This window comes from Sinorhizobium arboris LMG 14919 (assembly GCF_000427465.1).
Classification (GTDB): domain Bacteria; phylum Pseudomonadota; class Alphaproteobacteria; order Rhizobiales; family Rhizobiaceae; genus Sinorhizobium; species Sinorhizobium arboris.
This window is the reverse complement of the sequence record NZ_ATYB01000014.1, coordinates 1,788,354-1,844,758: the sequence shown is the minus strand read 5'-3', so window position 1 is coordinate 1,844,758 and position 56,405 is coordinate 1,788,354. Positions and strand designations below refer to the sequence as shown.

56 protein-coding genes (2 of these 56 cut by a window edge) are annotated in these 56,405 nt (G+C 62.5%); 40 read left to right on the top strand and 16 right to left on the bottom strand.

Annotation, left to right across the window (positions count from 1 at the left end):
- The 10 genes from cobN to SINAR_RS0120155 all read left to right on the top strand — a co-directional run.
- On the top strand, positions 1-2,166 hold the 3' portion of the coding sequence (cobN, locus tag SINAR_RS0120200; protein ID WP_028000749.1) for a cobaltochelatase subunit CobN. It extends 1,698 nt beyond the left edge of the window; the window shows 2,166 of its 3,864 coding nt (coding positions 1,699-3,864); its start codon lies beyond the left edge, outside the window; the stop codon is at positions 2,164-2,166.
- 10 nt (positions 2,167-2,176) lie between these two features.
- Entirely contained in the window at positions 2,177-2,821 is a 645-nt protein-coding gene (gene cobO, locus SINAR_RS0120195) for a cob(I)yrinic acid a,c-diamide adenosyltransferase (RefSeq protein ID WP_028000748.1), read from the top strand.
- Positions 2,821-3,246, top strand: a complete 426-nt coding sequence (locus SINAR_RS0120190; protein ID WP_028000747.1) for an EamA family transporter — start codon at positions 2,821-2,823, stop codon at positions 3,244-3,246. The genes cobO and SINAR_RS0120190 overlap by 1 nt, the downstream gene beginning before the upstream one ends.
- 204 nt (positions 3,247-3,450) lie before the next feature.
- Positions 3,451-4,614: a transporter substrate-binding domain-containing protein gene (locus tag SINAR_RS0120185; protein WP_028000746.1), complete on the top strand. Its 1,164-nt coding sequence runs from the start codon at positions 3,451-3,453 to the stop codon at positions 4,612-4,614.
- On the top strand, positions 4,611-5,225 hold the full coding sequence (locus tag SINAR_RS0120180; RefSeq protein WP_028000745.1) for an ANTAR domain-containing response regulator: 615 nt from the start codon (positions 4,611-4,613) through the stop codon (positions 5,223-5,225). The genes SINAR_RS0120185 and SINAR_RS0120180 overlap by 4 nt, the downstream gene beginning before the upstream one ends.
- The gene (locus SINAR_RS0120175; RefSeq protein WP_028000744.1) at positions 5,206-6,102 is read left to right on the top strand and encodes an ABC transporter permease; all 897 of its coding nucleotides are present in this window, start codon (positions 5,206-5,208) and stop codon (positions 6,100-6,102) included. The genes SINAR_RS0120180 and SINAR_RS0120175 overlap by 20 nt, the downstream gene beginning before the upstream one ends.
- Entirely contained in the window at positions 6,102-7,022 is a 921-nt protein-coding gene (locus tag SINAR_RS0120170) for an ABC transporter permease (RefSeq protein WP_028000743.1), read from the top strand. Before SINAR_RS0120175 ends, SINAR_RS0120170 begins: the two co-directional genes overlap by 1 nt.
- A gap of 41 nt (positions 7,023-7,063) precedes the next feature.
- A complete protein-coding gene (locus SINAR_RS0120165) occupies positions 7,064-8,680 on the top strand; it encodes an ABC transporter substrate-binding protein (protein ID WP_028000742.1) in 1,617 nt (538 codons plus the stop codon).
- Entirely contained in the window at positions 8,670-9,614 is a 945-nt protein-coding gene (locus SINAR_RS0120160; RefSeq protein WP_028000741.1) for an acetamidase/formamidase family protein, read from the top strand. The genes SINAR_RS0120165 and SINAR_RS0120160 overlap by 11 nt, the downstream gene beginning before the upstream one ends.
- Positions 9,615-9,684: 70 nt before the next feature.
- Positions 9,685-11,466: an ABC transporter ATP-binding protein gene (locus tag SINAR_RS0120155; RefSeq protein WP_028000740.1), complete on the top strand. Its 1,782-nt coding sequence runs from the start codon at positions 9,685-9,687 to the stop codon at positions 11,464-11,466.
- 76 nt (positions 11,467-11,542) lie between these two features.
- On the opposite strand, the gene SINAR_RS0120150 is transcribed toward SINAR_RS0120155, so the two are convergent.
- Entirely contained in the window at positions 11,543-12,328 is a 786-nt protein-coding gene (locus SINAR_RS0120150; RefSeq protein WP_028000739.1) for a TSUP family transporter, read from the bottom strand.
- A gap of 323 nt (positions 12,329-12,651) precedes the next feature.
- Here SINAR_RS0120150 and SINAR_RS0120140 point away from each other — a divergent pair, with 323 nt between their 5' ends.
- From SINAR_RS0120140 to SINAR_RS1000000138205, 13 genes are all read left to right on the top strand, one after another.
- The gene (locus SINAR_RS0120140) at positions 12,652-13,080 is read left to right on the top strand and encodes a cobalamin biosynthesis protein (RefSeq protein WP_028000737.1); all 429 of its coding nucleotides are present in this window, start codon (positions 12,652-12,654) and stop codon (positions 13,078-13,080) included.
- 133 nt (positions 13,081-13,213) lie between these two features.
- Complete coding sequence (gene cobA, locus SINAR_RS0120135) at positions 13,214-14,053, top strand: uroporphyrinogen-III C-methyltransferase (RefSeq protein ID WP_028000736.1); 840 nt, start codon at positions 13,214-13,216, stop codon at positions 14,051-14,053.
- Positions 14,050-15,339, top strand: coding sequence for a cobyrinic acid a,c-diamide synthase CobB (locus SINAR_RS0120130; RefSeq protein WP_028000735.1), 1,290 nt, complete (start codon positions 14,050-14,052; stop codon positions 15,337-15,339). Before cobA ends, SINAR_RS0120130 begins: the two co-directional genes overlap by 4 nt.
- Positions 15,340-15,341: 2 nt before the next feature.
- Complete coding sequence (gene cobD / locus SINAR_RS0120125; RefSeq protein WP_028000734.1) at positions 15,342-16,343, top strand: threonine-phosphate decarboxylase CobD; 1,002 nt, start codon at positions 15,342-15,344, stop codon at positions 16,341-16,343.
- Positions 16,344-17,327 carry an adenosylcobinamide-phosphate synthase CbiB gene (gene cbiB / locus SINAR_RS0120120; RefSeq protein WP_028000733.1) on the top strand — a complete coding sequence of 328 codons (984 nt, stop codon included), beginning with the start codon at positions 16,344-16,346 and terminating at the stop codon, positions 17,325-17,327.
- 90 nt (positions 17,328-17,417) lie between these two features.
- The gene (locus SINAR_RS1000000134720; protein WP_336884854.1) at positions 17,418-18,098 is read left to right on the top strand and encodes a glycerophosphodiester phosphodiesterase; all 681 of its coding nucleotides are present in this window, start codon (positions 17,418-17,420) and stop codon (positions 18,096-18,098) included.
- 173 nt (positions 18,099-18,271) lie between these two features.
- Positions 18,272-18,559: an acyl carrier protein gene (locus tag SINAR_RS0120110; protein WP_010969581.1), complete on the top strand. Its 288-nt coding sequence runs from the start codon at positions 18,272-18,274 to the stop codon at positions 18,557-18,559.
- A gap of 174 nt (positions 18,560-18,733) precedes the next feature.
- A complete protein-coding gene (locus tag SINAR_RS0120105) occupies positions 18,734-19,210 on the top strand; it encodes a 3-hydroxyacyl-ACP dehydratase FabZ family protein (RefSeq protein WP_028000732.1) in 477 nt (158 codons plus the stop codon).
- 2 nt (positions 19,211-19,212) lie between these two features.
- The gene (locus SINAR_RS0120100; protein ID WP_028000731.1) at positions 19,213-20,415 is read left to right on the top strand and encodes a beta-ketoacyl-ACP synthase; all 1,203 of its coding nucleotides are present in this window, start codon (positions 19,213-19,215) and stop codon (positions 20,413-20,415) included.
- Positions 20,416-20,427: 12 nt separating this feature from the next.
- A complete protein-coding gene (locus SINAR_RS0120095) occupies positions 20,428-21,711 on the top strand; it encodes a beta-ketoacyl-ACP synthase (protein WP_028000730.1) in 1,284 nt (427 codons plus the stop codon).
- A 38-nt stretch (positions 21,712-21,749) separates the two neighbouring features.
- A complete protein-coding gene (locus SINAR_RS0120090) occupies positions 21,750-22,778 on the top strand; it encodes a zinc-binding dehydrogenase (protein ID WP_028000729.1) in 1,029 nt (342 codons plus the stop codon).
- Between the two features lie 11 nt (positions 22,779-22,789).
- A complete protein-coding gene (locus SINAR_RS0120085; protein ID WP_033057766.1) occupies positions 22,790-23,713 on the top strand; it encodes a lipid A biosynthesis lauroyl acyltransferase in 924 nt (307 codons plus the stop codon).
- An 88-nt stretch (positions 23,714-23,801) separates the two neighbouring features.
- Positions 23,802-23,936, top strand: coding sequence for a hypothetical protein (locus SINAR_RS1000000138205; protein WP_272913694.1), 135 nt, complete (start codon positions 23,802-23,804; stop codon positions 23,934-23,936).
- Between the two features lie 39 nt (positions 23,937-23,975).
- Here the strand turns inward: SINAR_RS1000000138205 and SINAR_RS0120075 are convergent, their stop codons facing one another.
- From SINAR_RS0120075 to SINAR_RS0120055, 5 genes are all read right to left on the bottom strand, one after another.
- Positions 23,976-24,329 (bottom strand): VOC family protein, encoded by a 354-nt coding sequence (locus tag SINAR_RS0120075; RefSeq protein ID WP_028000727.1) that lies wholly within the window; start codon positions 24,327-24,329, stop codon positions 23,976-23,978.
- Positions 24,313-24,756 carry an SRPBCC family protein gene (locus SINAR_RS0120070; protein ID WP_028000726.1) on the bottom strand — a complete coding sequence of 148 codons (444 nt, stop codon included), beginning with the start codon at positions 24,754-24,756 and terminating at the stop codon, positions 24,313-24,315. The genes SINAR_RS0120075 and SINAR_RS0120070 overlap by 17 nt, the downstream gene beginning before the upstream one ends.
- A 126-nt stretch (positions 24,757-24,882) precedes the next feature.
- Positions 24,883-25,797, bottom strand: coding sequence for a helix-turn-helix domain-containing protein (locus SINAR_RS0120065; protein ID WP_028000725.1), 915 nt, complete (start codon positions 25,795-25,797; stop codon positions 24,883-24,885).
- An 83-nt stretch (positions 25,798-25,880) separates the two neighbouring features.
- Positions 25,881-27,299: an alanine/glycine:cation symporter family protein gene (locus SINAR_RS0120060; RefSeq protein WP_028000724.1), complete on the bottom strand. Its 1,419-nt coding sequence runs from the start codon at positions 27,297-27,299 to the stop codon at positions 25,881-25,883.
- Between the two features lie 108 nt (positions 27,300-27,407).
- Entirely contained in the window at positions 27,408-27,641 is a 234-nt protein-coding gene (locus tag SINAR_RS0120055; protein WP_150824025.1) for a hypothetical protein, read from the bottom strand.
- A 95-nt stretch (positions 27,642-27,736) separates the two neighbouring features.
- On the opposite strand from SINAR_RS0120055, the gene gnd reads away from it, so the two are divergent.
- A complete protein-coding gene (gene gnd, locus SINAR_RS0120050; protein ID WP_028000722.1) occupies positions 27,737-29,167 on the top strand; it encodes an NADP-dependent phosphogluconate dehydrogenase in 1,431 nt (476 codons plus the stop codon).
- A 104-nt stretch (positions 29,168-29,271) separates the two neighbouring features.
- A complete protein-coding gene (locus SINAR_RS0120045; RefSeq protein ID WP_028000721.1) occupies positions 29,272-29,535 on the top strand; it encodes a hypothetical protein in 264 nt (87 codons plus the stop codon).
- 113 nt (positions 29,536-29,648) lie between these two features.
- On the opposite strand, the gene SINAR_RS0120040 is transcribed toward SINAR_RS0120045, so the two are convergent.
- A complete protein-coding gene (locus SINAR_RS0120040; protein ID WP_028000720.1) occupies positions 29,649-30,707 on the bottom strand; it encodes a LacI family transcriptional regulator in 1,059 nt (352 codons plus the stop codon).
- Positions 30,708-31,190: 483 nt separating this feature from the next.
- Here SINAR_RS0120040 and SINAR_RS0120035 point away from each other — a divergent pair, with 483 nt between their 5' ends.
- From SINAR_RS0120035 to SINAR_RS0119995, 9 genes are all read left to right on the top strand, one after another.
- The gene (locus SINAR_RS0120035; protein WP_028000719.1) at positions 31,191-32,426 is read left to right on the top strand and encodes an ABC transporter substrate-binding protein; all 1,236 of its coding nucleotides are present in this window, start codon (positions 31,191-31,193) and stop codon (positions 32,424-32,426) included.
- 231 nt (positions 32,427-32,657) lie between these two features.
- Positions 32,658-33,566, top strand: coding sequence for a carbohydrate ABC transporter permease (locus tag SINAR_RS0120030; RefSeq protein ID WP_028000718.1), 909 nt, complete (start codon positions 32,658-32,660; stop codon positions 33,564-33,566).
- On the top strand, positions 33,559-34,497 hold the full coding sequence (locus SINAR_RS0120025) for a carbohydrate ABC transporter permease (protein ID WP_028000717.1): 939 nt from the start codon (positions 33,559-33,561) through the stop codon (positions 34,495-34,497). The genes SINAR_RS0120030 and SINAR_RS0120025 overlap by 8 nt, the downstream gene beginning before the upstream one ends.
- Before the next feature lie 6 nt (positions 34,498-34,503).
- Complete coding sequence (locus SINAR_RS0120020; protein WP_028000716.1) at positions 34,504-35,589, top strand: ABC transporter ATP-binding protein; 1,086 nt, start codon at positions 34,504-34,506, stop codon at positions 35,587-35,589.
- Between the two features lie 92 nt (positions 35,590-35,681).
- The gene (locus tag SINAR_RS0120015) at positions 35,682-38,156 is read left to right on the top strand and encodes a beta-mannosidase (protein WP_028000715.1); all 2,475 of its coding nucleotides are present in this window, start codon (positions 35,682-35,684) and stop codon (positions 38,154-38,156) included.
- Positions 38,157-38,214: 58 nt separating this feature from the next.
- On the top strand, positions 38,215-38,976 hold the full coding sequence (locus SINAR_RS0120010) for a sugar phosphate isomerase/epimerase family protein (RefSeq protein WP_028000714.1): 762 nt from the start codon (positions 38,215-38,217) through the stop codon (positions 38,974-38,976).
- A 15-nt stretch (positions 38,977-38,991) separates the two neighbouring features.
- Entirely contained in the window at positions 38,992-40,125 is a 1,134-nt protein-coding gene (locus SINAR_RS0120005; protein WP_028000713.1) for a Gfo/Idh/MocA family protein, read from the top strand.
- A 90-nt stretch (positions 40,126-40,215) separates the two neighbouring features.
- Complete coding sequence (gene mgrA, locus SINAR_RS0120000; protein ID WP_028000712.1) at positions 40,216-41,244, top strand: L-glyceraldehyde 3-phosphate reductase; 1,029 nt, start codon at positions 40,216-40,218, stop codon at positions 41,242-41,244.
- Positions 41,245-41,536: 292 nt separating this feature from the next.
- Positions 41,537-42,643 (top strand): TRAP transporter substrate-binding protein, encoded by a 1,107-nt coding sequence (locus SINAR_RS0119995; RefSeq protein ID WP_028000711.1) that lies wholly within the window; start codon positions 41,537-41,539, stop codon positions 42,641-42,643.
- 198 nt (positions 42,644-42,841) lie between these two features.
- Here SINAR_RS0119995 and SINAR_RS0119985 read toward each other — a convergent pair whose 3' ends face one another.
- Both SINAR_RS0119985 and SINAR_RS0119980 read right to left on the bottom strand, forming a co-directional pair.
- The gene (locus SINAR_RS0119985; protein ID WP_028000710.1) at positions 42,842-44,641 is read right to left on the bottom strand and encodes a TRAP transporter large permease; all 1,800 of its coding nucleotides are present in this window, start codon (positions 44,639-44,641) and stop codon (positions 42,842-42,844) included.
- On the bottom strand, positions 44,638-45,213 hold the full coding sequence (locus SINAR_RS0119980) for a TRAP transporter small permease subunit (RefSeq protein WP_028000709.1): 576 nt from the start codon (positions 45,211-45,213) through the stop codon (positions 44,638-44,640). The genes SINAR_RS0119985 and SINAR_RS0119980 overlap by 4 nt, the downstream gene beginning before the upstream one ends.
- Before the next feature lie 342 nt (positions 45,214-45,555).
- On the opposite strand from SINAR_RS0119980, the gene SINAR_RS0119975 reads away from it, so the two are divergent.
- Both SINAR_RS0119975 and SINAR_RS0119970 read left to right on the top strand, forming a co-directional pair.
- Positions 45,556-47,181 carry a glycoside hydrolase family 43 protein gene (locus tag SINAR_RS0119975; protein ID WP_028000708.1) on the top strand — a complete coding sequence of 542 codons (1,626 nt, stop codon included), beginning with the start codon at positions 45,556-45,558 and terminating at the stop codon, positions 47,179-47,181.
- A gap of 128 nt (positions 47,182-47,309) precedes the next feature.
- On the top strand, positions 47,310-47,690 hold the full coding sequence (locus tag SINAR_RS0119970; RefSeq protein ID WP_028000707.1) for an RcnB family protein: 381 nt from the start codon (positions 47,310-47,312) through the stop codon (positions 47,688-47,690).
- A gap of 205 nt (positions 47,691-47,895) precedes the next feature.
- Here the strand turns inward: SINAR_RS0119970 and znuA are convergent, their stop codons facing one another.
- Entirely contained in the window at positions 47,896-48,906 is a 1,011-nt protein-coding gene (gene znuA, locus SINAR_RS0119965; RefSeq protein WP_028000706.1) for a zinc ABC transporter substrate-binding protein ZnuA, read from the bottom strand.
- A 129-nt stretch (positions 48,907-49,035) separates the two neighbouring features.
- On the opposite strand from znuA, the gene SINAR_RS0119960 reads away from it, so the two are divergent.
- Genes SINAR_RS0119960 through SINAR_RS0119950 form a run of 3 tightly spaced genes read left to right on the top strand, consistent with a single transcriptional unit; the run spans position 49,036 to position 51,159 of the window.
- On the top strand, positions 49,036-49,944 hold the full coding sequence (locus SINAR_RS0119960) for a metal ABC transporter ATP-binding protein (protein WP_028000705.1): 909 nt from the start codon (positions 49,036-49,038) through the stop codon (positions 49,942-49,944).
- Entirely contained in the window at positions 49,937-50,764 is an 828-nt protein-coding gene (znuB, locus tag SINAR_RS0119955) for a zinc ABC transporter permease subunit ZnuB (RefSeq protein WP_028000704.1), read from the top strand. Before SINAR_RS0119960 ends, znuB begins: the two co-directional genes overlap by 8 nt.
- Positions 50,764-51,159 carry a Fur family transcriptional regulator gene (locus SINAR_RS0119950; protein ID WP_028000703.1) on the top strand — a complete coding sequence of 132 codons (396 nt, stop codon included), beginning with the start codon at positions 50,764-50,766 and terminating at the stop codon, positions 51,157-51,159. Before znuB ends, SINAR_RS0119950 begins: the two co-directional genes overlap by 1 nt.
- Positions 51,160-51,168: 9 nt before the next feature.
- On the opposite strand, the gene SINAR_RS0119945 is transcribed toward SINAR_RS0119950, so the two are convergent.
- The 4 genes from SINAR_RS0119945 to SINAR_RS0119930 all read right to left on the bottom strand — a co-directional run bounded on the left by SINAR_RS0119945 (position 51,169) and on the right by SINAR_RS0119930 (position 53,584).
- Positions 51,169-51,699: a gamma carbonic anhydrase family protein gene (locus SINAR_RS0119945; RefSeq protein ID WP_028000702.1), complete on the bottom strand. Its 531-nt coding sequence runs from the start codon at positions 51,697-51,699 to the stop codon at positions 51,169-51,171.
- A gap of 148 nt (positions 51,700-51,847) precedes the next feature.
- Positions 51,848-52,534 (bottom strand): fumarylacetoacetate hydrolase family protein, encoded by a 687-nt coding sequence (locus SINAR_RS0119940; protein ID WP_028000701.1) that lies wholly within the window; start codon positions 52,532-52,534, stop codon positions 51,848-51,850.
- Positions 52,535-52,714: 180 nt separating this feature from the next.
- Positions 52,715-52,921, bottom strand: coding sequence for a hypothetical protein (locus SINAR_RS0119935; RefSeq protein ID WP_028000700.1), 207 nt, complete (start codon positions 52,919-52,921; stop codon positions 52,715-52,717).
- Positions 52,922-53,347: 426 nt separating this feature from the next.
- Complete coding sequence (locus SINAR_RS0119930) at positions 53,348-53,584, bottom strand: DUF982 domain-containing protein (protein WP_028000699.1); 237 nt, start codon at positions 53,582-53,584, stop codon at positions 53,348-53,350.
- 394 nt (positions 53,585-53,978) lie between these two features.
- On the opposite strand from SINAR_RS0119930, the gene SINAR_RS0119925 reads away from it, so the two are divergent.
- Complete coding sequence (locus SINAR_RS0119925; RefSeq protein WP_028000698.1) at positions 53,979-54,227, top strand: hypothetical protein; 249 nt, start codon at positions 53,979-53,981, stop codon at positions 54,225-54,227.
- 106 nt (positions 54,228-54,333) lie between these two features.
- Here SINAR_RS0119925 and SINAR_RS0119920 read toward each other — a convergent pair whose 3' ends face one another.
- Both SINAR_RS0119920 and SINAR_RS0119915 read right to left on the bottom strand, forming a co-directional pair.
- Entirely contained in the window at positions 54,334-54,924 is a 591-nt protein-coding gene (locus SINAR_RS0119920; protein WP_028000697.1) for a hypothetical protein, read from the bottom strand.
- A gap of 488 nt (positions 54,925-55,412) precedes the next feature.
- A protein-coding gene (locus SINAR_RS0119915) for a xanthine dehydrogenase family protein molybdopterin-binding subunit (protein ID WP_028000696.1) crosses the window boundary here: on the bottom strand, positions 55,413-56,405 show its end. It continues 1,227 nt past the right edge of the window; 993 of the gene's 2,220 nt are visible here — the last part of the coding sequence; its start codon lies beyond the right edge, outside the window; its stop codon occupies positions 55,413-55,415.

Below are 56,405 nucleotides of genomic sequence, written 5' to 3'. Positions count from 1 at the left end.
CTCGAATGGCTTCCCGGAAAGGCCCTGGCGCTTTCCGAAGAATGCTACCCCGAGGCGATTTTCGGTCCGACGCCGCATCTTTATCCCTTCATCGTGAATGATCCCGGCGAGGGCACGCAGGCCAAGCGGCGAACGAGCGCCGTCATCATCGACCATCTGACGCCACCTTTGACGCGGGCGGAGTCCTACGGACCGCTGAAGGATCTGGAGGCGCTGGTCGACGAATATTACGAGGCCGCGGGCGGCGATCCGCGGCGGCTCAGGCTGCTCGGCCGGCAGATACTCGATCTCGTGCGCGACATAGGGCTTGACCAGGACGCCGGCATCGAGAAGGGGGACAGCGAGAACCGGGCGCTCGAAAAGCTTGACGCCTATCTCTGCGACCTCAAGGAAATGCAGATCCGTGACGGCTTGCACATTTTCGGCCTGGCGCCGGAAGGACGGCTTTTGACCGATCTTACCGTCGCGCTCGCCCGTGTGGCGCGTGGCCTGGGTGAGGGGGGAGATCAGAGCCTGCAGCGCGCTATTGCGGTGGACTTGGGGTTGGGCGCGGCTTCACCTCCCTCTGTCCTGCGGGGCAGGGCAGAGGGTGGAAGTCCCCGGCGCACGCAACCCTTCGACCCGCTCGATTGCGTCATGTCCGATCCCTGGACCGGTCCGAAGCCCGATCCTCTGAGCGCCCTCTCGAATGCGCCCTGGCGCACCGCCGGCGATACCGTCGAGCGGATAGAACTGCTCGCCACGAAATTGGTTGCGGGCGAGGTGGCATGTCCGGGTGACTGGACCAACACCCGCGCCGTGCTTGACGAGGTCGAGACGCGGCTGAAGCCTTCGATCCGAAGCTCGGGCGAGGCGGAAATCAAAGGTCTCCTCACCGGCCTCGATGGCCGGTTCGTCGCTCCCGGTCCATCGGGAGCGCCGACGCGCGGCCGTCCGGATGTACTGCCGACGGGGCGCAATTTCTATTCCGTCGACAGCCGCTCGGTGCCAACTCCTGCGGCCTTTGAGCTCGGCAAGAAATCGGCGGAGCTGCTGATCCGCCGCTACCTGCAGGATCATGGCGAATGGCCGTCCTCCTTCGGGCTGACGGCCTGGGGCACCTCCAACATGCGTACCGGCGGAGACGATATCGCACAGGCTTTAGCGCTGATCGGCGCAAAGCCCGTCTGGGACATGGCCTCGCGCCGCGTGACCGGTTACGAGATCGTCCCGCTTGCCGTCCTCGGCCGTCCCCGCGTCGACGTCACCTTGCGTATCTCCGGCTTCTTCCGTGACGCCTTTCCCGAGCAGATAGCACTGTTCGACAAGGCAGTCCGCGCGGTTGGCGCTCTCGACGAGGACGATGCCGACAATATGATCGCGGCCCGTATGCGCTCCGAAGCGCGGCAGTGGGAAAAGCGGGGCGTCGACGCGAAAGAGGCTCAACGCCGCGCCTCCTATCGCGTTTTCGGTTCGAAGCCTGGCGCCTATGGCGCGGGCCTGCAGGCGCTTGTCGATGAGAAGGGCTGGGAAACACGCGGCGACCTTGCCGAGGCTTACCTTGCCTGGGGCGGCTACGCCTACGGTGCCGGTGAGGATGGAAAGGCGGAGCGCGGCCTTTTCGAAGAGCGCCTGCGCTCGATCGAAGCCGTGGTCCAGAACCAGGACAATCGCGAGCACGATCTGCTCGACAGTGACGATTACTACCAGTTCGAAGGTGGCATGAGCGCGGCGGCGGAGTATCTCGGCGGGCGGCGCCCGGCAATCTACCACAACGACCACTCGCGTCCGGAAAAGCCGGTCATCCGCTCGCTCGAGGAGGAGATCGGCCGTGTTGTGCGTGCCCGCGTCGTCAATCCGAAGTGGATCGACGGCGTGATGCGCCACGGCTACAAGGGTGCCTTCGAAATCGCCGCGACGGTCGATTACATGTTCGCCTTCGCTGCGACCACCGGGGCAGTGCGCGACCATCACTTCGAAGCCACCTATCAGGCCTTTATTGCCGACGAGAAGGTTCTCGCCTTTCTTCGCGAAAAGAACCCGGCCGCGCTTTCGGAAATATCGGAGCGGCTGCTGGAGGCGATCGACCGCGGCCTGTGGAACCCGCGCTCCAATTCGGCGCGATTTGAACTGAACAGCCTTTCCGGCGGCGCTGCGACTGACCGTCTTCTGGCCGGAAATCAGTAGGGAGGACATCATGAGCGACGAGACCGCGAATACCGGCGAACCCCTTGCCGAAAAGGACGAGGCGCGTCACGCCATGAAAATGGCGAAGAAGAAGACCGCCCGTGACAAGATCATGGCGACGAAAACGGACGAAAAAGGCTTGATCATCGTCCACACCGGCAAGGGCAAGGGAAAATCGACAGCCGGCTTCGGCATGATCTTTCGCCACATCGCCCACGGAATGCCGTGCGCCGTCGTTCAGTTCATCAAGGGCGCCATGCATACGGGCGAACGCGACCTGATCGAGAAACATTTCGGCGATATCTGCCAATTCTACACGCTCGGCGAAGGCTTCACCTGGGAAACGCAGGACCGTGCCCGCGACATTGCCATGGCGGCGAAGGCCTGGGAGAAAGCCAAAGAGCTCATCCGTGACGAGCGCAACTCCATGGTGCTCCTCGACGAGATCAACATCGCTCTGCGCTATGACTATATAGACGTCGCCGAGGTCGTGCGCTTTCTCAAGGAAGAGAAGCCGCACATGACGCATGTGGTCCTGACCGGCCGAAACGCCAAGGAAGATCTCATCGAGATCGCAGATCTGGTGACGGAGATGGAACTGGTAAAACATCCCTTCCGCTCGGGGATCAAAGGCCAGAAGGGCGTTGAATTCTGATGACGCAGAGCTGGCAGTTCTGGGCCCTGCTCTCCGCATCCTTCGCGGCGCTGACTGCCATCTTTGCCAAAATCGGTGTCGGAAGCGTCAATTCCGACCTCGCGACGCTGGTCCGAACGGGCGTCATTCTTCTCGTGGCCGCCGGTATCGTCGCGGTAACCGGACAATGGCAGCGCCCGACGGAGATTTCCGGGCGGGCCTGGCTCTTCCTCACCCTTTCCGGCGTTGCGACGGGAGCCTCGTGGCTCGCCTATTTCCGCGCGCTGAAGCTCGGCGATGCCGCCCGCGTAGCGCCGCTCGACAAACTGTCGATCGTCCTGGTTGCGCTGTTCGGCGTGCTTTTTCTCGGCGAGAAACTCAGCCTGGTAAACTGGCTCGGCGTCGGTCTGATCGCGGCTGGCGCGCTCTTGCTGGCGGTCTTCTGATGCCCACGGCCCTATAGCGCTTCTGCGCGGGCAGTTCTCCGCGGCGCCTGAGCGGCCGCGCCCACGGAAATCGGCACCGCTATGTCCATTCGTATTGACAAGTCGTATCCTGGCGCTAGGCTTGGCTGAAATTATGTGTCGGCATCTGGGCCTCGAAGAGAAACTTTGTTTCTCAGCGGGGCCCTTTTGCGTTTCGAGGGGCGGATGACGGGCATCACCTACCCGGTGGGGGTATTGTTCTCGCGAAGCGGCAGCTATGCGCAGCCGGCGAGCCAGGGCTTTCGCGGCACCATGGCAGCGATCGAGCATGTCAACGCATCCCCGCGTTTTGCGTTCAGGCTCGACGCCTTTCATCTCGATCCCGCGGGCGAGGCGGATCGCTATGCGCCGCTTTGCAGGCAGCTGATCCGCGAGCACGATGTCCGCCATGTGGTGGGCTGCACCACCTCCTGGAGCCGCAAGGAAGTGATCCCGGTCGTCGAGAAGCTCGATGCGCTGCTCTGGTATCCATGCGTCTATGAAGGTTTCGAGGTTTCCGAAAACCTTATCTACGTTGCCGCCTGTGCCAACCAGCACCTGGTACCGCTTCTCGACTATATAGCGCCGCGCTTCGGCAGCAGGGCCATGCTCGTCGGCTCGAACTATATCTGGGGCTGGGAGAACAACCGGATCGCACGCGATATTCTCCATCGCTCGGGCGGCGAGGTCGTGGGCGAGCGCTTCGTATCGATCGGAGACACGGATATCGCCCATCTCGTCGACGAGGTGCGTGAGAAGAAACCGGATTTCATCCTGAACAACCTGATCGGCCCGTCGTCATACGCCTTTCTGCGCGCCTTTCAGGCGCTCGCTGAAGCAGATGATCGCTTCCACCCGGATAAGTGCCCCGTCATCAGCTGCAACCTCTACGAGGGCGAGATTGCCGGGCTCGGACGGGCGGCTGCGGGACATTTCACGGTCAGTTGCTACTTCCACACGATCGAGTCGCCGGAAAACGACTCCTTCTTGAGAATGCTTGCGGCCCTGGACCCGGGCGCCGTCGTCGACGCCTTCTACGTGCAGGCGTTCAGTGCCGTCGTGATGATCGCCGAGGCGATAGCACGCAGCGGCAGCGACGATGCGGACCTGGTGCGCAATTCCCTGCGCGGTCAGGCAGTCGATACGCCCCTGGGAACCATCAGCGTCGACCGATGGACCAACCACGTGGAGCTGCCGGCTCATATCGGCCGCGGGCGTGCGGATGGGAGTTTCGAGATCGTAAAGCGCTCGCACGAATCCATTGCGCCGGATCCCTTCCTGACATCCACGCCGCTTGTCCGCCCGCTGGGCCGGGACGAGGGACGGCCCGATCTGAAGGTGGTGAAATGAGTTCCGTTCATAACACCCCGAATTTCGACGGCTGGCGGGCGCTCATCCTGCACCGGCCCCACCAGAACGTCGACGCCCTCTTTGCCCAATGCGCCCGTATCGGCACTGCGGCGGAACAGGCCTGGCCGGATTTTCCCAGGAATAGGTCCGCCGAAGAGTTCAACGTCCTCCTGATCGATGCAGATATGGGGCATGACGAGCAATTTCCCTGGCGTCAGGGGGAGGCGCCCTTGCCGATCATCGCGCTGATCGGCTCCGAAGCACCCGGGCGCATAGCCTGGACGATCGCGCAAGGGTGTGACGCCCAGCTCCTGAAGCCGATCGGCAGCGCCGGTCTGTACAGTGCGCTGATGGTCGCAAGCCACAGTTTTGCCCGCCGCCGCGCGCTCGATAGGGACGTCGCAGCATTGAAGGATCGCCTTGCGCGGCGCCAGGACCTCGCAGAGGCAACGGCACTGCTGATGCTTCAGAAGAACTGCGGCGCGAATGAAGCCTACCAGAACCTGCGCCTGACCGCGATGTCACGCCGCTGCAGCATCGAGGACGTCGCTGCAGCCATCATCCAGGAATTCGAAAACCACGGATTGAAGAATGCCGACCATGGTCGCTGAAACGGCACGCAGTAAAGAAAGTATGACATCGGGCGTGTGGACGCGTCTCCTGCGCAGGCCGCTTGCGCTTATCGGTTTCGCGATCATCGCCGTGGTGGTGGGCGCAGCAGCGCTGGCGCCATGGATCGTGCCCTACGATCCGCACGAGCAGTTTTTCGAGGGGCTGACCATCGAAGGCGCGCCGCTGCCGCCCAACAGCCAGTTCTGGCTGGGTACGGACCTTGTCGGACGCGACCTCCTGAGCCGCCTGATCTATGGCGCGCGCACCTCGCTCGTCATCGGCGTGGTCGCCAATGGCATTGCCGTCGTCATCGGCTCGCTCGTCGGTATTGCAGCCGGCTATTTCCGGGGCTGGGTGGACACTGTGCTGATGCGCTTCACCGATCTGATGATGGCCTTCCCGGCGCTTCTCCTGGCCATTGTTCTGGCCGCGATCTTCACCCCGAGCCTGTGGATCGTGGCGATGGTCATCGCCATGGTGAATTGGGTGCAGATCGCCCGCGTCGTCTATACCGAAACGCGCTCGGTCGCCGAGCGCGATTTCGTGACTGCAGAGCGAGCCATGGGCGCCGGCGCCGGACGCATTCTCTTCCGTCACATCCTGCCGCATCTCCTGTCCACGATCATCGTCTGGGCGACGCTCGGCATCGCGACGACGGTGCTTCTGGAGGCGACGCTTTCATTCCTCGGTATCGGCGTGCAGCCGCCCATCCCCTCCTGGGGCAACATCATTTTCGAAAACCAGACATATTTCACGTCGGCACCCTGGCTGGTGTTCATACCGGGTGCGGCGATCCTGGCGCTGGCGCTCGCCTTCAACCTGGTCGGCGATGCGCTGCGCGATGTTCTCGATCCGACGCAGCAGGGGAGGCATTGATGGCAGCCTATATCGCGCGGCGACTGCTTCAGACGGTTGTTATCCTGCTTGGCATCAGCTTAGTCACCTTCGTTCTGCTTTATCTGATACCGGCCGATCCAGCCAGACAGATCGCCGGCCGCAGTGCAACGGCTCAGACAGTGGAGAACATCCGCGAACAGCTCGGGCTGAACCTGCCCTTCTATGAGCAGTATCTGCGTTACGTCGCGGGCCTGTTGCAGGGCGACTTCGGCCGCTCCTATCTGCAGAAGACGGAAGTCTCGACTTTAATTGCATCGCGCCTTCCGGCAAGCCTCGTGCTGATGGCCGGAGCCATCACTTGTGAACTGATCTTCGGGCTCACCATGGGCATCGTCGCGGCGCTTCGGCGCGGCTCACGCACCGACGATACGCTGATGATCGCGTCTTTCGTCGGAGTGTCGGCGCCGCAATTCGTGATCGGCATCCTGCTGCTTTACGTCTTCGCCGTGAAGCTCGGCTGGTTCCCGATTGGCGGCTACGGCACCTTCGCCCACCTGGTTTTGCCCTCCGTCACGCTCGGCTTCCTGGGGGCCGGTTGGTATTCGCGCATGATGCGTTCCTCGCTGATCGAAGTGATGCGCCAGGATTTCATCCGCACGGCGCGCGCAACCGGTGCCGGTCGCGCCAAGGTCTTGTTCCGGCACGCAATGCCCAATGCGATACTGCCTGTGATCGCGATGATCGGCATCGATATCGGTCTGTTCATGTCCGGCATCGTGGTGGTGGAAAGCGTCTTCGGCTGGCCCGGCATCGGTCAGCTGGCCTGGCAGGCGATCCAGCGGGTGGACATCCCGATCATCATGGGCGTCACGCTCGTCTCTGCGTTTGCCATCGTGCTCGGCAACCTGCTCGCCGACCTCATCACACCTCTTATCGACCCACGCATCAAGCTGCGCTGACGCGGGAAGAACAAACTGCAGCATCAAGAAAGGAACTTCAGATGAGGAACTTGCTACTGGCCGGCGTCTGCGCCGCCGCACTCATGGGAAATCCCGCGCTTGCCGACGAGATCAAGCAGGGTGGCGAAATGACCGTGACCTACAAGGACGATGTCTCGACACTCGACCCGGCGATCGGCTACGACTGGCAGAACTGGTCGATGATCAAGTCGCTGTTCGACGGTCTGATGGACTACGTCCCCGGCACGACCGAGCTGCGCCCCGACCTTGCCGAATCCTACGAGATCTCGCAGGACGGCAAAGTCTTCACGTTCAAGCTGCGCCAGGGCGTCAAGTTTCACAATGGCCGCGAGCTGACGGCCGAAGACGTGAAATATTCGATCGAGCGCGTGGTGAATCCGGCGACCCAGAGCCCGGGTGCCGGGTTCTTTTCATCGATCAAGGGCTTTGAAGATGCCTCGGCCGGTACGGGGGGCGAGCTGTCCGGCATCACGGTGCAGGATCCGCACACGATCAGGTTCGAACTCACTCGGCCCGATGCCACCTTCCTCCATGTCATGGCGCTCAACTTTGCCCATGTCGTGCCGAAGGAAGAGGTCGAGAAACACGGCGCGGATTTCGGGAAGAATCCCGTCGGTTCCGGTGCCTTCAAGCTTGCCGAATGGACGCTTGGGCAGCGCCTGGTGTTCGAGCGCTTCGCCGACTACTGGAACGAAGGGCTTCCGAAGCTGGATCGAATCACCTTCGAGGTCGGCCAGGAGCCGGTCGTTGCGCTTCTTCGCCTGCAGAACGGCGAAGTCGATATGCCTGGGGACGGCATTCCGCCCGCGAAGTTCGTCGAGGTGACGAACGACCCGAACTTCAAGGATCTGATCATCCGGGGCGGCCAGCTGCACACCGGCTATGTAACGATGAACGTCAAGATGGCTCCCTTCGACAAGGTCGAGGTGCGCAAGGCTGTGAACATGGCCATCAACAAGGACCGGATCCTGCGCATCATCAATGGTCGCGCGGTGGCCGCCAACCAGCCGCTGCCGCCCTCGATGCCGGGCTATGCAAAGGACTATGCCGGTTATACCTTCGATCCCGAAGGCGCCAAGAAGCTGCTCGAGCAGGCTGGTCTCGCCGACGGATTTTCGACCGAACTCTATGTCATGAACACCGACCCGCAGCCGCGCATCGCCCAGGCGATCCAGCAGGACCTGAAGGCGATCGGCATCACGGCATCTATCAAGTCGCTCGCACAGGCCAATGTCATCGCGGCCGGCGGCGAGGAAAACCAGGCGCCGATGATCTGGTCGGGCGGCATGGCGTGGATTGCCGATTTCCCGGATCCGTCGAACTTCTATGGCCCCATTCTGGGCTGCGGCGGTGCCGTGCCGGGAGGCTGGAACTGGTCCTGGTACTGCAATGAAGAGCTCGACAAGAACGCAGCCGAAGCCGACGCCATCGTCGACCCGGCAAGGGCCACGGAGCGCGAGGCCCTGTGGCGCGACATCTACCTGAAGATCATGGAGGACGCGCCCTGGGCGCCGATCTTCAACGAGGAGCGCTTCACCATCCGCTCGGAGCGCATCGGCGGCGACGACAAGCTGTTCGTCGATCCGGTCCACATCCCCGTCCACTACGATCAGGTCTATGCAAAAGATGTGCAGTAACTGCGACTACACCATCCACGGACGTCACCACCATTACGGCTGGGATCATTCGATCCCGCCCGCGGAAACGGTGGCCCCCGGATCGCGGCTCGAGTTCAATTGCCTGGACTCCGGCTCCGGTCATTTCACCGCCGGCAGCACGGTTGCCGACGTTTCGACGATCGATTTCACGAAGGTCAATCCGGTCACCGGTCCCATCTATGTCGATGGGGCCAGGCCGGGTGACGCCCTGAAGGTGACCATCGAACACTTCAAGCCGAGCGGCTTCGGCTGGACGGCAAATATTCCGGGCTTCGGGCTCCTCGCCGACCAGTTCACGGAGCCGGCGCTGGCACTTTGGAAATATGATCCGGCTACGCTTGCTCCCGCAGCCTTTGGCGAGTTCGGCCGGGTTCCTTTGAAGCCCTTCGCCGGCACGATCGGGCTCGCGCCGGCGGAGCCGGGGCTGCATTCCGTCGTTCCGCCACGGCGGGTGGGAGGCAATCTCGACATTCGCGACCTTGCGGCGGGAACGACCCTCTATCTGCCCGTCGAGGTGGAAGGCGCCCTGTTCTCCATCGGCGACACCCATGCGGCGCAAGGCGATGGCGAAGTCTGCGGCACTGCCATCGAAAGCGCAATGGATGTGGTCGTGAAGCTCGAGGTGGTAAAGGACGCGAATCTCCGGATGCCGCGCTTTACGACGTCAGGCCCTGTCACACGGCATCTCGATGCGGAAGGCTATGAGGTCACGACGGGCGTCGGAAGCGATCTTATGGAAGGCGCGCGCGCGGCCGTGTCCGGCATGATCGACCTTCTCTGTGCGACACGCGGGATGAAGCCGGAAGAAGCCTATATGCTGTGCTCGGTCTGCGGTGACCTTCGCATCAGCGAGATCGTCGACCAGCCGAACTGGGTCGTGTCCTTCTATTTCCCGCGCGTCGTCTTCGCGTGACGAACCCGGTCCTGGCCCGCCTTGGCGGGGCAGGACGTCCTTCTGATGACATTGCCAAGGCCTCTGCCCGATGACTTCCTCTTTGCTTTCCGTGAAGGATCTGACCGTCCAGGTGGCTACGCCCACCGGGCCTAAGATCGTGGTGGAGCGTCTGTCCTTCGATCTTCTTCCCGGCAGGACGCTTTGTCTTGCAGGCGAGAGCGGATCGGGCAAATCGATGACCGCGCTTTCGCTGATGCAGCTGCTGCCGAAGCCGATGGCACGTATCGCGGGCGGCTCGGCCACTCTCGAGGGCGAGGACATATTGGCGCTTCCGGAAGCGCGCATGCGGCGGATTCGCGGGCGCAAGATCGGGATGATCTTCCAGGAGCCGATGACCTCGCTCAACCCGGTGATGACGGTTGGCAGTCAGCTGATCGGTGCGATCACCGCGCATGGAGACGCCGGCAACCGGCGTGCTGCGCGGGCGCGGGCCGTCGAACTCCTGGGTCAGGTTCAGATTCCGGAGCCGGAGCGGCGGCTCGGTCAGTATCCGCACGAGCTTTCGGGCGGCTTGCGTCAGCGCATCGTCATCGCGATGGCGCTCTCCCAGAATCCGCGGATCCTGATCGCCGACGAGCCGACGACGGCGCTCGATGTGACGGTTCAGGCGCAGATACTGGCCCTTATCCGCAAGCTGCAGGCCGATTATGGGATTTCGGTGATCATGATCACCCATGATATGGGCGTGGTCGCGGAGATGGCCGACGAGGTGCTGGTCATGAAGCACGGCCGCACTGTGGAGCATGCGGCCAGCCGAGACCTTTTCGCGCATCCGCAGGATGCGTACACGAAGGAGCTCCTTTCCGCTGTGCCGCGCCTCGGCGAAATGGAGGGAACGGACGCGCCGAAGCGTGCGGCGGGCAAGGCGGTCGGGGCAAGGTCTGCGCCGGGCGCCGAACAGCCGATGCTTGAAGTCGATAAACTTAAGGTTCGTTTCGACATCAAGGGCGGCATCCTTCAGCGGCCGGTCAAGCGGCTTCACGCGGTGGAGGGCATCTCGTTCTCCGTTCGCAAGGGTGAGACGCTGTCTCTCGTCGGAGAATCCGGTTGCGGCAAGTCGACGACCGGCAAGGCGCTTTTGAACCTTGTCCCGTGGACGGGAGACATACGGGTCAACGGACGCCCCACGGGAGGCTTGCGGGGCAGCGCGATGCGACCCATCCTGCGTGACGTGCAGATGATCTTTCAGGACCCCTACGCATCGCTGGATCCGCGCATGCGGGTCGGCGATCTGGTGGCGGAGCCGCTGGTGATCCACGGCCTTGCAAGCGGAAGCGAGCTGCGTGACCGGGTGGAGTATCTTTTCAAGCGGGTCGGACTGTCGCCCGAGCAGATGAAGCGTTACCCGCATGAGTTTTCGGGCGGTCAGCGGCAGCGCATCTGCATTGCGCGCGCGCTGTCTCTTTCACCGAAGCTCATCGTCGCAGACGAGTCCGTCGCGGCACTCGACGTGTCGATCCAGGCACAGGTGCTCGATCTCCTGCAGGACATCCAGGACGAGACGGGTGTCTCCTATTTGTTTATTTCTCACGACATGGCAGTCGTCGAGCAGATCAGCCACCGGGTAGCGGTCATGTACATGGGCCGCTTCGTCGAAATGGGCACGCGGCGGCAGATCTTCGAGAATCCGCAGCATCCCTATACCAGGAAGCTGATGGCTGCGGTTCCCGTCGCAGATCCGGGCCGAACGCGCCGCGATTTCGTTCCGAAAGCGGAGGATCTGCCAAGTCCGGTACGCGCGCTGGACTATGCGCCATCCTTTCCGCCGGCATCGGACCTCGGCGGCGGGCATCTCGTCTGGAACGGCTGAAGCGTCGGAGCGCTTGTAGGAAAAGTGGATAACGGTTTTTCGCCTGGGGGCGCGTTATCTCAGGTTGGCGGCTGGCCTACAGGGCCAGCCAGATCCGCAGCGGATGCGCCGGATCGGCGAGCAGCCGGATGGCGAGCGCGATCGAAACGACGACCAGCAACGGCTTGATGATCTTTGCGCCCTTTGCCATCGCGTAACGCGAGCCGACCTGCGCGCCCAGGAACTGGCCGACACCCATCGTAAGGCCGACCTTCCAGAGCACGACGCCGCTGAGCAGGAAGACGAAGAATGCGCCGATATTGGAACCGAAGTTCAGGAATTTCGTGTGGGCGGTCGCCTTGAGAATGCCGTAGCCCGCGAGCGAGACGAAGCCGAGCATGAAAAAGGAGCCTGTGCCCGGACCGAAAACGCCGTCATAGAGGCCGATCAGGGGCACGAAGGTGACGGTGAACAGGAAAACCGACAGGCGCCGATGCTTGTCGATGTCGCCGATATTCGGCTTGAAACCGAAGTAGAGCGCGATGCCGATCAGCAGGAACGGCAGCACCGCCTCCAGAACGTCCGCAGGAGCGACCGTCGCCAGCAATGCGCCCAATACCGCGCCTCCCGCCGACATCAGCGCCATCGGGAGCTGCTCACCGAGATTCACGTGGCCGTGCCGTGCATAGGCGATGCTCGCCGAACCGGAGCCGAAGAGGGACTGCAGTTTGTTGGTGCCGAGCGTTTCGAGCGGCGGAATCCCCGCGATCAGCATGGCCGGAATGGTGATCATCCCCCCACCGCCGGCGATCGAATCGATGAAGCCGGCGAGGAATGCGGCAGCGAAAAGAAAGAGCAGAATATGGAGGGCGAGGTCGTGCACTGGTGTCTCGAGCAAATGGGCGGCGGAGTTGCATCCGCCTTGTGTCAGAGGTCACGCCGAAATGCAAAGAATTGTCTTGAGGCCGATCCCGTGGCGGCGCGGTTTGCGACATGCGGATGGCGCAATCCGGTTTGACCGACCTGAAGCGCTCCGATAAAAATGACGATCATGCGACGGCGTCCGTTCAAACGGACTGAAAGAGCGTCCGGTGCGGCCGACCCATGCAGGGGGCTTGATCCGGTGCTGTCCGGACCGGTACGTGGCATTTCGCCGGGCCGGCGCTTCGTATGGAACGCCGACGCCGCATGGGAGCCGTACCGCATATGCCTTCCGCCGAAGGACTCATCACCGCCAAACTCGTGCTCGGCCTTGGCTGTGAGCGCAACACTGCGCCCGAAGAGGTGATTGCGCTTGCCGAACAGGCGCTCGCGCATGCCGGCGCTTCCGGCAGGGATGTCGCACTCGTCGCCTCTCTGGATGCACGGACCGACGAGCCCGCGATCCATGCGGTCGCGCGGCACTTTTCGGTACCCGCGCATTTCTTCGAGGCTGCCATGCTGGAGGCGCAATCGTCGCGTCTAAAAAATCCATCGAAGGTCGTCTTTGCCCATACGGGTTGCCACGGCGTCGCTGAGGGCGCGGCTCTGGCGGCCGCCGGGTGCGACGCGGTGCTGCTCGTGCCTAAGATCCGATCGGTGCGGGCGACGGCGGCAATCGCCGGACCGGCTGATTATGCAGGGGGAGCCGTGTGATGGTCTCGGCCGAAATTTGCAGTTTCTTTGATAAGCGGATTCAATTATCTGCCATTGTTTCCTACGCGACGACTTCAAGATTTTCCTCGGTCGGACCTGATGGGATGCCATGCTTTGCCCGGAGTATCGACCGATGACGGACATTTTTGCCGGCCTGCCTGAACTCGAGCCGGGATCGGTCTGGCTCGTCGGTGCGGGCCCGGGCGATCCCGGCCTTCTGACCCTGCACGCAGCCAATGCGCTCCGCCAGGCCGATGTGATCGTTCATGATGCGCTGGTCAACGGCGATTGCCTCAAACTCGCGAAAGGGACCGCAGCACTCGAATTTGCGGGCAAGCGCGGCGGTAAGCCTTCGCCGAAACAGCGCGACATCTCGCTGCGGCTCGTCGAACTGGCGCGTGAAGGGAAGAGGGTGTTGCGCCTCAAGGGTGGCGATCCATTCGTCTTCGGCCGAGGCGGAGAGGAGGCGCTGACCCTGGCCGAGCACCACATCCCGTTCCGCATCGTTCCGGGGATTACCGCCGGCATAGGCGGGCTTGCCTATGCCGGTATTCCGGTCACGCATCGGGAGGTCAACCATGCGGTGACTTTCCTCACGGGGCATGATTCCTCCGGCGTCGTGCCGGACAGGATCAATTGGGACGGCATTGCCAAGGGCTCTCCGGTCATCGTCATGTACATGGCAATGAAGCACATCGGCCAGATCTCGACCAATCTCATCGCCGCCGGCCGCTCGCCCGACGAGCCGATGGCTTTCGTCTGCAATGCGGCGACACCGGAGCAGGTGGTGCTGGAAACGACGCTTTCGGGCGCTGAAGCCGATGTGACCGCTTCGGGACTCGAGCCGCCGGCAATCGTCGTCGTCGGCGAAGTCGTTCGATTGCGCGCCTCGCTCGATTGGCTTGGAGCGCTCGCTGGCCGGGCGCTCGCTCCCGATCCGTTTTCGAGCCGCATCCTCCGGAATCCGGCATGAAAGGTCTCATGATTGCAGCGCCGAGCTCCGGGTCGGGCAAGACTACGGTCACGCTCGGCCTGATGCGCGCGTTGAAGCGGCGTGGGGTCTCGATCGCACCTGGAAAGGCAGGGCCGGACTATATCGATCCGGCTTTTCACACGGCCGCCAGCGGGAAGCCCTGTTTCAATTATGACCCCTGGGCGATGCGCCCCGGACTGCTCCTCGCCAACGCGGCCAATGCGACGGGTGACGGTTCGGTGCTGATCATGGAAGCGATGATGGGTCTCTTCGACGGCGCAGCGGATGGTTCGGGCGCACCGGCGGATCTCGCCGCAGCGCTTGGACTCGCAGTAATCCTGGTCGTCGACTGTGCGCGCCTCTCCCATTCCGTGGCCGCGCTGGTCGGCGGCTATGCCCGTCATCGCGACGATGTCCGCGTCGCGGGCGTCATTCTGAACCGGGTCGGCAGCGATCGGCACGAGGGAATGCTGCGCGATGCGCTTGCCGGAATAGCAATGCCGGTCTTGGGCGTGCTGCGGCAGGACGCGGCATTGAAACTGCCGGAACGCCACCTGGGTCTCGTACAGGCAGGCGAGCATGGATCGCTGGAAGCCTTCATAGACCACGCGGCAAAGTGCGTCGCGTCGGCGTGCGATCTCGACGCGATGCTCGCGGCGGCGACGGACCTGACGGCGGGAGAGACAGCGGAGACGCTAAGGCCGCTCGGCCAGCGGACCGCCGTTGCGCGCGATGTCGCCTTCGCCTTCTGCTACGAACATCTTCTTTCCGGCTGGCGCGGGCAGGGGACCGAAATCACCTTCTTCTCGCCTCTTGCGGACGAGGCGCCCCATCCGGAATCCGATGCGATCTATCTCCCCGGCGGTTATCCCGAGCTGCATGCGGAACGCCTTGCGAGCGCTTCGAAGTTCCGCGCAGGGATGCACCAGGTGGCTGGGAGCGGAGCGCGCATCTTCGGGGAGTGCGGCGGCTACATGGCGCTGGGCGAGGGACTTGTCGCCGCGGACGGTAGGCGCTGCGAGATGCTCGGGCTTTTGCCGCTCGTCACGAGCTTCGCCGAACGCAGGCGGCATCTCGGCTACCGGCGCGTGACGCCTGTCGACGACGCGTTTTTCCGGGGACCGATGACCGCGCACGAATTTCACTATGCCACGATCGTTTCGGAGGGGGCGGCTGAGCCGCTCTTCATGGTACGGGATGCGGCAGGAGTGGATCTCGGCCGCGCCGGCCTTCGACGCCGGAACGTTGCCGGCTCCTTCATGCATCTCATCGATGTATCGGAGTGATCATGGACGCTCCGATCATTCATGGCGGCGGGATCACGGAAGCCGCGGCGCATTTCGGCGGCACGCCTGAGGACTGGCTCGACCTCTCGACGGGGATCAACCCGTGTCCCGCCGCCCTGCCGGCGATCGACGCGGGCGTCTGGCACCGATTGCCGGACCGGCATGTCGAAGAGGCAGCGCGTATCGCCGCGAGTCGATACTACCGGACGGACGGGCTCATGCCCCTGCCGGTCCCCGGAACCCAGTCCGTCATCCAATTGCTCCCGCGGATTGCCGACCCGGCGAAGAGGTCTGCCATATTTGCGCCGACCTATGGCGAATATGCGCGCGTTCTGAAGGCCGCCGGCCTTGTCGTCGATTCCGTCACCTGTGCCGATGATCTCCAAGCGGGGTACGGCCTTGCCGTCGTGGTCAATCCCAACAATCCCACCGGCCGACTTATTCCGCCGGACGAAGTTCTTGCAATGGCGCAAGCGATGCGGGCCCATGGCGGCCTGCTGGTGGTGGACGAGGCCTTCGGCGATCTGGAGCCGGAGGCGAGCGTCGCCCGGCATGTCGCCGCCTGTGACAACCTCGTTGTCTTCCGTTCGTTCGGGAAATTCTTCGGCCTTGCGGGCCTCCGGCTCGGCTTTATCGTCGCGAACCCGCCGATCGAGGAGTCGTTTCGTGAGTGGCTCGGCCCCTGGTCGGTCTCAGGACCGGCACTGGCGCTGTCGGCGAAGCTGATGGAAGGCGACACGCAGCGGATCAGGGCCGGTATCGCGCAGCGCAAGGCCGCGCTCGACGCCGTGCTTTGCAGCGCCGGGCTCCAGGTCGTCGGCGGGACGGGCCTTTTCGCGCTCGTGGAACACGAGCGTGCTCACGATCTTCATGCGGCACTCTGCAAGGCACACATCCTGACGCGCAAATTCGACTACAATCCGCGATGGCTGCGTATCGGGCTGGCGCCTGACGCCGGGGGCGACCGCCGCCTCGCCGAGGCTTTGAACCGGGGGGGTGTGTAAGTGTCGGCTGAAATACTTCTCATCCTCGTCATGGCGCTGCTGGTGGATCGCGTCGTCGGCGATCCGGACTGGCTCTGGTCGCGTTTGACGCATCCGGTGGTGTATTTCGGCAACGCCGTCGAGCTCATCGACAAGGTGCTTAACCATCGGGAGGTCGCCAACGCCTGGCTGAAGGTCCGGGGTGTCGTCGGCATCCTGGCGCTGCTTGCCACAGCCATGGCCCTGGGGATCGTGCTCGCCCGGCTCTTCGATGTGCTTGGCGTCCTCGGCGCTTTGCTCGAGATTGTCACTGTAGCCGTCTTCCTCGCCCAGAAAAGCCTTGCCGACCACGTTTCCAGGGTTGCCGTCGGTCTGCGTCGCGAAGGACTTGCGGGTGGCCGCAAAGCGGTGTCGATGATTGTTGGACGCGATCCGAACACTCTAGACGAGCCGGCCGTCTGCCGTGCGGCGATCGAAAGCCTCGCCGAAAACTTTTCCGACGGCGTCGTGGCGCCGGCTTTCTGGTATGCGGTTGCCGGGCTTCCCGGTCTTCTTGCCTACAAGATGCTGAACACGGCCGACTCGATGATCGGTCACAAGAGCCCGAAATATCTTCATTTCGGCTGGGCGTCCGCGCGGCTCGATGACTTGGCGAACCTGCCCGCGGCGCGGTTCTCGGCTTTGCTGATCGCTGCCGGCGCCTTTCTCAAACGCGGTGCGGATGCGGCGCAAACCGCAATCGAGGTGGCGCGGCGGGATCACGGACTTCACCGCTCGCCCAATTCCGGTTGGCCCGAGGCTGCGATGGCAGGCGCCATCGGCGTTCAGCTTGCAGGGCCGAGAATCTATGGCGGCGTAAGAGTCGATGAGCCCATGATGAATCACGCCGGCCGTGCGGTTGCAGCCATCGAGGATATCGACGCTGCCGTCACAGTTTTCTACGCGGCCTGCTCGGTGATGGCGCTCGCCTTCGCGCTCGTCGCTTTGCCGCTTTTGCTCTTCTGACTGGGTCGGAAATGGCGATGGCTCATTCCTGGTGGACTGGTGGTCTCACGCGCAGGCCTGTTATCGTTGCACACCGCGGTGGTGCAGCGCTTGCCGCAGAAAAACACAGCAGAGGCGCTCAATGCCGCCGCTGCTGCCGGGGCGGACGCGTTCGAAACCGATGTTCGCCTGACGGCGGACGGCGCGCTTGTCTGCGTCCACGATGCCGATCTTCGCCGACTTTGCGGCGATACGCGCACAGTTGCGGAAATCGATTTGGAAACGTTGCGTCGCCTGCTCCCCGGGGTCATGACCCTCCAGGACGCGCTCGCAGCTTCCGCTTCGCTATATGTGCTCCTGGATGTCAAGCTGACAGATCAAGCGCAGCTGTCGCAGGTCATGGCGGAAGTCGCGACTGCAAACGCGATTGAACGAACAATGCTCGGGCTTCGCGGGGTCGATCTCATCGCTGCTGCCCGTACTGCTCGCAGGGACATTGCGATTCTCGCTTTTCTCGATGATCCGGACGCCTTTGCCGTAGCGCGGCGGGCCGGGGCAGACTGGTTCCGGCTTTGGCAGGGTGCAGTAACGGATGAACGCCTGGCCGGGGTCCGTGCAACGGGAATGCGGCTGGCGGTAATGGTCGGGCAGCCGCGATCAGTTCCGCTGCCTGAATATCCGCCGTTTCCCGTCGGAGTGACCGATCGTGAAGGGCTCGAAAGACTGCTCGCGATCGCTCCGGACGCAATTCTTCTCGATGATCCGCGCCTTGCCGTCGCCTCTGTCCGTTAGGGCTCTTGCCCGCTCGAAAGCCTCCTTGCAGATCGACGCCGCCCAAGCGAGGGCCTTAATCGGTCGCTGTTTAGCAACACCTTTTTCAAATCGCGGTGGCAAAAAGCCGTGGGGCATTGGCTTTTGCGGTGCATTTTTCTATAGGGTTCGCCAAGACTCGAATTTTATGAGGTATGCGCGTGACAGCTACATTCGATAAGGTTGCCGATATTATCGCGGAAACGAGCGAGATCGATCGCGAGACGATCAAGCCGGAAAGCCACACGATCGATGATCTCGGCATCGACAGCCTCGACTTTCTCGATATCGTTTTTGCGATCGACAAGGAATTTGGCATCAAGATCCCGCTGGAGCAGTGGACTCAGGAAGTCAACGAAGGCAAGGTCTCGACCGAGGAATACTTCGTGCTGAAGAACCTTTGTGCCAAGATCGACGAGCTGCGGGCCGCCAAAGCGGGTTGAGGAAAGGCGCGAAGCGGTTTTCCGCGCGGATCGCGCTTTCACTTGCGATCGGAGCCTGAGCGATCTTCCGCTGACACGGATCGGCCCTTTTCCCGATGCCGCCTGTCGCGCGCCGCGCTTGACAGGCGGCATCGGCATTTTTACTTGAGCGCGAAACGAATGGGATGAGCCCTCATGCTCCTTGAATATTTCCAGATGATCGACCGTGTCGAAACCGTCGATCTGGCGGCCGGCCGGCTTGTGGCGCGCTCGATCGTGCCGGAGAAGAGCCCGGTGTTCGAGGGGCATTTTCCCGGTTATCCGCTGGTCCCGGGCGTGCTGCTGATCGAAACGATGGCGCAGGCTTCGGGTTTCCTGGTGCTGGCCGCCACGAAATTCGCCGCAATGCCGTTTCTGATGACGGTCGACGGTGCCAAGATGCGCAGCTTCGTCGAACCGAATGCCGAGCTTGAGATCGAGGCTCTGCTCGAACATGAGGGCTCCGGCTTTGCCGTGACGAAGGCCAGAATTGCGTCGGGCGGCAAGAAGATATGCGACGCCCAGCTGAAGCTGAGAACGATCCCGTTCGACCAGGTGCCGCTGGGAGACATCGTGCGCAAGCGTGCGGAAGAGCTGGGGCTGATGGCCGCGACGGCCGGTTCGGAGAAATGAAGATGACGAAATCCACCAACGATGTGGTGATCACGGGAGTAGGCATCGTGACGAGCCAGGGCGTCGGCGCCGAGCCTCATGTGGCGCTGCTCGGCGCGGCCGAGCCGCCTCGGGTGCGCATCGAAACGGAACGCTTCGCTCCCTATCCCGTCCACCCCTTGCCGGAAATCGACTGGTCGCAGCAGATTCCGAAGCGGGGCGACCAGCGGCAGATGGAAAACTGGCAGCGCCTCGGCGTTTTCGCTGCCGGCCTGGCCCTTGACGACGCTGGTCTCAAGGACGATCTCGAAGCCTGCGGCAGCATGGACATGATCGTCGCTGCCGGCGGCGGCGAGCGCGACATCAATGTCGACTCGCTCATCGTCGACGAGGCGTTGAAGCGCAATGACCGCGAACGGCTCCTGAACGAGAAGCTAACGACCGAACTGCGTCCGACACTGTTCCTGGCGCAGCTTTCCAACCTTCTCGCCGGCAACATCTCCATCGTGCACAAGGTTACGGGTTCGTCGCGGACTTTCATGGGCGAAGAGGCCGCCGGCATTTCCGCTATCGAGACGGCGTTTGCCCGCATCAAGGCGGGGCAGTCGAGTCACACACTCGTCGGCGGTGCATTTTCGGCGGAGCGCCTGGACATCGTCCTGATGATCGAGGCGATCCAGGGGCATGCGCTCGGAGAGTGGCATCCGATCTGGTCGCGGAGATCCGAGGATGGCGGCGGAATGGTTCTCGGCTCCGTCGGCGCCTTCCTGGTTCTGGAGTCGCGCGGATATGCCGAGGCACGCGGCGCCCGCATCTATGCGACGATCGATGCGATCGCCGGCGACCGCGGCAGCCGCGAGGACGGGCGGCTCGAATCGCGTCTCAGATATCTGTCGAAACCGGCTCTGGAACTCGATCCGCAGTCGACCGTCGTCTTTTCCGGCACCTCGGGTTTCCATGACCTTGCCGGACGGGAGAAGGCGTTTCTCGAAACCGAACTCGCCGGCCGGCCTGTCCGTGCCTATGGCGGGCTCGTCGGTCACGGCATCGAGGCGCAGTTTCCCGTCGGCGTGGCGCTGGCCGCGCTTTCGCTCGGTCACGCAGCCAAGGTCCCGCCCTTCGACCCCGCGGCCGAAGCCCCGATGCTGGCGCCGGCCAAGGCGGCGGTCGTCACCACTATCGGCCATTCGCGTGGCGAAGGCATCGCCGTGCTTGCCGCGGAATAAGGAGCTCGAACCATGAGCAAGGCTTATAAGGACCACCTCGGCCGTCCGATCGTTGCCGTCACCGGCATGGGCGTCATCACCTCGCTCGGGCAGGGTCTCGAAGACAACTGGGCGGCGCTCACCGGTGGCGTATCGGGCATTCACAAGATCACCCGTTTTCCGACCGACGCTCTTTCGACCCGCATCAGCGGCACGGTCGACTTCATCGAGATTCCCGCGGAAAATGCGGTCGAGCGTTCCTATGCGATGGCGCGCGAGACGACGCTGGAGGCTTTGGCGCAGGCCGGCCATTCCGGCGACTTCAACGGGCCGCTCTTTCTGGCGGCACCGCCCATCGAGCCCGAATGGAATGCCCGCTTCGAGCTTGCCGACCGCGCTCCGCCGTCGAGCCAGCCCGGAGACGCCTATAACCGGTTCCTCGCGGCAATGCGGCAGAAGGCGGATCCGGCCTTCCACGAGGCCGTGCTTTTCGGCTCGATTTCGGAGCGCCTCGCCGATCGCTTCGGCACGCGCGGCCTTCCGGTGACGCTTTCGACGGCTTGCGCATCCGGGGCGACCGCCATTCAGCTCGGCGTCGAAGCCATCCGCCAGGGCAGGACCGACAGGGCGCTCACGGTTGCGACCGACGGCTCGGTCAGTGCCGAGGCCCTCATACGCTTCTCGCTGCTCTCGGCGCTCTCGACGCAGAACGATCCGCCGGAAAGGGCCTCGAAGCCTTTCACCAAGGATCGCGACGGTTTCGTCATCGCGGAAGGTGCCGCGACGCTCGTGCTTGAATCGTTGGAAGCAGCGATCGCTCGCGGCGCCCGCATCTACGGCATACTCAAAGGCTGCGGCGAAAAGGCCGACCTCTTCCACCGCACGCGCTCCTCGCCCGATGGCGGGCCGGCGATCGCGACCATCCGTGCGGCACTTGCCGATGCCGGCATCGACGAAGCCGGGATCGGCTACATCAATGCCCATGGCACCTCCACGCCCGAGAACGACAAGATGGAATACCTGTCGATGTCCGCGGTCTTCGGCGAACGGCTGCCGTCGATCCCGGTTTCATCCAACAAGTCCATGATCGGCCACACGCTGACGGCAGCCGGTGCGGTCGAGGCGGTCTTCTCTCTCCAGACGATGCTCACCGGCACGTTGCCGCCGACGATCAACTATCAGAATCCCGACCCGGCAATCGTTCTCGACGTCGTGCCGAACGTGAAGCGCAGCCAGCAGGTGACTGCAGTGCTGTCGAATTCCTTCGGCTTCGGCGGCCAGAACGCCAGCCTTGTCATGACCGCCGAGCCGGCCTGAGCCGCTCGAGCACATCTGCCTTCCGCAAAGGAAAGACCATGCGCGCCCTGCAATTGCTCGATGACCGCAAGCTTGAAATCACCGATCTGCCGGAGCCGGAGGCGCCCGGTCCTGGCGAGGTGACGCTGCGGGTCAAGGCCGTCGCGCTCAATCATATCGACGTATGGGGCTGGCGCGGCATGGCGTTTGCCAAGCGCAAGATGCCGCTCGTCATCGGCGCGGAAGCCTCCGGGGTCGTGGAGAGCATCGGTCCGGGCGTGGCAAATGTTCTTCCCGGTCAGCTCGTCTCGATCTACGGAGCGCGTACCTGCGGCCTCTGCCGCCCATGCCGCGAGGGACGCGACAATCTCTGCGAACATGTCGGGGGTGTCCATGGCTTCCATCTGGACGGCTTCGCGCAGGAGAAGGTCAACCTTCCGGCGCGCCTGCTGGTCCTTGCGCCCCCGGGCGTCGACGAAGTCGGCGCGGCGTTGGCGCCGGTCACCTTCGGCACCGTCGAACATATGCTGTTCGACAACGCCAGGCTCGAACCCGGCGAGACGATCCTTGTCCATGCGGGCGGCTCGGGTATCGGCACGGCCGCGATCCAGCTCGCCAAGAAGATCGGCTGCACAGTCATCACCACCGTAGGCTCGGACGACAAGATCGATAGGGCAAAAGCGCTCGGTGCCGACCACGTCATCAACTACCGGACCGACCGTTTCGAAGGGGTCGTGCGGAAGCTGACGAAGAAGAAGGGCGTCGATGTCGTTTTCGAACATGTCGGCAAGGATACCTGGGCGGGTTCGATGCTGTCGATGAAACGCGGCGGGAGGCTCGTTACCTGCGGCTCGACTTCCGGCGTCTCGACTGACATGAACCTGATGATGCTGTTCCAGCAGCAGCTGAAACTGCTCGGTTCTTTCGGTTGCCGCATGGAGAACATGGCAAACGCCATGCAGAAGATGGCGCGCGGACTCGTTCACCCGGTCATCGACACCGAGGTGGGGCTCAACGACATCGACCGCGCACTGGAGCGGATGGAGTCACGCCAGATCTTCGGCAAGATCGTGTTGCGGATGGATTGATTTTCGTGCGGATGCTGATCACACGGCTGGTGCTCGCTGCGAATCGCTTCCGTCAATGGTCGATCGCGCAGTTCGTCCTGCTGCTTCTCACCATACTCAAGCTTTTTCCACCGGACATGGCGATCAGCTTCATGGATGGGGTTGCCCGCCGGATCGGTCCGAAGACCCGTCGCCACAAGCTGACGCTGACCAATCTGCGCAACGCCTTTCCTGAGAAAGGCGATGCCGAGATCGAGGCGATCGCGCTGGAAAGCTGGGGCAATATGGGTCGGCTTGCCGCCGAATACGTGTTCCTCGATCAGCTCTTCGACTTCGATCCGGCGCGCGCCGAGCCGGGCAGGGTGGAGGTTTCGGGCATCCCGCTCTTCCTGGAGTTGCGGGACAATCCGCGGCCGTTCATCGTGTTCACGGCTCATAGCGGCAATTTCGAAATGCTGCCGGTTGCCGGCTCCGCCTTCGGTCTCGACGTGACGGTGCTCTTCCGTCCGCCGAACAATCCTTATCTCGCCGACCGGGTATTCGAATTCCGCAAGGAGCGTATGGGTAACCTCGTTCCGTCGCACGCCGGCTCCTCCTTCGCCCTGGCCCGGCAGCTCGAGCGGGGTGGAGCCGTTGGCGTCCTCGTCGACCAGAAGTTCCGCAAGGGCCTCAAGACGAAATTCTTCGGTCAGGACGTGCAGACGAATCCGCTGCTCGCCAAGCTCGTCCGCCAGTTCAATTGCGAGGTCTATCCGGCCCGTTGCATTCGGCTACCCGGCAACCGCTTTCGGCTGGAGCTCGAGCCGGCGGTCGAAATCCCCCGCAGGGGCGATGGCAGCGTCGACGTCACGGCGACGGCGCAGATGCTGAACGACAAAGTCGAGAGCTGGGTTCGCGAATATCCGGGCCAGTGGCTCTGGTATCATGACCGTTGGCACATCAAGCGGTCTCTTTGAACCGGTCCGCGGCGCGCATCTTTTCCCTTCGCAGATCGCCATCTCCTTAAATCGGTGCCGATTCAAGGCTTGTCTGGAAATGCGCGCCTTGCGCAAAGGCAATCGTGACAGCGTCCACCCGAGAGGAGGAATCGAGATGTCACAGGAATGGCCGATGTTCATCTTGCAGTGCATCGTCGTCTTCGGACTCGTCGGCGCGCTCTTCATCCGTTTCGGCGAATGATGACCGCTACGGCGATGGCGGCACTCCGGAGACGCAGGACTACTGTGCGGACCACACCGCCAGCTCATAACCATCCGGGTCGGCAAAATGGAACCGCCTGCCGCCCGGGAAGGCGAAGACAGGCTTGACGATCTTACCGCCTGCGGCTTCGACCCGGCGCTGGGCGTCCTCGATCTGCTCGGCATAGATGATGACGAGCGGGCCGCCGCTGCGGACCGGACCGAGTGTGGTGAAACCGCCGGTCAGCCGCCCATCAGAGAACTCGCAATATTCCGGGCCGTAGTCCTTGAAGGTCCAGCCGAAGGCGCTGCCGTAGAAGGCCTTGCTCGCGTCAATGTCCGTCACGTTGAACTCGACATAATCGATGCGTCTGTCGTTACCTTTGTTGGCCATTGTCTTCGCCGCCTTCCTGCTTGTGATTATCGGCTTCCAGGATGGATTTGAGCGCGGCAAGGTCCTTTTCCACCCAGGCCGCGTCCTCGGCGAACCGGGCGTCGCTCATATCCGGCTGCCTGAGCAGAGTGAACATGACTTCCGCACCGTCGCCGTTCGGCACAACGCGAAGCGCGTTGTGCACCCGCGTGCCGTCGGCGAGTGTCACCAGGTGGTCGACCACGCCGAATTCGTTGTCGGAAACGAAGCGGACGCGGGCATTGCCGAGGGGCCCGGCGGCGATCCACTCGTCGCCGTCGCGCGTGAGCCCGGAGGAGAGACCGGTCGCCCACAGCGGCATCTTCTCGTGGTCGGCCATGAAGGCATAGACCTCGCGCCAGTCGCGCTCGATCGCGGTGTGAATGATCCGGGCCGACATCGTCGCCATGCGTTCCTCCATCGAGGGGACTTATAGCATTGCGCCAGGCAATGGTCTTGAACGAAACGGCCAATCTTGAGGCTCGAGACCGATCAACGATACCGGTGGCCTTTGGACGTGACAAAGTCTTTTAAATCAGGTTGTTGTGCGGAAATTCTCGACCCGCACATTGCCGAAACGCGCGGTCAACTGCCGCTGGATTTCGCGCGGCGTAAAGGATGTGAGCTCTCTTGCTTCCCGGGCAAGATGGGCCTGATCGGCATAGCCGGCATCGAGTGCGAGATTTGCCAGCGTGTCCCCGGGCCGCGCGTGGCAGGCGGTCAGAAAACGCTGCAGGCGAAGAATGCGGTCGAGGGTCTTTGCGCCGTAGCCGAGATGCTCGTGGCAGCGCCGGCGAAGCGTCCGCTCGCTGGTGACGATCTCACGGACAAGGGTCCGGATGGGGTCGTCCACGGTCAGTCGATCGACCTGGAGACGAGCGACGCAAGCGGCAATATCCGGCGGCTGGGGTTCGGCGGCCCAGAGGCGTTCAAGCAGGACCACGGCAAGAACACCGAGCCGCTCAGGCGTGCTCGCTGCCTCCCGCATCCGGGCCTCGATCTCGTCCGTATCGCAATCCCAGAGGAGATTGAGCGGCACCGTTTGGCCGGTGATGTCACGCAACGGCTTCCGCAACCACGATGCCGCCGCGCCGATCCGGAAGCGCGCACCGATGATCGTTTCACCGGCAGGAAGCTTCGGAAAGGCGGCGGTCCTGTCGGGGCCGACGAGGGCGAGCCCTTTCGACGACCAGATGATGTCGCAGCAACCATCAGGGACGACGGCGATGTTCGAAGGCACACCGTCGGGCATCCGATGCAGCCAGAGGCATTTGAAGTGGGAGGCGAGCGCCGCAGGGGGCGGCTGCTCACGGTAGATTCCGCTCGTCCGGGCGAGCGCGGGAGGCCCGAGCCTCTGCGTGTCGACGACTGGACTGCCGGCCGCGGCCTCCCGATGGAGCCGTTGCGGGGCGCCAGCGTCTCGGCTGTATGCGGGGCAGGGCCTTGCCATTGCCCTTTTTTGCGCCCGTTGACCGGCGTGGTCAATGTCCAATCGCCGAGCCCGGGGAATGGCTCGGCGATCCCAGCCTGGTTCTAATCGCGTGACCAGATCTCGCCGTCGATCTTTCCCTGCAGTTCCGGGTAGTCGGCTGCGTGAAAAACCGGAACGGCGCCCGCTTTACGCTGCTCGAAATAGTCTTTCGTCAGCTTTGCGATGGTACCCGAAAGGAGCAGGATCGCGACGAGATTGATCGTCGCCATCAGTCCCATGGAGGCATCGGCCGCGTCGAAGACGGTGGTGATACTTTCGTAGGCGCCCCAGACGACCATCGTCAGCGTTGCACAACGCATGATCGTAAGCCCGGTCCGGTTGCCGCCGCCGAGATAGGTCAGCGCGTTCTCGGCATAGGAATAGTTGCCGATGATCGAGGTGAAGGCGAAAAAGAAGATCGCAATGGCGATGAAATAGGTGCCGGCGGAACCGATATGTGCACTCATCGCCGCCTGCGTGAGCTGTGTTCCGGTGACGCCGGAGCCGGGCTCCAGCGTGCCGGAAAGCAGGATCATCACCGACGTCGCGGTGCAGATCAGGATCGTGTCGATGAAGACGCCAAGGGACTGCACGAAGCCCTGCGAAGAGGGATGGTGCGGTGCAGGCGTCGCCACGGCTGCGATGTTCGGGGCCGAACCCATTCCTGCTTCGTTGGAAAAGAGGCCGCGTTTGACGCCATTGAGCATCGCGGCAGCGACTCCGCCGGCGATGCCGCCGGCTGCCTCCTGCAGGCCGAAAGCGCTCGAGATGATCGTCCAGAGGACGCCCGGGACCGCTGAGGCATTCGCGATCAGCACATAGACTGCGGTCAGAAGGTAGGCGGCGGCCATGAAGGGGACGACGATCTCTGCGACGCGGGCGATCTGCCGGATGCCGCCGAAGATGACGACGCCGGAGAGGAGTGCAACGGCGATGCCGACTGCGAGTTTGGGAACGCCGAAGGCGCCCTGGACCGCATCGGCGATAGAGTTTGCCTGAACGGCGTTGAAGACGAGGCCGAAGGAGAGGATCAGGCAGGCCGAGAAGATCGTGGCCGCCCAGGGCGCATTGAGGCCGCGGGCGATATAGAATGCCGGCCCGCCGCGATATTGCCCGTCCTCGTTTCGTACCTTGTATAGCTGCGCCAAAGCGCTTTCGGCATAGGCGGTCGCCATGCCGACGAACGCTACGAGCCACATCCAGAAGGTCGCGCCCGGTCCGCCGAGATAGAGAGCGACGGCAACGCCGGCGAGATTTCCCGTTCCGACACGTGAGGCGAGGCTGACCATCAGCGCCTGGAAGGGGCTGATCCCGGCTGCGTCCCTGCTGCCGCCGCGGCTTAAGACCCGGAACATTTCGCCGAAATGAACGATCTGGGGAAAGCCGAGCCGGACCGTGAAAAAGAGGCCGACCGCAAGCAGGCCATAGATGAGCACATAGCCCCAGAAGATTGTGTTCAGAAAGCCGACGATTGTGTCCATGCGGTCCTCGCTCCTATTTTGACATTGGAGATTGCGCGCCGGCCCCTCTGTTCCCGTCGCGGGGACTCGGACGTGTTCTGCGGCATTAGGGCGCAAACCCGATGGAGATCAAGGCTGCGCGGGCCGGATCGTGCAGAACACCGGGTTGGAAGCGACATAAGCCGTGGATTTCACCACAAGACTGCATTCCGACAGGCGCATCGAGGCCGCCTCCCGGCGCCTGATCGAGGACGGCAAGGCGAGGCCGGAAATGGAATTGATTTTGTCAGGAACGGCTTGTCGTAAATCGATTTGAATGCCAAAACAGCCTCCGCCGCCGCGTGCCGACCGGCCCTTGTTCATCTTTGGGGCGGCAGACATGCGCAGATCAATTCGAGGGCCGGCACGAGCGCAATTGCGTCCGGTGGCCGGTTCTCCTGTCCAATGGAGGCAATCACGTGTCACAGGCGGAAATCGGCCTAATCGGTCTCGGAGTCATGGGCTCGAACCTGGCGCTCAACATCGCTGAAAAAGGCAACAGGATCGCCGTTTTCAACCGTACCGTCGACGCGACGCGCAAGTTTTACGCCGAAGCCGGCGCGCTGAAGGACCAAATCGTTCCCTGCGAAACGATCGAAGAGTTCGTCGCCGCCATCCGCCCGCCGCGTCCGATCATCATCATGATCAAAGCCGGCGACCCGGTGGACCAGCAGATGGAGGCGCTGAAACCCCATCTCGCCAAGGGCGACATCATGATCGATGCGGGCAATGCCAATTTCCGCGACACGATGCGCCGTTTCGACGCGCTGAAGGACTCGGGCCTCACCTTCATCGGCATGGGCGTTTCCGGTGGCGAGGAAGGCGCACGCCACGGGCCCTCGATCATGGTCGGCGGCACGGAAGAATCCTATCGCCGCGTCGAAAAGGTCCTGACGTCGATCGCTGCGAAATATGACGGCGACCCCTGCGTCGCGTGGCTCGGCGAGAACGGTGCCGGCCACTTCGTCAAGACGATCCATAACGGCATCGAATATGCCGATATGCAGATGATTGCCGAGATCTACGGCATCCTGCGTGACGGGTTGAAGATGACGGCGCAGGAGATCGGCGAGGTCTTCGGAGCCTGGAACAAGAGCCGGCTCAACTCCTACCTGATCGAAATCACCGAGAAGGTCTTGAAGGCCGCCGATCCGCTGACCGGCAATCCCGTCGTCGACATGATCCTCGACAAAGCCGGTCAGAAGGGTACCGGCAAATGGTCGGTGATCGAGGCGCAGAACATGGGCGTGCCGGCAACCGCAATCGAAGCGGCGGTTGCAGCGCGCAGCATCTCCTCGGCGAAGGAAGAGCGGGAGGCCGCCGAGAAGATCCTCGGTCTGCCGCCGGTCGGCGAGATTGAGATTGCCGACAGGGGCGCCTTTATCAGAGACCTCGAAAACGCGCTGCTCGCCGCCAAGATCGGCGCCTATGCGCAAGGCTTCGCGGTCATGGCGGCAGCGTCGAAGGAGTTCGGCTGGAACCTGCCTATGCCGACGATTGCAAGGATCTGGCGCGCCGGTTGCATCATCCGCTCGCAGTTCCTCGACGAGATCACAACCGCCTTTACCAAGGCACCGGATGCGGCGAACCTGATCGTCACGCCCGCCTTCGCTGCGATGGTCAAGGAGACTGACGGTGCATTGCGCCGAGTGGTTTCGACGGCAGTCCTGGGGGGGCTGCCGGTGCCGGCGCTGGCCTCGGCGCTCGGCTATTTCGACAGCTACCGCCGCGGCCGCGGCACGGCCAACGTCATCCAGGCGCAGCGCGATTTCTTCGGCGCCCACGGCTTCGACCGCATCGACGGCGCCGACAGTCACCACGGACCGTGGGGCAGCGGCCTGAACGCGTGATCTCACATAATCCAGAGGGGCGGCTGGGTCGCCCCCTCTGACGACAAGCCCAGGCGAACCACGGCGCTTGGATATCAATGAGGGAGCCATTCGAGAAGGCACGCATGAAATTCACGGTGATCGAAGGGGGCAGGGCGGCGGTCACGGCCGCCGAAACGACGACCATCCGCGACGAGGCGGAGAGACGCATAAAAGCGGCAGGTTATGAGCACTGGCGCGTACGGAGCCTGGCAACCGGCGCGCCTATCCCGGGGCCGATCCGGTACCTGAAGATGCAGATCGATTTCGTCGCCGGGAAGCTCGAGCAGCTCAATCCTGTTCCAAGCGATTTTACCGACGACAAGTACTGGCCGGTCGCGGGGACCTGAGCCCTGCCGTCTCGGCGCGGACGCGTTCTCTCGGCTGAAGGTTTTCGCCCGCCACTGCATCCGCAAGCACGGCGGACTCGGCTAATGAGAAGCTGCAGGGTGGCACGGCAGAGCTATGACCGCGCAGACCTCGCCATCGGTGGCTGGAATTCCGGCTGGCTGAGGCTCTGGAGCGTCTCCGGCGGGTGGCCTTCGATATGGCCGATCACAGCCTTGGCGAGCTCGCGTCCGGCCATACGGATGTCCTCATACATCGTCATCACTTCCGGGCGCAGCCAGCGCAGGAAGTCGCTCGGCACTTTCGACACCATTTCGGCGCCCTCGCCAATCTTCTTGCCGGCCGCTTCCATCCCGGCGATCAAGGCGATCGCGCCGGAGCCGCTGCCGGAAACGATACCGTCCGGGGCGTCGGAGGAACGCATCAGCTTTTCGAACGCGTCGCGGATGGCAACAAGGCTGTGGTCGATGTTGACCTGGTGAAAGCTCACGGCCTCCGCGCCGAAGTCTCTCAGGCCCCGCTCGAAGCCGGTGCGCATGTGCGAGTGGAAGGTCAGGTTCGGCGGCGGCTCGAGGAGCACCAGCCGCCGTCTGCCTCGGTCGACGAGCTTGCGTACAGCCTCGTAGGCGAAGCGTTCGTTATCGAAGTCGTGATAGGGATGGATCAGCCCCATCTCGGTGCGCCCATGGGTGGCGAAGGGCAGGTGGCGCTCGGTTAAAAGCGTTACCCGCGGATCGTTGGGCTCGGTTCGCGAAATGATCACGCCGTCGGCCGCGCCGGTATCGAGAATGTAGCGGATCGGGCCGAGCGGATCCTTGGCCGAACTGTAAGGCGTCACGACCAGGTGATATTGAGTGCCGGCGAGGATTTCGGTGATACCGATGACCATGGGGCTGGTAATGCCCATGATCTCCTCCTCGAGCGTCAGCACGAGACTTATGACATTCGTCTTGCCCGTCCTGAGGCGAACGCCCGCCCGATTCGGCTGATAGCCGATTTGTTTTGCTACGAGGCGGACGCGCTCCTTGGTTTCCGCACCGATATCGGGAGCATCTTTCAGGGCGCGCGAGACGGTGGTGACACCGAGCCCCGTCATGAAGGCGATCGTCTTCAGTGTCGGCCTGCCGCCTTCGCCCGGCGCCATCGTCGCTCTGTTCTTCGTTTTGCCATCCATGCCAGTCACGCCAATCCGCTCTCCTGAACCGCGGCTCGCCATCGCTCTCGTGCAACCGCAGGCCGCGTCGCTCCGCCTTATATACGAACTACGGCTGCTGGCCACATTCGTCGACGCCGGCGCCGGACCAAAATCTGTAACGATACAGTTGCAATGTCGAGCATTTTCGTTGCTGCAATGCGAAGGGCATAGCCTTCTGGTTGAGTTCCGTTGCCGAGAGCGTCGACATCGCACGCGCGAAGGCCAGGATCCTGTCCTTGAGGTGCAGAAGTAATGAAAACCTCGATAATATAGCGTGTTAGTGCTCAAAATCTACTCTATGACTTGCCTCGGAACAGGCCCCGCGCCGTCTGTTTACCCGAGGGACTGGGCGCCCGTAAGTTGTATTTTCAGGTTTGTTGAGAATTGCCCGTTGTAGGTGTTGCGCAGTGAATTTCTTTGAACTAAGTTTTTACGGTAACGTTACAGTGAGGGAGGACACTCATGAATTTGCGTTTTTTGGCTGCCGCTTTGTGCACGACCGCTGCCTTGCCCTTCGGGGCTGCCAATGCGGCCGATCTCGAGGTCACGCATTGGTGGACTTCGGGCGGTGAAGCGGCCGCGGTTGCCGAGCTTGCGAAAGCTTTCGATGCGACCGGGAACAAGTGGGTCGACGGCGCGATCGCCGGCTCCGGAGGAACGGCACGCCCGATCATGATCAGCCGCATAACCGGCGGTGATCCAATGGCTGCCACCCAGTTCAATCACGGCCGCCAGGCGGAAGAACTGGTGCAGGCGGGCCTGATGCGCGATCTGACCGACATCGCCACCAAGGAGAATTGGAGGGAAATCGTCAAGCCGTCGAGTCTCCTCGACTCCTGCACGATCGAAGGCAAGATCTATTGCGCGCCGGTCAACATCCATTCGTGGCAGTGGCTCTGGCTTTCGAATGCCGCCTTCAAGCAGGCGGGCGTCGAAGTTCCGAAAAACTGGGACGAATTCGTAGCTGCGGCCCCGGCGCTCGAGAAGGCCGGAATCGTCCCGCTCGCCGTCGGCGGCCAGCCGTGGCAGGCGGCGGGCGCCTTCGACGTACTGATGGTCGCGATCGCAGGCAAGGAAACCTTCGAGAAAGTCTTTGCCGAGAAGGATGCCGAAGTGGCTGCCGGGCCTGAAATCGCGAAAGTCTTCAAGGCTGCCGACGATGCCCGCCGCATGTCGAAGGGCACGAACGTCCAGGACTGGAACCAGGCGACCAACATGGTCATCACCGGCAGGGCCGGCGGGCAGATCATGGGCGACTGGGCCCAGGGCGAGTTCCAGCTCGCCGGCCAGAAAGCCGGCGTGGACTACACCTGCCTGCCGGGCCTCGGCGTCAACGAGGTGATCTCGACCGGCGGCGACGCGTTCTACTTCCCGCTTCTGGAAGATGAGGAAAAGTCGAAGGCGCAGGAAGTGCTGGCATCGACCTTGCTCAAGCCGGAAACGCAGGTGGCCTTCAATCTGAAAAAAGGCTCTCTGCCGGTGCGCGGCGACGTCGACCTTGCCGCCGCCAATGACTGCATGAAGAAGGGCCTCGATATCCTCGCCAAGGGCAATGTGATCCAGGGCACGGACCAGCTTCTGTCGGCCGACAGCCAGAAGCAGAAGGAGGACCTCTTCTCCGAGTTCTTCGCGAACCACTCCATGACGCCGGAAGATGCGCAGAAGCGTTTCGCCGACATCATCGCGGCTGCTGATTGAGAGTCGCGCTCTGGCGCAGCGGTGCGTCCATCTGGACGCACGGCGCTCCAAGTCCCGCTTGACGGGGCTGACCCTTCCTCACCGAGGGCACGATGACAATCGTGCCGCCTGCGCTGATTTTCGTCGGCGCAGGTGTGGTGAGCGAGGGCGGCAATGGGCTTCGGCTGCCGGCGGCGCATTTCCGGCGGTGCCCATCACACGAAAACCTTTTGCAGCTCCGGAGGAGGAAACATGACAGGTCTAACACGTGGTTCGGCGCGGCCGAACCAGTGGCTGCGAAACCTGAACGCGAAGATCGCCTCTGTCCCGATGATACTCACGGCCATGGTCATCTTCGTGGGCGGCACGGCCTGGACGGTCGTCTACTCCTTTACCAATTCCAAGCTCCTGCCGCGGCTCGCCTTCGTCGGCTTCGATCAGTACGAGCGGCTGTGGGCCGCCCCTCGCTGGCTGGTCTCGATCCAGAACCTGGCGGTCTTCGGTTGCCTCTCGCTGGTGTTCAGCCTGGTGATCGGCTTCGTGCTGGCCGCCCTGATGGACCAGAAGATCCGTTTCGAGAACACGTTCCGGACGATCATGCTCTATCCCTTCGCCCTGTCGTTCATCGTCACCGGTCTCGTCTGGCAATGGCTGCTCAATCCGCAATACGGAGTCCAGTCGATCGTCAGGTCTCTCGGGTGGACGAGCTTTTCCTTCGATCCGCTCTACAATTCGAACATCGTCATCTACGGCATTCTCATCGCCGCATTGTGGCAGGGGACGGGCCTCGTCATGTGCCTGATGCTCGCCGGCCTGCGAGGGATCGACGAGGACATCTGGAAAGCGGCGCGGGTCGACGGCATCCCGATGTGGAAGACCTATCTGCTGATCATCATCCCGATGATGCGCGGCGTCTTCATCACAACCCTGGTGATCATCGCCAGCGGCATCGTCAAGGTCTACGACCTCGTGGTGGCGCAGACGAGCGGCGGCCCGGGGATCGCCTCCGAGGTGCCCGCGAAATACGTCTACGACTACATGTTCCAGGCGCAGAACCTGGGCCAGGGTTTTGCTGCCTCCACCATGATGCTCGTGACCGTCGCCATCATCATCGTGCCGTGGGCATATCTGGAGTTCGGAGGAGGCCGCAAGCGTGGATAACATCGCCAATAACAGCATGGCTGCGGCTTACGAGACTGCCCCCGGCCTCGTGGCGGGCCCTCGCGGCAGAAAGCCGCGCAGGACGCTCTCCCGCCGCAACATCATCGTCTACGGCACTCTGATCGTCGTGGCGCTCTATTACCTGCTGCCGCTTTACGTGATGGTCGTCACCTCGCTCAAAGGCATGCCCGAGATCCGCGTCGGCAACATCTTCGCGCCGCCGCTCGAGATCACTTTCGAGCCCTGGGTGAAAGCCTGGGCGGAGGCCTGTACCGGACTTAATTGCGATGGGCTTTCCCGCGGATTCTGGAATTCGGTGCGCATCACCGTGCCGTCCGTGATCATCTCGATCGCAATCGCCTCCGTGAACGGCTACGCGCTCGCCAACTGGCGCTTCAAGGGCGCCGATCTGTTCTTCACCATCCTCATCGTCGGCGCCTTCATCCCTTACCAGGTGATGATCTATCCGATCGTGATCGTGCTCAGAGAAATGGGCGTCTACGGAACGCTGACCGGGCTGATCATCGTGCACACGATTTTCGGCATGCCGATCCTGACCCTGCTGTTCCGCAACTACTTTGCCGGGCTGCCGGAGGAGCTCTTCAAGGCCGCACGTGTCGACGGCGCAGGGTTCTGGACGATCTATTTCAAGATCATGTTGCCGATGTCACTCCCGATCTTCGTGGTTGCGATGATCCTCCAGGTGACCGGAATCTGGAACGACTTCCTTTTCGGCGTGGTCTTCACCCGGCCGGAATACTACCCGATGACGGTCCAGCTCAACAACATCGTCAACTCGGTTCAGGGCGTGAAGGAATACAACGTCAACATGGCGGCCACGATCCTGACCGGCCTCGTGCCGTTGACGGTCTATTTCGTTTCCGGCCGCCTGTTCGTCCGCGGCATCGCAGCCGGCGCAGTGAAAGGATAAGCAAGCATGACAAGCGTATCTGTCAGGGATCTGTCGTTGAATTTCGGTGCCGTCACCGTGCTCGACAGGCTCAATCTCGACATCGATCACGGGGAATTCCTCGTCCTGCTCGGCTCTTCCGGGTGCGGCAAGTCCACGCTGCTCAATTGCATTGCCGGGCTGCTCGACGTTTCTGACGGGCAGATCTTCATCAAGGACCGCAACGTCACCTGGGAGGAGCCGAAGGACCGCGGCATCGGCATGGTGTTCCAGTCCTATGCGCTCTATCCGCAGATGACGGTCGAGAAGAATCTCTCCTTCGGCTTGAAGGTCGCCAAGATCCCGACGGCCGAAATCGACAAGCGCGTGAAGCGTGCAGCGGAGATCCTGCAGATCGAGCCATTGCTCAAGCGCAAGCCATCGGAGCTCTCCGGCGGTCAGCGGCAGCGTGTGGCGATCGGGCGCGCGCTGGTGCGCGATGTGGACGTCTTCCTGTTCGACGAGCCGCTGTCGAACCTCGACGCCAAGCTGCGCTCCGAACTGCGCGTGGAGATCAAACGCCTGCACCAGTCGCTGAAGAATACGATGATCTATGTCACCCATGACCAGATCGAAGCGTTGACGCTTGCCGACCGGATCGCCGTCATGAAAAGCGGCGTGATTCAGCAGCTTGCCGATCCAATGACCATCTACAACGCTCCGGAGAACCTGTTCGTCGCCGGATTCATCGGTTCGCCGTCGATGAACTTCTTCCGCGGCGCGGTGGAGACGAACGACGGAAGCAGCTTCGTTCGGGTCGGCAGCGTCGTCTTCGACGTGACCGATTATCCGGCACGAACCGAACTGCGGCCGGGCCAGAAAGTCGTGCTCGGCCTGCGGCCGGAGCACGTGAAGGTCGATGAGGCAAGGGACGGCGAGCAGGCGCATCAGGCGATCGTCGACATCGAGGAGCCGATGGGCGCGGACAACCTTCTATGGCTGACATTTGCCGGCCAATCGATGTCGGTGCGGATCGCCGGCCAGAGGCGCTACCCGCCGGGCAGCACCGTGCGCCTTTCCTTCGACATGGGCGTCGCATCGATCTTTGACGCCGAGAGCGAAAACCGCCTCTGACAGGCCGCGAAGCGGACCGGGGTAGGAGGCTCCGGTTCGCGTCAATGAAACGGCGCCGGTACAGTCCGCCGGCGCACGAATGGACCATGGAAATGTCTTCCGAGACCGCGAACCGCGATGCCATCCGTATCGATCTTGCCGGCGATTGGCTGCTTGCCTCGGCCGACAACAGCCACGCACTGACCATCGAGCTGCCGGGCGACGTGCACAGCGCGCTGCAGCGAGCCGATGTCATCGGCGATCCCTATAGCGGCCGAAACGAGGCCGATATCCAGTGGATCGCTCACAAGGAGTGGGTGCTCGAGCGCACCGTCGTCATCGATGCCGACGATCTGAACGGGGGATGGTACCTCGACCTGGAAAGCATCGATACGGTCGCCTCGGTCTTCGTCAACGAACAGCTCGTGCTGACGGCAGACAACTGCTTCCGCCGCTATCGCCCCGACGTCTCGAATGCCATTGTCGCCGGCGAGAACCGCATTCGTATCGTCCTTCATTCGGCAATTGCGGAGGGCGCGCGGCGGCAGGCGGCGCAACCCTTCTATGTGCCCTATCATGACGGCAATTCGCCGATCGCCAACGGCAACATGCTGCGCAAGCCGCAATGCCATTTCGGCTGGGACTGGAATATCGCCATCGCGCCGCTCGGGATCTATGGCTCGCTGGCGCTCTGCCGACTGGAAACGGCACGCATCGAACATGTCACCACCCGCCAGGTATGGCTGGAGGGCGACTGCGTCGATCTGCAGGTGACGGTCCAACTCTTCGCCCGTGAGCCGGGGATCGTGCCGCTGCATTTCACGCTGGACGGCGTGCGCGAAAGGCTGGATTGCGCTGTCGGGGCCGGGGAAACGCGCATCACCCATGTCTTTACGGTGCAGGAGCCCAGGCGCTGGTGGCCGGCCGGCAGCGGCGATCAGGCGTTCTCGACGCTCAAGGTGGAGGTGCCCGGCGAGAGCGTCACGCGTCAGATAGGTTTCCGCACGATCGAGCTCGTCACCGACAGGGATGAGGCGGGGAGCCGCTTCGCCTTCCGGATAAACGGCCGCGAGATCTTTTGCCGCGGCGCCAACTGGATCCCGGCGGATGCGCTCAGGTCGCGTGTCACGCGGGAGGCGGTTGAGGATCTCCTTCGCTCCGCGGTCGACGCGAACATGAACATGATCCGCGTCTGGGGCGGCGGATTCTACGAGCCCGACTGGTTCTACGACCTTTGCGACCGGCTCGGTCTGCTCGTCTGGCAGGATTTCATGTTTGCCTGCAATCTCTATCCGTCGACGCCGGATTTCCTGGAGAACGTTGCGGCCGAAGTGGATTATCAGGTTCGGCGGCTATCGACTCATCCGTCGATCGCGCTCTGGTGCGGCGACAACGAGCTTGTCGGCGCGCTTACCTGGTTCGAGGAAAGCCGCAAGGATCGCGACCGCTATCTCGTCTCCTACGATCGCCTGAACCGGACGGTCGAGGCGGCGATGAAGCAGGCCTTCCCGGAAGCGATCTGGTGGCCATCGAGCCCGTCCGCCGGCTATCTGGATTTCGGCGATGCCTGGCATGCCGATGGCGCCGGCGATATGCACTACTGGTCCGTCTGGCACGAGAACAAGTCCTTCGACAATTACCGCACGGTCCGGCCGCGCTTCTGCTCGGAATTCGGATTCCAGTCCTATACCTCGATGCCGGTGATCCGGCAGTTCGCCAGGGAGCGCGACCTCAATATCGCCTCGCCGGTGATGGAGGCGCATCAGAAGAACGCCGGCGGAAACGAGCGGATTGCCGGCACGATGTTTCGCTATTTCCGTTTCCCGAAGGACTTTCCGAGCTTCGTCTATTTGAGTCAGATTCAACAGGGGCTCGCGATCCGAACAGCCGTCGACTACTGGCGGTCGCTCAAGCCCCATTGCATGGGTACGCTTTACTGGCAGCTTAACGACACCTGGCCTGTCGCCTCCTGGTCGAGCCTCGACTATGGCGGACATTGGAAGGCGATGCACTACATGGCGCGCCGCTTCTTCCAGCCGGTTGCCGTAGCAGCAATTCCCTCCGCGGATGGGCGGGAGATCGCCTTCTCGATGGTGAACGACACGGCCGAGCCGGTGACGGTCGAATTGCAGGCGTTCCTCGTGTCGCTCGACGGCAAACGGCAACCGCTGCTCGCCGCCGCGGGGACGTGTTCGCCCGATCGGGCGGCGACGCTCGCCGCCGTTGCCGCAAGAGACATCCCTGCCGACACGCTGCTCTTCTGGTCATTCGAGGCTTCGGACGGGGCAAGGGGCGAGGGGCACTATGTCCACGGCACCTATAAAGCGCTCGATCTCGCGCCTTCCGGCCTGACCATCGAGGCAGTGCCTCGGCCGGACGGTTCCTTCGACGTCGCCGCAAGCGCCGCCGGGCTGGCGCTGTACGTGATGATCGAGGCCGATGTCGAGGGGCGCTATTCCGACAATGCCTTCGATCTGACCGCCGCCGAGACGAAATCGATCCGTTTCACGCCGAGGGTACCGCTCGTCGCGGGCGCGAGCCCACGATTCAGGGTCTGCGATCTCGAATCCTGTCAGGGAAAAGGGTGATCCCCGTTTCACGCCCACTCCCAAGCAACCATTCCAACGAAACCATCAGGAGATTTCGATGAAAGACGTCAGCTTCCAGCTTTACAGCGCCCGCAATTTCCCGCCCTTTGCCGAAGTCCTCTCTGCTATCGGTTCTGCCGGCTACACGCAGGTCGAAGGATATGGAGCCCTGTATGCGGCGCTCTCGGACGCGGAGATCGCGGAATTCAAGGCCGGGCTCGAGCGCAACGGACTCTCCATGCCGACAGCGCATTTCGGCCTGGACATGCTGGAGAGCGACGCGCCCCGCGTGCTTGAGATCGCCGAGGCGCTCGGCATTCGCGCCGTATACTGCCCCTATCTGATGCCGGACCAGCGCCCGAGCGATGCTGCCGGCTGGCGGGCATTCGGCGCGCGGCTTCAGTCGGCCGGCAAGCCGCTCCGCGACGCGGGGCTCGATTTCGGCTGGCACAATCACGATTTCGAATTCCATGCACTCGCCGACGGCTCTGTGCCGCTCGACCAGATTCTGGCTGGAGGTCCTGACCTTTCGTGGGAAGCCGACATTGCCTGGATCGTGCGCGGCGGTGCGGACCCCTTTGCCTGGATCTCGAAATACGCCTCTCGCATCACGGCGGTCCATGTCAAGGACATCGCGCCTGAGGGCGAGAAGGCGGACGAGGACGGTTGGGCCGACGTCGGGGAGGGGACGCTCGACTGGAAGGCATTGATCCAGGCGCTTTCCAGAACCTCCGCGAAATACTTCATCGCCGAACACGATAATCCCAGCGACTTCAGGCGTTTCGCCAAGCGCTCGCTGGCTGCGATTCAATCCTACTGATCGACGGATACTCCCATGACAAAAGAACTTGGTGTCGGCATCATCGGATGCGGCAATATCTCCACGACCTATTTCAAGCTCGCCCCGCTGTTCAAGGGCATTCGGATCGCCGCATGCGCCGACATCAATCCGGCAGCGGCGGAAGCACGCGGCGCCGAATTCGACGTGACTGCGCAGAGCATCGACGCGCTGCTCGCCAATCCGGAGGTGGAGATCGTCGTCAATCTGACGATCCCCGAGGCGCACTTCCCGGTCTCGAAGGCCATTCTCGAAGCCGGCAAGCATGTTTATTCCGAGAAGCCGCTGGTGCTCTCGCTGGAGCAGGGGGAGGAGCTCAGGAGAATTGCGGCGGGGAAGGGGCTGACAGTCGGATGCGCGCCGGACACGTTCCTGGGGGGCGCCCACCAACTCGCCCGCGATACTATCGATGCGGGCAAGATCGGCCGGGTCACCTCCGGAACCTGCCACGTCATGAGCCCGGGCATGGAGATGTGGCATCCCAATCCGGACTTCTTCTTCCTGCCGGGCGGAGGGCCGGTGCTCGATCTCGGGCCCTATTACATCGCGAACCTGATCAACCTGATCGGACCGGTGAAGCGGGTAGGCGCACTTTCCTCCATGGCAAGCACGACGCGGACCATCACCAGCGAACCCAGAAACGGGGAAGTGATCCCCGTCAAGACGCCCACCAACATTCATGCCCTGCTCGAGTTCCAGAATGGCGCCACCATCACCCTTTCGGCAAGCTGGGATGTCTGGGCGCACCGCCATGCGAACATGGAGCTTTATGGCACCGAAGGGTCGCTCTTCGTTCCGGACCCGAACTTCTTCGGCGGCACGGTTGAAGCGAGCGGGCGGAACAAGGACATCCAGCCGCTTGAAGTGTGGGACCACCCCTTCGCCGTCAACAACTGGGACCACCCGCTCGGCCCGATCGCCAATTATCGCACGGCGGGGCTCGCGGACATGGCGGATGCAATCCTCAGGGGACGCGATGCCCGCTGCTCGCTGGAACGCGCGCTCCACGGCGTCGATGTGATGGTCTCGATCCTGAAATCCGGCGAGGAGGGAAGCTTCGTCACGCTTTCGACGACCTGCACCCAGCCGGCGGCGCTCGGTATCGAAGAGGCGCGGGCGTTGCTGCGCTAACGATAGAATCCTCCCCAGCCCGTCCCCCTTGTAGGGAGGGGTTGGGGAGGGGTATTCAGGGCCACCGAAGCGAACGAAGGAACATAAGTCATGGCCTGGCAACCGGCGGAAAACCGATACGAGACGATGAAGTATAATCGCTGTGGCAGGAGCGGCTTGAAGCTGCCGGCGATTTCGCTGGGTCTTTGGCACAATTTCGGCGGCGACACGCCGCATGAGCGCAAGGTGGACATGTGCCGTACGGCCTTCGATCTCGGCATCACCCATTTCGATCTTGCCAACAATTACGGTCCGCCGCCCGGCTCGGCCGAAATCGCCTTTGGCGAGATCCTGCGCAGCGATTTCGCCGGCCTGCGTGACGAACTCATCATTTCGTCCAAGGCCGGCTACTACATGTGGCCCGGCCCCTATGGAGAGTGGGGCAGCCGGAAATATCTCGTCGCCTCCTGTGACCAGAGCCTGAAACGCATGGGGCTCGACTATGTCGACATCTTCTACTCCCACCGTTTCGATCCGGAGACGCCGCTCGAAGAGACGTGCGGTGCGCTCGATCACATCGTCCGCTCGGGGCGGGCGCTCTATGTCGGCATCTCCTCATACAATTCGCAGCGCACGCGCGAGGCGGCCGCGATCCTGAAGGAACTGGGCACGCCCTGTGTCATCCACCAGCCGAGCTACTCGATGCTCAACCGTTGGGTGGAGGACGACGGCCTCATCGACACGCTGGAGGAGAACGGCATCGGTTCGATCGTCTTTTCGCCGCTCGCCCAGGGCATGCTGACGACAAAGTACCTGAACGGCATTCCGGAGGACAGCCGCGCCGCGCAGAACCATTTCCTCAAGAAGGACTTCATCCGTCCGGCAATCATCGACAATATCCGCAAGCTGAACGGCATCGCCGAACGGCGCGGCCAGACGCTCGCCCAGATGGCGCTCGCCTGGGTGCTGCGCGGCGGCCGCGTCACCTCCGCGCTTATCGGCGCGAGCCGTTCCGCCCAGATCGTCGATTGCGTGAAGGCGCTGGAAAACGATAGCTTCACGGTGGAGGAGCTGAGCGAGATCGACCTCTATGCGCGCGAGGCCGACATCAATCTCTGGGCAAAGTCCGCCGAGCTCTGAATCGGCTCGAATCTATTGATTTGCCTCGATTTTGGGCAACTTCCACCCGCTTGCGGCGTCTTATACAAAAGTCGAAGGAGACGCCGCAAAACGGTCGCTGGACATGCATTTGCGATTATGTATGGTGCACGGGTGCCGTGATGCGCAAGGCCTTCGCGGGCTTCAGCGTTTCGGCAATAACGAGGAGAAAAGAGACCTTTCGACGTCCCGGACGGGACGGACGAAGGCTCAACGGGTGGTGGTGCGGGCTGAACCGCGCCGAGACTGCTCATGGCGGGAACAGGGAGGAACCATGGATCGCCGTTCATTCATCAAACATGCGAGCATCGGCGGCCTGGGTGCGGCTGCTGCATCGGCACTGGCTGCGCCGGCCGTTGCGCAGAGCAATCCGAAGGTCACCTGGCGCTTGACGTCGTCCTTCCCGAAGTCGCTGGATACCATTTATGGCGGTGCGGAAGTTCTGTCGAAATACGTGTCCGAAGCCACTGACGGGAATTTCCAGATTCAGGTCTTCGCTGCCGGCGAAATCGTCCCGGGCCTGCAGGCGGCGGATGCGGCGGCTGCCGGCACCGTCGAAGCGTGCCATACGGTCGCCTATTACTATTGGGGTAAGGATCCGACCTGGGCGCTCGGCGCGGCCGTGCCCTTCGCTCTCAATGCCCGCGGGATGAACGCCTGGCATTATCATGGCGGCGGCATCGACCTCTTCAACGAGTTTCTCGCAGCACAAGGTCTTGTCGGCTTCCCGGGTGGCAACACCGGCGTCCAGATGGGCGGCTGGTTCCGCAAGGAAATCAAGACCGTTGCCGACATGAAGGGCCTGAAGATGCGCGTCGGCGGTTTCGCCGGCAAGGTCATGGAACGTCTCGGTGTCGTCCCGCAGCAGCTCGCTGGCGGCGACATCTATCCGGCACTCGAAAAAGGCACGATCGACGCGGCCGAATGGGTCGGGCCCTATGACGATGAGAAGCTCGGCTTCTACAAGGTCGCGCCCTATTACTACTATCCCGGCTGGTGGGAAGGCGGACCGACCGTGCATGCCATGTTCAACAAGTCAGCCTTTGACGGCCTGCCGAAAGCGTATCAGTCGCTCCTGCGCACGGCTTGCCAGGCGACCGACGCGAACATGTTGCAGAAGTACGACTATCTCAATCCCTCGGCGATCAAGCGCCTGGTGGCGGCGGGGGCAAAGTTGAGCCCGTTCAGCCCGGAAATCCTGTCGGCCTGCTTCGACGAGTCGAACAAGGTCTATGCGGAGATGGAGGCTTCGAACGCGGCCTTCAAGAAGATCTGGGACTCGATCAAGGCCTTCCGTGCCGAGTACTACCTCAACGCTCAGATCGCGGAATACAACTACGACACCTTCATGATGATCCAGCAGCGCAACGGCAAGATCTGAGCCGGGCTATCGCCTGAACCTGCGCACTTCCGCACGGAAACCGTCACATGCTGTTTCTGGAAGTGCTCCGGATCGATAAATGGAAAAGCCCCGGAGCGATGATGCTCCGGGGCTTTTTGCTTAGCTTGTCAACCTGAGAGAAGTTCATTCCCATCTTCGCTTCACTGCTTCGGTAAAGCGAAGATGGACTTATGCACATCAATTGAACGATGGCGGCGCGCTGAGGTCGGGTGCCGGATTGTTCTGCTGAGGCGGAGGCGCCGTGTCCGGTTGGTCCGGCTGCTGAGCGCCTCCGTCGAGCGGGCTGCCGCCCGGCAGCTGCAGGCCGCCGGGAAGACCGAGGCCGCCGCCATTGTCGGGCAGGGTCAGCCCGCCTCCGCCGGTTCCGAAACCCGGGACTTCGATCTTGATCGTCGACGGGTCTACACCTGCGCCGCTGCCTTTGTAATGCAGGACCATCTGCGGGAACATGAGCGTCAGCGCAATCATGATGATCTGTATGCAGACGAAAGGTACGGCGCCCCAATAGATCTGGCCGGTCGTCACGGGCTCCATCGTTTTGCCGGTCACCTTGTCCAGATAGGGTACCCTGGCTGCGACAGAACGCAGGTAGAAGAGCGCGAAGCCGAAGGGCGGATGCATGAAACTCGTCTGCATGTTGATACCGAGCAGTACGCCGAACCAGATCAGATCGATGCCCAGCTTGTCGGCCGCGGGTGCGAGCAGGGGGACGATGATGAAGGCAAGCTCGAAGAAATCGAGGAAGAATGCCAGGAAGAAGACGAGCACGTTGACGGCGATCAGGAAGCCGACTTCACCGCCCGGCAATGCGGTGAGCAGGTGCTCCACCCAGAGATGCCCGTTGACGCCGTAGAAAGTGAGCGAAAAGACGCGGGCGCCGATCAGGATGAACAGAACGAAGGCGGAGAGTCGCGTCGTGGAAGCGAGTGCGGCGCGGACGACCTCCATGTTGAGGCGGCCTTTGCCTGCCGCCATGACGAGCGCGCCGACGGCTCCCATGGCTCCGCCCTCGGTCGGCGTGGCGATGCCGAGGAAAATCGTGCCGAGAACGAGGAAAATCAGAGCCAGTGGCGGAATCAGTACGATGATCACCTGCTGCGCAAGCCGCGAAAGGGCGTTGATCTTCAACGTCCTGTCGGCGATGGCGGCCACATAGATGAATACGATGCCCACCGTGGCCCCGAGGATGTCTGCGTTTTCCCCCTGCGTCGGCGAAAGATAGACGTGGGCCGCATAGGCGATGGCGACCGCGACCAGCAGTGCGATCACGAGTGAGATGACGCCGGAGCCGAGCGTGCGCGCTTCCAAAGGCAGTGCCGGCATGGAGTCGCGCTTCACGAAAGTCATGAGCACGATGTAGCCCATATACAGGCTCGTCAGGACGAGACCGGGAATGAGGGCGCCGGCATACATGTCGCCGACCGAACGGCCGAGCTGATCGGCAAGAACGATCAGCACCAGCGACGGCGGGATGATCTGCGCGAGCGTGCCTGAGGCGGCGATGACGCCGGTTGCGATGCGCCGGTCGTAGCCGTAACGCAGCATGATCGGCAGCGAGATCAGGCCCATCGCGATCACGGATGCCGCAACCACGCCGGTGGTCGCCGCAAGCAGTGCGCCGACGAAGATGACCGCGTAGGCGAGCCCCCCGCGTACGGGCCCGAAGAGTTGGCCGATCGTATCGAGAAGGTCTTCGGCCATGCCCGATCGTTCGAGCACAATGCCCATGAAGGTGAAGAAGGGAATGGCGAGGAGCGTGTCATTGGACATGACTCCCCAGAATCGTTCCGGCAATGCATTGAGCAGCGGCCAGGAAAGATTGATGGAGTCGGATAAGGGCGCAAGTTCGACGCCGATGATGAAGAACAGGAGACCGTTGGCGGCGAGCGAGAAGGCGACCGGGTATCCAAGCAGAAGGAACACGATCAGCGACACGAACATGATCGGCGCCAGGTTGTCAGCGATGAACTCGATCATGAACGGGCCTCCGGCGCCACGGCGTCATCGAGGGGTGCATGGGTTGGAACGTAAGGAGTCGGATCGTCCATATTTCCGGTCATGATTGCGATTTTCTTGATGATTTCCGAAACGCCCTGCAGGGCGAGAAGCACAAAGCCGATCAGCAGGATCGCTTTCGCGGGCCAGATGATGAGCCCGCCGGCGCTCGAAGAAAGTTCGCCCGAGACATAGGACATGCGTACATACGGCACGAGGTAATAGAGCATGAGAAGCACGAAGGGCATCAGGAAGAAGACATGACCGAAGAGGTCGATCCAGTGCTGGACGCGCCGCGAAAACATTCCGTAGACGACGTCGATGCGTATGTGCTCGTTCTGACTCAGCGTGTAGGCTGCGGCGAACATGAAGGCCGCGCCGAAGAGATACCACTGCGCCTCCAACCATGCATTGGACGACATGTTGAACGCTTTTCGGATGACGGCGTTACCGGCGCTCACGAGCACGGCCACCAGAATAAGCCAAGAGACCGCCTTGCCGATCTTTTCGGTAACGGCGTCGATCATTCGGCTGAAGCCGAGTAACGGTTTCATCGAGTTCCTCCCCGCAATGGTTTTTTGTTTTTTGCCAAGCACAGGCAGAGTGCCCATTTCAAGCCTGCTTTCAAGTGCGAGGCTCGATTTTCCGGGACAGGGACGGGCTCTCAGACGAAAGTCGAATACCGACTGCCGGCGAATGATCAAAACTTAGGCATGCAAGCGCGATTCCCGTCGATGTTCCGCCGCAGCTTTCGTGGAAACTGAAGTCCGCGCAGACGCCTTCAACGATTCGAGGTTTCGGCAAACCTGCCGGAGCCGTCGATGGGGGAGCGCCACGTGAAAGATCTTGAAAAGGCAGCGGGCTGGATTCGGCACCGCGAAGAGGAGACGCAAGAGATGACCGCGACGATCCGCAACCCGATTCTGCCCGGTTTCAACCCGGACCCATCCATATGTCGGGTCGGCGACGATTATTACATAGCGACCTCGACATTCGAGTGGTACCCGGGCGTCCAGATTCACCATTCACGCGATCTCGTGAACTGGCGGCTCGTGCGCCGTCCGCTCGAACGCGCGAGCCAGCTCGACATGCGCGGCAACCCCGACAGTTGCGGCGTATGGGCTCCGTGCCTCTCCTATTGCGACGGCCTGTTCTGGCTCGTCTATACCGACGTCAAGCGCTTGGACGGAAACTTCAAGGACGCGCACAACTACATCGTCACGGCTGAGGCGGTGGAAGCCACCTGGTCCGATCCGGTCTACATCAACTCGTCCGGCTTCGATCCGTCGCTCTTCCATGACGACGATGGTCGCAAGTGGTTTCTCAACATGCAGTGGAACCACCGCCTTGAAAGCTTCACCGGCTCGCCCAAGAGCCCCGCTTTCGACGGTATCCTGCTGCAGGAATGGGACGAGCGAACGCGCAAGCTCGTCGGCCCGGTGAAGAACATCTTCGCGGGCAGTCCCCTCGGTCTCGTCGAAGGGCCGCATCTCTTCAAGCGCGACGGCTGGTATTACCTGACGGTCGCCGAGGGGGGAACCGGTTACGACCACGCCGTGGGGATGGCGCGGTCCCGCACAATAGACGGACCCTATGAAATGCACCCGAACGTGCATCTCATCACCTCCAAGGACCACCCGGAGGCAGCTTTGCAGCGCGCGGGGCACGGCCAATATGTCGAGACGCAAGACGGCCAAGCCTATCATACGCATCTTTGCGGGCGGCCGCTGCCGCCGCAGCGGCGCTGCACGCTCGGGCGCGAGACTGCGCTGCAGAAATGCGTCTGGCGGGAGGATGGCTGGCTCTATCTCGAGAGCGGCGGGCCGGTTCCCGAGGTGACGGTTCCCGCGCCGGGCGCCGCAGGAACCGTCGCCGAGCGTGTCGTGGTTGAAACCGATTTCGACGAGCAGGGGCTTCCGCCGGAGTTCCAGTGGCTACGCACCCCGCTGCCGGAGCGGATCTTCTCGTTAGCCGCGCGGAACGGACATCTCCGGCTCTTCGGGCGCGAGAGCATTGGCAGCTGGTTCGAACAGGCGCTGGTGGCACGGCGGCAGGAGCATCATTCCTTCCGCGCCGAGACCGTCGTCGACGTTGCTCCTGAGACGTATCAGCAGGCCGCGGGGCTCACGCATTACTATAACCGGCACAAGTTCCACGCCCTCGGAGTCACATGGCACGAGGTGCTCGGACGGGTCGTCACGATATTCTCCTGTCCGGGCGACTTTCCGAACGGGCGGCTGACGTATCCGGTCGGCAGCGGCGTCGCCGTTCCCGACGGCCCCGTGCATCTCGCCATGGAGGTGAGGGGCAACGATCTTGAGTTCTTCTGGCGGGGAGCCGCCCAGACCGAATGGGTCGCCATCGGGCCGGCGCTCGACGCCGGCGTGATTTCGGACGAAGGCGGACGCGGCGAGCACGGTTCCTTCACGGGGGCATTCGCGGGCATGTTCGCCTTCGACATCTCGGGCACCGCGATCCCTGCGGATTTCGACCGGTTCCGTTACCAGGCGCTCAGCGTCTGAACTGCTGAACGCTTATGAGATAGGTCTCATAAGCATCGGTAATCATTACATATTTGTAATATCGTACTTCATATTCGGTTCAGGAAAGGAGGCTTAGCTTCGGGGGGCAATAACGAAAGGGAAATTCCATGAAATGCCTTCTGATCGCGCTTGTCGCCAGCTCGTTCCTTGCCACGCCGATGGCGCTTGCTCAGCCGGCCGGCTCCCTCGAGCTTGCGCAGGCGCATGATCGCAATCGCCACAGGCACGTCGATCGCCATGTCGAGGAACGCGTTGACAGGCATGTGGAGAAACACGTCGAAAAGCGCGTGATCATCAAGAAGCATCGCTGGACGCGCGGCTACAGGCTCAGCCCGTCCGAGCGGCGCCACATGGCCTATGTCCGCGACTACCGCCGCTACAAGCTGCGGCCGCCGCCGCGGGGCCAGCAATGGGTGCGTGTCGACAACGACTTTCTGCTGATCAGCCTCGCGACGGGCGTGATCGCCGGCCTTGCATCGGCTTATTGACCTTACGTGTTCCTTTTGAAGGACTCCGATTTCTACCTCATCCCTGTGCTTTGCCACAGGGATCAAGTAGCGCGCGTCTGTGGCGCGGGAGAGCCTTCTCGGCCCAGGGGCCTGGGCCGGCTGCATTCCTGTGACAAGCACAGGAATGCCGGGCAAAGGAATGTAGGCGCATTCCAATCTACTCGTTACATCTTCCTATGTCAGTCTAGCTCGCCGACGTAAGGCATTCCTTCAGCGAAGCGCCGATATTTTCCATCATCTGGAAGTAGAGGTCGGGTCCGGCCTCGAGGGTGCCGGCTTCCGGGTCGAGCGTGCCCGATTTGGCCGGAGTGCCTTCGATGACGACGCTGACGAGCTTCGGCTCGAACTGCGGCTCGGCGAAGACGCAGGTCGCACCCAATTCCTTGATCTTCGTGCGGATCTCCGAGAGCCGTTCGGCGCCGGGCAGGACTTCCGGGCTGACGGTGATCGAGCCGGCTACCCGCACCTTGTAACGGTTCTCGAAATACTGATAGGCATCGTGAAAGACGACGAAAGGCTTGTCCTTGACGGCAGCCACCGTCTCGGCAAGGCTTTTGTCGAGAGTGCCTATCCGCTCGTTGAACTTCTCCAGATTGGCCTTGTAGGTGGCGGCATTGGCGGGATCGGCTGCCGCCAATGTCTTCTCGATCTCTGTCGCCATGGCCTTGGCATTCATCGGGTCGAGCCACATATGCATGTCGAATTCGCCTTCGGCATGGTCATGGTGGTCATGCCCGGCGGCCTCCGCATCGCCGGCATGGGCATCGCCGTGATCGTCGTGCCCATCATGACCGGCTTCCTCGCCATGGCCTCCTTCGTCGTGATCATGTCCCTCGAAGGCGCCACCCTCGCGGAATTTCAGCTTTTCCAGCCCCGGTGCCTCGCCGAGTTCGACCACCTGAGCTCCTGTGCCGAGTGCATCAAGCGGCTTGTCCAGGAAAGCCTCGAGGCCGGGGCCGACCCAGAACACGACCTTCGCCGCCTGCAGGGCCGCGGCGTTCGAAGGCTTCATGGTATAGGTATGGGGGGAGGCGCCGCCCTCGACGATGAGCGAGGGCTCGCCGATCCCCTGCATGATCGACGCGACCAGCGAGTGGACCGGCTTGATCGAGACGACCACATTGGGCGCCTCCGCAAGGGCGGGGGAAGCCAGGAGAAGCGTCGAGGCGAAAAGGAGGGCAGTCGTCGATTTCATCGTTTTCTCCGAATTGTCCGTTGCTGTAGCCGGCATTTGCTTGAAACGGCGTTGTTATGTTATTACATCCGTTGCGTTATGCTATAACGTGTGCGATAGCCAGTGGCAACCATCAGCCGGAACTTTTTAATGCTGAACTTCCGATCGCCAGAAACGATACCCCTGGTCAGTCTTGCCAATGCCGGAGTGCGCCGAAATGGCAGATGGCTCGTGCGCGGCGTCGATTTTTCGATCAGCCGAGGCGAAATCGTCACTTTAATAGGGCCGAACGGATCGGGAAAATCGACGACGGCAAAGACGGCGATCGGCGTCCTCAAGCCCGATGAGGGACACGTCGAGCGGCTTGCCGGGCTGAAGGTCGGCTACGTGCCCCAGAAGCTTGCCGTCGACTGGACGCTGCCGTTGACTGTGGAACGGCTGATGACGCTGACCGGTCCGCTCAAGGGTCGGGAAATCGAGGAGTCGCTCGCAGCGACGGGCATGCTGCACATGGCGAAGGCCGAGGTGCAGCACCTGTCGGGTGGCGAATTCCAGCGGGCACTGCTTGCCCGGGCGATCGCCCGAAAGCCCGACCTGCTGGTCCTGGACGAGCCGGTGCAGGGCGTGGATTTTTCCGGGGAGATAGCCCTCTACGAGCTGATCAAACAGATCCGCAACCGCACCGGCTGCGGTATTCTGCTCATTTCGCACGATCTTCACATCGTCATGGCCGAAACCGACACGGTCGTCTGTCTCAATGGTCATGTCTGCTGTCGCGGAACGCCGCAGGTGGTGAGCCAGAGTCCGGAATATCTCAAGCTCTTCGGACGCCGCGCTGCCGGTGCGCTTGCCGTGTACAGTCATCACCACGATCATACGCACCTCCCGGACGGGCGCGTGCTGCATGCCGACGGCAGCATCACCGAAAGCTGCTTCCCGGGCGACGGCCATCATCACCATGACGAGCCCGACAACATCCATGACCACGATCCGGACTGCGGCTGCGGCCATCACGCGCGGCTCCAGGGTTACGACGGGGCGGAGAAGCGCGATGCTTGACGATTTCTTCATTCGCGCGCTCGTCGCCGGAATCGGCATCGCCATGGTCGCGGGGCCGCTCGGCTGCTTCGTCATCTGGCGGCGCATGGCCTATTTCGGCGATACGATGGCCCATTCGGCGCTGCTCGGGGTGGCGCTCTCGCTGCTCATGGACCTGAATCTGATGGTGAGCGTCTTTGTCGTCGCCTCCGTCGTCTCGTTGCTGCTTCTCTTCCTGCAGAAGCGCGGCGCGCTTTCGACGGACGCGCTGCTCGGCATTCTCTCGCACTCGGCACTGTCGATCGGTCTCGTCATCGTCGCGTTCATGACCTGGGTCCGGATCGACCTTGTCGGATTCCTGTTCGGCGACATCCTTGCGGTTTCAAGAGCCGATATCGACATTGTCTGGGGCGGCGGCGTTCTGGTGATCTTCGCGCTCGTCTATCTGTGGCGGCCATTGCTTGCCTCGACGGTCAATCCGGAGCTGGCCGAAGCGGAGGGGCTCAGGCCCGAGAGGGCGCGGCTCTTCTTCATGCTGCTGATGGCTCTGGTGATAGCGATCGCCATGAAGATCGTCGGCATCCTGCTGATCACCTCGCTGCTGATCATACCGGCGGCAACCGCCCGCCGCTTCGCCTCCTCGCCCGAAGTCATGGCTGTCTTCGCCTCGCTGATCGGCGCGGTCGCCGTTGCCGGCGGTCTTTTCGGCTCGCTCCACTGGGATACGCCCTCGGGGCCGTCTATCGTGGTTGCGGCACTGGCCCTTTTCGTGCTGAGTCTGCTGCCGGTCGGACGCCGGATCGAGGGCGCCCCGCATTCGTCGCATGGAGGACATCACTGATGGCTACGCCCCAACTGACCAAGAACCAGTCACTGGTGATGGGGGCGCTTGCCCATTCGGACGGGCCGATGAGCGCCTACACGATTCTCGACAAGCTGCGCGACCACGGCTTTCGCGCGCCGTTGCAGGTCTATCGCGCTCTCGACAAGCTGCTCGAATACGGGTTGGTTCATCGGCTCGAGAGTCTCAACGCCTTCGTCGCCTGCACCTGTCCGCATGACCATGAGCATGACCACGGCGTCACGGCCTTCACCATCTGCGAAGGCTGCGGCCAGGTGACCGAATTTCATGACGAGGTGATCGAGGACAGGCTCTCCACGCTCGTGCGCGCACAGGAGTTCAAGACGGAGAAGACGACGATCGAGATCCGCGGACACTGCAAGAGCTGTGCGTGAGGCGGTGTATCAATCCAGCAGCGTGAGCTGGGCGGCGTAACGCTGCCAGTTCTTCACATAGTGTTCGGCCGAGCGCTTCAATCCTTCGACTGCGGCGTCGTCGAGGGTCCTCACCATCTTGGCAGGAGCGCCGACGATGAGCGAGTTGTCGGGAAATTCCTTTCCCTCGGTCACCAGCGCATTGGCGCCGACGAGACAGTTGCGGCCGATCTTCGCGCCATTCAATATGGTCGCTCCCATGCCGACCAGCGAATTGTCGCCGATGGTGCAGCCGTGGATGATCGCCCGGTGACCGATGGTGCAGCCTTCGCCAATTGAAACCGGGAGACCGGGGTCGACATGGATGATGACGGCCTCCTGGATATTCGTGCGCGCGCCGATGCGGATCGGCTCGTTGTCGCCGCGCAGCGTCGCGCCGAACCAGATGCCGACGTCCTCGCCGAGCTCGACCTGACCGATGATGTTGGCGTCCGGCGCCACCCAGTAGCTGCCTTCGGTCGGCGTCTGCGGTCTGAGCGGCCCTAGAGCGTAGAGAGGCATGCAAAGGTCCTTTCAGAGTTGCAACTGCGTTCTTTGGAGCACTTTGAGGAAAAGCGTGTAACGGTTTTCTGCCCGGAAGTGCGAAGTTTCAAGCCGTCGGATCGTTAAACAATGAAACGATCCCGTCGAAGGGACCTTCGCCCCTCCGTCAACGTACGTTGACGGAGATCGCCCCGATCCCATCGATGCCGCAGGCGACGACGTCTCCGCGCGTGACGGGGCCTACGCCGGACGGCGTTCCGGTCATGATGATGTCGCCCGGCGCAAGAGTGAAAAGGCGGGAGAGCTCGGCGATGATTTCGGGCACTGTCCAGATCATCTGATCGAGATCGCCCTGCTGGCGCAGTTCGCCATTGACCTTGAGCCATATGTTGCCGCTTGCGGGATGGCCGATCGCAGTGACGGGAACGATGGCGGAGACCGGAGCGGAATGCTCGAACGCCTTGGCCGCCGTCCAGGGCTTTCCGGCCTTCTTCGCTTCCGCCTGGAGGTCCCGGCGCGTGAAGTCGATGCCGACGCCATAACCGAAGATGTGGTCGGCCGCGTCCTCCACGGGGATGTCAGTCCCGCCGCTGCGCATGGCGACGACCAGCTCGACCTCGTGATGAACCTCCGACGAGCGCGGCGGGTAGGGGAAATTCTCGCCCGGCGGCAGCAGATTATCGGCATTCTTCTGAAAGAAGAAGGGCGGCTCACGGTCCGGGTCATGACCCATCTCGCGCGCATGGGCCGCATAGTTGCGGCCGACACAGTAGACCCGGCGCACCGGAAATCCGACGGAACTGCCTGAGATCGGCAGCAGGACGAGGGGCGGGGGTGTCAGGGCTGTCTGCATGATCGTCCGGCTCCATCATTCGGTCTCGGTCTCGCCCGAGAGGTTCGTTCGGAGATGTCGACGCACGAGCACCGCCCCGTCAAGTTGGGGCGACGCCGCGGCGAATCTGGAGAGGACGTTAGCAGCCGGACCGGCTGCTGCAATAGGTAGTGCCCGAGAATGATTCTGGTGCCGCGGCGCTCAGGCGCAACGGGCATAGGCCTCAAGCTGGTCGCGTGTAAGGAAGCGCCCGTCGGAGCGCGAGTTGAGCTCCGGATGGCTGTATTCGAGGCTCGGCACTTCGGGAAGCTCAAGGGCCTGGCGTACGGTCATGATGCCGATTTCCTTGCGGCCGCTCTCGCGCTTCATGCTGACTTCCACGATACGATAGAGATGACTCTCTTTCATGATAGCTCTCCCGTATTTTTTTATGTCCCTCTTTTATGGGACCTTAAGCATTCGATATTGGTTTTTCTGAGACACACCAGAATATAACGCCGGCAGATGAAGGCTTCGCGACAGAAATCAGGCGGCTTCGCGGTGATTTCCGACCCATTTGGAGACGGGATCTCCGTGCCGGTGAGACCGCGTCCTCGTACTCGCTGAAATATGCGTAGTAGCTTATATTGGAGAGGATTCTGTTTTTCAAGGAGCCGGATAGTAGAGCTCGCGAATATTGCGTCGCACAAGAATTATATTATCAATACTCGTCGTAACGCCGGACATCCGCCGCGGCGCCGTAGGCCGGCACCGTTGCGAACTCGACTGGAGCGGCATGAGGAAAACTGCGTGCGGTTTCCGCCCGCATTCCGCTCAACTCTGCCTTGGGTCGTGTTAATGCGCCTTAAGGCGCGCCTCCTCGGCAGCGGAAAGAAAGAGCCTGCGCGCTTCCTCGCAGGTGCGGCGCCCGTCGATCGCGGCGCGGCATGCGCTGCGTGCGGCGACATAGTAGGGGCCGCGGTACGGCCAATGGTCCGCGAGGCACGCGAGCGCGTCGGATGGTCCCTTGACCATGCGCACGTCGCCCCCGGTCATTCCAAGCTCGATGGGATGGCTCCACAAGACCTGCATACTTCTCCTCCTGAATCGCGACGATATCGCAAGCATCGTCGGCCTGTTCGGTTCCTGTCTGGCGGGACGAAACGGCCTTGATCGCTGTTTTCCCGCTCCTCAGATCATGTACGAAAACTCCTCGGGATCAGCCCGGGTTCCCTGGAAAGAAAAGAGGAACCGGGCAAAGCACAACTCAATGTAGCTGAGCGATTTCGGTTTGTCCGCACCTTTGCTGAAATATGGTCTCCTCCTGCCTGCGGCGGTTGCATTCAAGCAGCCCGTCGCCGAACGGCCCGGTTACCGTTGGTTGTCGTTTCCTTCGCCACCCGCATAGCGGTATATCCCCTCAAATGGCGGGGTTTCACGCCTTTGGTGCTCATTCTATATCTTTTTCGTGCTTTGGAGGGCTGGAATGGTGACGATTGACGAGATTCGCTTGACTTGGCTGCCACTGCAAAACGGGACTTTCTGCGCGATGCTTGGCAGACATGAAGTCGCTTTTGTCATGAAGCGTCACGCAATGAGCGATTGGGCCTGGCGGATTTCCCAATGCAACGGCACCGGCGAAACAGCTTTCCGTTATGCGCCAACATTCGAAGGGGCCAAGGCGGAGGTTCTGGCCGGCATCCAGGAGTGGTTCCGCCAGGCGGGCTTTCAATGAGCTTCAGCTGGCCTTCGCGATTGCGTAGCCGCCGCGCTGCGGGAACAGCGCGGCGGCTTTGGAGGGTGCGGCGCTAATCGCCATCGATTATTGACGCTGTCGCGCGTCAGTTGCTCTGAGTGGTGGTCGGGGTTTCGCCGCCGCCGGAGCCGCTGTCCTGGCTGCCGCCGGAGCCGCCGTCCTGGCCGCCGCCGGAGCCGCCGTCCTGGCCGCCGCCGGAGCCGCTGTCCTGACCGCCGCCGGAGCCGCTGTCCTGACCGCCGCCGGAGCCGCTATCCTGACCGCCGCCGGAGCCGCTATCCTGACCGCCGCCGGAGCCGCTGTCCTGGCCGCCGCCGGAGCCGCTATCCTGGCCGCCGCCGGAGCCGCTATCCTGGCCGCCACCGGAGCCGCTATCCTGACCGCCGCCGGAGCCGCTGTCCTGGCCGCCGCCGGAGCCGCTATCCTGGCCGCCACCGGAGCCGCTGTCCTGGCCGCCACCGGAGCCGCTATCCTGGCCCCCACCGGAGCCGCCATCCTGACCTCCGCCCGGCACGCTGCCGGAGTCGGCAACGATAAGGACATCGCCTTGATGACCGGCAAACGCGGTACTCTGACGCAGGCCGTCATCGAACGCCGCTAGTGAGGCAAATGGCGTGGCAACGACATAGGCGAGACCAAGCAATGAGCCGATGAGAGTTTTTCCTGTTCTACGCATTGTCCAGCTTCCTTCCCTGAAGTTTCGGACATGTTTCGAACCTCAGCCTCCAGCGCGGCGCAGCATGGCACAGAAGGTGCCGGCTTAGGCAAGAATATTATAAACGACTGATCTGCAACAGAATATCCGAGTGCTGGTGCCGATGTCTGCCCGATTTTTGCCATAAGATACAATCAGCAGTATTAAATGCATGGGAAAAATACATCCAATAAACTGATTCCGATCTATCTCTTCTGCTGGTTATATTCGTAATCGCGCTTTCACTCGGTGATTGTACCTGTGATTTTGCTCAAAGTCTCCGATCCTGTGCGGTTATCCGGGAAGGCGAGGATCGACAGTACCGCCATGCCGCCGAATGGCGTGGGCACGGCATGTCGGACGGGGAACAAGCGTCTTCCACGGCAACCCCAGCAACATTCGTATGACCGCAAACAGCACCGCGCCAATCGACAGGATATCGCATACCGGCCTCTCCCCTGCATCGCGGCTCAGGCTTCGAGCGCCGCCTTCACGCGTTCCGGGAGGAACGGGAAATGGCGGAGCCGCACGCCGCCGGTCAGCCGCGCCACGGCATTGGCTATCGCCGGGCCGATGGGCGGCAGGCCGACCTGGCCCATGCCTCCGATCGGACTGCCGGGCGTGGGAACCACCGACACTTCGATGTCAGGAGCCTCCGAGATACGTATCACCCGGTATGTGTCGAAGTTTGCTTCCTGTACTTCGCCATTGTCGATGTCGATCCGCTCGAGCAGGGCCTGGCTGGTTCCGTTCGTGATGCCCACGATCATCATGGCTTCGATGTGGACCGGCTGGATCGCCACGCCCGGATCCACCGCGCACCAGACCTTGTGCACGCGGATCGCGCCGGTCTTGCGATCGAGCGACACTTCGGCAATCTGGGCGCAATGGGTGCCGAAGGCATCGGAATAGGCAAGGCCCAGCGCACGGCCGTCGCGCTGACGCTCCCATTCGGCCATCCGCGCAACGGTCTCGATGACCTTCCGCCCCCGCGGTTGATCCGGCAGCAGATCCAGCCGAATCTGCAGCGGATCGGCCCCTTTTGCCGCCGCGACCTCATCAATCATGCACTCGGTGGCAAACCGCGTATATCCGACCCCGACGGCGAACCAGAAGCCGACGTCGAGGCCGTTGTCCTGGCGGATATAGTCGATACGGTGCGCCGGCACCGCGTAGTTGAAGCGGGCACCCTCCGTCACAACGTCGTCGTGACCATGCTGCTCCTTGAACAAATCGGGCATGGTCCTGGCGAAGATGGAATCAGCCGCGATACGGTGTCGCCAGCCGACGATGTTCCCTTCTGCGTCGAGCCCGACCTGTATGTGCTGTGCTTCGAGGGGCCGGAACTTGTCGTGCCGGATGTCGTCCTCGCGGCTCCAGATCACCTTCACCGGGCGACCTTCCACGACCTTGGCCAGGGACACCGCGTCGATGATGAAGTCGGCCTCGGCCTTCCGGCCAAA

Coding starts and splice junctions, on each gene's coding strand:
- cobO (WP_028000748.1), top strand. CDS start 2,177: ATGAGCGACGAGACCGCGAATACCGGCGAACCCCTTGCCGAAAAGGAC.
- SINAR_RS0120190 (WP_028000747.1), top strand. CDS start 2,821: ATGACGCAGAGCTGGCAGTTCTGGGCCCTGCTCTCCGCATCCTTCGCG.
- SINAR_RS0120185 (WP_028000746.1), top strand. CDS start 3,451: ATGACGGGCATCACCTACCCGGTGGGGGTATTGTTCTCGCGAAGCGGC.
- SINAR_RS0120180 (WP_028000745.1), top strand. CDS start 4,611: ATGAGTTCCGTTCATAACACCCCGAATTTCGACGGCTGGCGGGCGCTC.
- SINAR_RS0120175 (WP_028000744.1), top strand. CDS start 5,206: ATGCCGACCATGGTCGCTGAAACGGCACGCAGTAAAGAAAGTATGACA.
- SINAR_RS0120170 (WP_028000743.1), top strand. CDS start 6,102: ATGGCAGCCTATATCGCGCGGCGACTGCTTCAGACGGTTGTTATCCTG.
- SINAR_RS0120165 (WP_028000742.1), top strand. CDS start 7,064: ATGAGGAACTTGCTACTGGCCGGCGTCTGCGCCGCCGCACTCATGGGA.
- SINAR_RS0120160 (WP_028000741.1), top strand. CDS start 8,670: ATGTGCAGTAACTGCGACTACACCATCCACGGACGTCACCACCATTAC.
- SINAR_RS0120155 (WP_028000740.1), top strand. CDS start 9,685: ATGACTTCCTCTTTGCTTTCCGTGAAGGATCTGACCGTCCAGGTGGCT.
- SINAR_RS0120140 (WP_028000737.1), top strand. CDS start 12,652: ATGCCTTCCGCCGAAGGACTCATCACCGCCAAACTCGTGCTCGGCCTT.
- cobA (WP_028000736.1), top strand. CDS start 13,214: ATGACGGACATTTTTGCCGGCCTGCCTGAACTCGAGCCGGGATCGGTC.
- SINAR_RS0120130 (WP_028000735.1), top strand. CDS start 14,050: ATGAAAGGTCTCATGATTGCAGCGCCGAGCTCCGGGTCGGGCAAGACT.
- cobD (WP_028000734.1), top strand. CDS start 15,342: ATGGACGCTCCGATCATTCATGGCGGCGGGATCACGGAAGCCGCGGCG.
- SINAR_RS0120110 (WP_010969581.1), top strand. CDS start 18,272: ATGCGCGTGACAGCTACATTCGATAAGGTTGCCGATATTATCGCGGAA.
- SINAR_RS0120105 (WP_028000732.1), top strand. CDS start 18,734: ATGCTCCTTGAATATTTCCAGATGATCGACCGTGTCGAAACCGTCGAT.
- SINAR_RS0120100 (WP_028000731.1), top strand. CDS start 19,213: ATGACGAAATCCACCAACGATGTGGTGATCACGGGAGTAGGCATCGTG.
- SINAR_RS0120095 (WP_028000730.1), top strand. CDS start 20,428: ATGAGCAAGGCTTATAAGGACCACCTCGGCCGTCCGATCGTTGCCGTC.
- SINAR_RS0120090 (WP_028000729.1), top strand. CDS start 21,750: ATGCGCGCCCTGCAATTGCTCGATGACCGCAAGCTTGAAATCACCGAT.
- SINAR_RS0120085 (WP_033057766.1), top strand. CDS start 22,790: ATGCTGATCACACGGCTGGTGCTCGCTGCGAATCGCTTCCGTCAATGG.
- SINAR_RS0120075 (WP_028000727.1), bottom strand. CDS start 24,329: ATGGCCAACAAAGGTAACGACAGACGCATCGATTATGTCGAGTTCAAC.
- SINAR_RS0120070 (WP_028000726.1), bottom strand. CDS start 24,756: ATGGCGACGATGTCGGCCCGGATCATTCACACCGCGATCGAGCGCGAC.
- SINAR_RS0120065 (WP_028000725.1), bottom strand. CDS start 25,797: ATGGCAAGGCCCTGCCCCGCATACAGCCGAGACGCTGGCGCCCCGCAA.
- SINAR_RS0120060 (WP_028000724.1), bottom strand. CDS start 27,299: ATGGACACAATCGTCGGCTTTCTGAACACAATCTTCTGGGGCTATGTG.
- SINAR_RS0120055 (WP_150824025.1), bottom strand. CDS start 27,641: ATGAACAAGGGCCGGTCGGCACGCGGCGGCGGAGGCTGTTTTGGCATT.
- SINAR_RS0120045 (WP_028000721.1), top strand. CDS start 29,272: ATGAAATTCACGGTGATCGAAGGGGGCAGGGCGGCGGTCACGGCCGCC.
- SINAR_RS0120040 (WP_028000720.1), bottom strand. CDS start 30,707: ATGGATGGCAAAACGAAGAACAGAGCGACGATGGCGCCGGGCGAAGGC.
- SINAR_RS0120035 (WP_028000719.1), top strand. CDS start 31,191: ATGAATTTGCGTTTTTTGGCTGCCGCTTTGTGCACGACCGCTGCCTTG.
- SINAR_RS0120030 (WP_028000718.1), top strand. CDS start 32,658: ATGACAGGTCTAACACGTGGTTCGGCGCGGCCGAACCAGTGGCTGCGA.
- SINAR_RS0120020 (WP_028000716.1), top strand. CDS start 34,504: ATGACAAGCGTATCTGTCAGGGATCTGTCGTTGAATTTCGGTGCCGTC.
- SINAR_RS0120015 (WP_028000715.1), top strand. CDS start 35,682: ATGTCTTCCGAGACCGCGAACCGCGATGCCATCCGTATCGATCTTGCC.
- SINAR_RS0120010 (WP_028000714.1), top strand. CDS start 38,215: ATGAAAGACGTCAGCTTCCAGCTTTACAGCGCCCGCAATTTCCCGCCC.
- SINAR_RS0120005 (WP_028000713.1), top strand. CDS start 38,992: ATGACAAAAGAACTTGGTGTCGGCATCATCGGATGCGGCAATATCTCC.
- mgrA (WP_028000712.1), top strand. CDS start 40,216: ATGGCCTGGCAACCGGCGGAAAACCGATACGAGACGATGAAGTATAAT.
- SINAR_RS0119995 (WP_028000711.1), top strand. CDS start 41,537: ATGGATCGCCGTTCATTCATCAAACATGCGAGCATCGGCGGCCTGGGT.
- SINAR_RS0119985 (WP_028000710.1), bottom strand. CDS start 44,641: ATGATCGAGTTCATCGCTGACAACCTGGCGCCGATCATGTTCGTGTCG.
- SINAR_RS0119980 (WP_028000709.1), bottom strand. CDS start 45,213: ATGAAACCGTTACTCGGCTTCAGCCGAATGATCGACGCCGTTACCGAA.
- SINAR_RS0119975 (WP_028000708.1), top strand. CDS start 45,556: ATGACCGCGACGATCCGCAACCCGATTCTGCCCGGTTTCAACCCGGAC.
- SINAR_RS0119970 (WP_028000707.1), top strand. CDS start 47,310: ATGAAATGCCTTCTGATCGCGCTTGTCGCCAGCTCGTTCCTTGCCACG.
- znuA (WP_028000706.1), bottom strand. CDS start 48,906: ATGAAATCGACGACTGCCCTCCTTTTCGCCTCGACGCTTCTCCTGGCT.
- SINAR_RS0119960 (WP_028000705.1), top strand. CDS start 49,036: ATGCTGAACTTCCGATCGCCAGAAACGATACCCCTGGTCAGTCTTGCC.
- znuB (WP_028000704.1), top strand. CDS start 49,937: ATGCTTGACGATTTCTTCATTCGCGCGCTCGTCGCCGGAATCGGCATC.
- SINAR_RS0119950 (WP_028000703.1), top strand. CDS start 50,764: ATGGCTACGCCCCAACTGACCAAGAACCAGTCACTGGTGATGGGGGCG.
- SINAR_RS0119945 (WP_028000702.1), bottom strand. CDS start 51,699: ATGCCTCTCTACGCTCTAGGGCCGCTCAGACCGCAGACGCCGACCGAA.
- SINAR_RS0119940 (WP_028000701.1), bottom strand. CDS start 52,534: ATGCAGACAGCCCTGACACCCCCGCCCCTCGTCCTGCTGCCGATCTCA.
- SINAR_RS0119935 (WP_028000700.1), bottom strand. CDS start 52,921: ATGAAAGAGAGTCATCTCTATCGTATCGTGGAAGTCAGCATGAAGCGC.
- SINAR_RS0119930 (WP_028000699.1), bottom strand. CDS start 53,584: ATGCAGGTCTTGTGGAGCCATCCCATCGAGCTTGGAATGACCGGGGGC.
- SINAR_RS0119925 (WP_028000698.1), top strand. CDS start 53,979: ATGGTGACGATTGACGAGATTCGCTTGACTTGGCTGCCACTGCAAAAC.
- SINAR_RS0119920 (WP_028000697.1), bottom strand. CDS start 54,924: ATGCGTAGAACAGGAAAAACTCTCATCGGCTCATTGCTTGGTCTCGCC.